The following is a 57,671-nucleotide window of genomic DNA, read 5'->3' on the forward strand; positions in this document are numbered from 1 at the left end:
TTGCAAAGAAATTCCCCCATGTAAAAGTGATTCAGAATAAATTTGAGGACTTTACAAAGCAGAGAAATTTAGCTCTTGATCATGCAACCAACGACTGGGTATTATTTTTGGATGGTGATGAAAGAATTACTCCGGCCCTGAAGCAGGAAATTATCGTTGAGCTGAACAAACCCGGGCAAAAGGATGCCTATTATTTTTACAGGAAATTCTTTTTTGCCCAGAAACCGATTCACTTTTCAGGAACACAGTCTGATAAAAACTTCAGGCTATTCAGAAAATCGAAGGCCAGATATATGGCGGGAAAAAAGGTACATGAAACTCTGGAGGTTAACGGAACCATCGGAATTTTAAAAAATAAATTACTCCATTACTCCGTTTCAGATTATGAATCTTACAGAAAAAAAATGATTCATTACGGAGTTTTAAAGGGTAAAGAACTGGCTGCAAAAGGGAAAAAGTACAGTGTTTTGGTTCAATATCTTAAAACAGCTTTTAAATTCTTTAAGGCCTATATAATGAGACTGGGTATTTTGGACGGAAAAGAAGGGTATCAGTTATCTTACCTTCAATCTTTAAGCGTTTATGAAACCTATGAATCATTAAAAAAAGAGCAAAATTAGTTAAATGAAGATTTGTATCATTAGTTATGATTTTTGGGATTATGATAAGTATATTGTTGAGACATTATGCAAAAGAGGTATTGATGCTCATCATATAAAGATCAGTAGCGTTACTCATTCCAACTTCAATGAAAGAGCTGTAAATGCTTTAAGCAAAACTTTTTTAAATAAAAATCTCAAGACTGAAAAAAGACAGAAATACGTTCTGGATTCTCTGGAACAATTAGGCCATCAGGATCAGATTCTGGTGATGAATCCGGATACATTTGATCTTTCTACTCTCAAAAAAATTAGAAAATATACAGATCGTCTGGTGACTTATCTTTATGATAATCTTGAAAGAGTTCCTGTAGAAGATAAGCTATATCTTTTTGACAAAGTATTCTCATTCGACTATATTGACGTCAAAAAGCACGGGTTCGAAAAGTTAACAAACTATATTTATCTTCCCCATTGTTCACAGGAAATCCAACAGCCTGAAATGGATCTTTTCTATATCACATCGTATGATAACAGAAGGGTTTCCCTGATAAAGTTACTGGCCAAAAAACTGATTGAACAGGGATTAAAATTCCAGATCATGATCATCGGAAAAAAATCATGGAAACATCAGCTCACGAATATTTTCATGACGGTTCCCAAAAATCTTTTTCTGATTTTCAGCATCAAAAAGATTCCGCACAACGATCTTCCAAAATATTATAAGAACTCAAAAGTTCTACTGGATCTGATGCGCGAAGGGCAATATGGCCTCAGCTTTAGAGTTTTTGAAGCCATGTCTCTGGAAAAGAAAATCATTACTGATAATGAAGCCATTAAAACGTATGATTTTTACAATCCCAATAATATTTTGATTTTAAACAAAAATATTAGTAATCTTGACAAATCTTTTTTTAAAACACCCTACGAGAAAATCCCAGAAGAAATCTATTACAGATACACTTTGGATAGTTGGGTGAATAAAGTTTTTGAACTTGATACTAAAAACTGACAAATGGGAATCTTAAAAAAAATAAAAAAACACTTCGAAAGAAAAGAAAAACTTAAATATCTTCAGTCTAAGGATATCGTCAACATTAATCTGTATAACGATTCCCAAAAAACGATTTTGTTTGCATCAAGAGATTTCCCTGCCCATGATAAAGAATCCGGGGCTAACAGACTGAAAGAACTTATATTTATTTACAAAGAATTAGGATACAACTGCATTATATTTGCTCCCCATATGTTTGAAGACGATTCTTATGTGAAGTTTTATCAGCAGCACAATGTTATCGTTTACATAGAGAACACTAAGTACAGGAATATCTATGATTTCCTGCTTTCTTTTAAAAAGATAGATTACGTTTGGTTCAACGGGCCTCTGGCTCTGAACCTTTTTTATAAAAAAATGAAGGCTGTTTTACCTTCTGCCAAATTTATTTATGATATGGTGGATATTCATTTTTTAAGGTTTAAAAGAGCGATAGAACTGGAACCGACCCGTATTTCTTTAAAGAAAAATTATAAACATTTTTTCCGTCTGGAAACAGTTGTTGCACCACAACTGGATTATATCATTGCCATATCTGATAAGGAGAAAGCAATTATGAGCCAGTATGCAGATAAAAATAAGATCATTACAGTATCTAATATTCATTATCCCAAAATTGATATTTCTGAAAGAAAACGTTTCAGTGAAAGCAAAGGAATTACCTTCATCGGATCTATCCACGAGCCAAATATTGATGCGGTAAAGTTTCTCTATGAAAAAATAATGCCTATCGTCTGGAAAACCAATCCTGAGCTGGAAGTAAGCATCATCGGGAATGTTGCTGAAAAACTTGATCTTAAACTATTTCCTAAGTTTAAATTTTTAGGCTTTGTGGAAAGCATTGAAGAGCATTTTATGAATTCCAGAATTATGGTGGCGCCTTTAAGATTTGGAGCGGGTGTAAAAGGGAAAATCGGACAGGCATTCGAATATTTCTTGCCTGTAATTACAACAGATATCGGAGCGGAAGGAATGAGCCTCACCAACCATAAAAATGTATTGATAGCGAATGATGAAAATAGTTTTGCTCAGGCAATTCTACAATTAAATAATGATGAAGAGCTTTGGAATACATTAAGTCAAAATTCTATTGACAGTCTGAAACCATTTTCCATTGAGTCCGTAAGTTCTACTTTGAAAAAAATTTAATTAAGAATGGATAATTCTTTATTTTTAATCAGCATTATTGTTCCATGCTACAACGCTTCTTATTATGTAAAAGAAGTACTCGAAAGTATACAGAGCCAAACTCATTACAATATTGAATGTATTATTATTAATGATGGTAGTACAGATAATACTCTTGAAATTATCAATTGTTTTTCAGACGAAAGATTCCATGTATACAACCAGAAAAACAAAGGTCTTTCCGATACTCGAAATTTCGGGTTGGAAAAAGCCTCCGGAGATTTTATTTTTTTCTGTGACAGTGATGATCTTCTTCCTTCTAATGCCTTGGAATCACTCATATCCGAGTATACAGGTAAAGAGGATATTATTGTGGGAAAAACATCAACCTATTCATGGGAAGAGAAACGAAACGTTTCATTCTTACCTCAGCCTAAAGAAAAACAACGCTTAGAAAATAAAAATACGGAAGTCCTGCTTAAGAATATAGCGGAAGGCTTAAGTCCAATTGCTCAGAATAAATTATATAAGTCTTCATTTTTAAAAGAAAATAATCTCACCTTTTTAAGTGGAATTTATCACGAAGATGAATTATGGTTCTTTGAAACGATGTTCCAGGCAAAGAATGTTGTCTTTATTCCTGATATTACTTATTTGTACACTATCGACAACGCACAGTCCATCACTAAAAAGAACAGTGATAAAAATCTTTTAGGATATCTGAGTGTTATTCAAACGATATATAACAACTACTATTTACAATATCCTGAACAAAGCAATATTGCCTATTATATTGCCTATTTAAAGAAAATTATTATTGGAAATTACAAACACCATTCAAATTATTCCAATACAGCAATTCATAAGATGGAAACGGTATTCAAAGAAGTTAATCCTAAATTCAATGATAATATTTCATTGAAAAGTATTGAGAAAAAATATTTCCGGTATATTAATACCCTCAGTTTAAAAGATGCTGAGACCATAAAAAAAGAATATTTTAATAATCCCGTCAACAGTCTCAGAAAATACTACAAAATATTAATATTCAGTATCCTTAACTTAAATTAACAAAGTGAAAAAAAAAACATTTCTTTTGGTAATGCCTAATTATTCCGATTTTCCAAAGCTATTTTTAGAAAACTTGGAGAAGGAAGGTTTTGAACCCTATTTAATCACAGACAATGTTTCAAGATTCAAATACAAAGGCTCTGAAAGCATAAAAAATTTTTTCATTAAAAATATTCTTAGAAATAAAGAGTATAAACAAAATCTTATTAAAAAGCACTTTCTCGATGAGCTGAATAAAAACCTTTCGGCCATTACGGAAGAATTGGATTATGTCCTGGTGATTCGTCCGGACAATTTCCCAATTTCATTTATAAAGAATCTAAAAAATAAAACCCGAAAATTAATTGCTTATCAATGGGATGGCATTGATAAATTTCCAGAGATCAGAAACTATTTCAATTTATTTGATATCTTCTTTTGTTTTGAAAAGGCAGAATCTCAGCCCAATATTCAACCTATTACTAATTTTTATTTTGATCACCTTCCTTCTTCTGAAAAAAAATATAATGCAGAAAAGCCTAAGCTTTACTTTGTAGGTTTATATTGGAAAAGCCGTGAAGAAAAAATTAACCGGTTTATTGATGAAGTCTCAGGTTTATCTATTGAACTTTCTATTTTCATTCAATATTTTCAGGAACCTGAAACGAAAAATGATAAAATACAATATATTCAAAACAGAATCAGTTTCCAAGAAAATCTGGATCTTGTAAAAAGCTCAGACATTCTTTTGGATTTTGTTGATCCATTACACAACGGACTTTCCATTCGTTTCTTTGAAGGAATGTACTATAAGAAGAAAGTAATTACAGATAATGTGATGGTTAAAAAATACGATTTTTACCATCCTGATAATATCTTTGTTGTGGAAAATAATAATTATAAAAATATTGAACAGTTTCTGAAAAAACCTTATTTTACATTATCAGATGACATTGTAAAGAAATATGGTTTCAGTAATTGGATCAAAAAAATCATAACATAGAAATAAGCTTTATTGATAAAAGCCTTCTTTATTTAATCTTTAAATCCTAAATAATTTATAATATTATTGATATTCTTTTCCTGTTGCGCAACTGAGAACTTAGCCAGTGGTAGTGCGCTGTTACTATGAATTGTTTTCCACAAATTTTCATCGTAATATAGTTCCAATATCTTATTTGCGAAATGCTGCGGATCTTCATTGGAAACAAGGGCTGTTTTCTGATCTTCCAGATCCATTCCTTCCGCCCCAATTGATGTAGTGACTACGGGTAGCCCAAACTCCAGAGCCTGCCCTATCTTTCCTTTCACTCCAGCTCCATATCGTAGAGGAGCAACAAATATTCTCGAATTTTCAAACCAGTAATCCACACTCTTCTGATAGCCTAATATCTGAAACTTCTCAGAATTATATTTTCCTTTAATCTCTTCGGGAAAATGTGGTCCCAAAATATATACTTTAATAGAATCGTCTTTAGCCCAAACTAAAGGCATTATATCTTCATACAAAAACTTCACGGCATCCATATTGGGCATGTGATAGAAACCTCCAATGAATAAAATACCTTCCCGAACAGAATAGTCCATATCCCTGCATTCTACAGGTTCATGAATATTACTAACAGTAAAGATCTTTTCATTTTTGATCCCTTGGCCTGAGACAATTTTCTTTTCTTCATCACTGATGGAAATAACCACATCTGACTTCTGCATTCCAAAATATTCCTTTTCCTTAAAGAATCTCATCTCTTTTTTACGGGACTTTGTCACTTCAATATATTTGTTTTCTCTCTCCATTCTTAGATAATGAAGATCCACCATATCATAAATAATCTTCTTTCCGGAGATCTCATTTTTAATTTTCCCATACCAAAAATCAAATCCAATCGGTCTGAAAATCCAAACAATATCAACATAATGAAGAGCTTCTTTCACTTGATCCAAAACTCTTACAATTTTGTTCTGAGCATTTACATAGTCTTTACAAACTTCCACACCAATGCTCCGAAAAAAATCAACGTAAACCTCATCCTCTTGGTTGGGCTGCTGAATCCCTAAAATAACTCTATGATTATTTTTTTGCAGAATCTTTACAATTTCAAGAAACCTTCTTGAGCCAGAGTCTTTATCAGGTTGTGGCATACGTTCCTCCAGAATAAGAATATTTGGTTTTTTATAAAACCTATTAATATTGTTTCTTCCTTCATTATCCAGAAATCTTGAATCAGTAAAATACGAATCCCATCTATTCATAAAGACAGTTCTGTTTTTCTGAAGCAAAAGTTCCTTTCCATTATCTTTTCCGGTATAAGAAACATTTTCAAAATGAACAATTTCCGATTTAGGCTGATAATAAATATCCAGATTCTGCTCATATTTCAAACGTTGGCATAGATCTGTTTCTTCGTAATAGGCAGGTAAAAAAGCTTCATCCAAAAGATTAAGTTTTCCGTCTGTGTCAGTTCTATGTAATAACAAACTACATCCTGAGCAATAATCTACTTTTCTTAAAAAGTTATATTTTGGAGTATCAATAGCTTCACCCCTTCCTAGATTGACAATTTCGGTCTTATTAAAAATAAGACAGCCTGCCTCTTGCAATGTATTGTCTGCAAATACCATTTTAGAGCCAACAGCACCTACATTTTTATTGTTGTTAAAAACCTCCAACAGACTGGCCAGATAGTTTTCCTGAACTTCTACGTCATTGTTCAATAAATAAACATATTTCCCTCTTGCCTTCCGAATTCCTTTATTTATATTTCTTAAAAATCCTAAATTTTCAGTATTATTAATAATTGTAATTCCGGGAATTGTATCCAGATACTTTAAAGTTTCATCTGAGCTATTATCATTGATAATAATAATTTCTTTTGATACGTCTTTATCATATTGCTCAATTGTATATAGACAATTAAGAGTATATCTTATCTGATTATAAACAGGAATTATGATAGAAACTTCTGGCTCATTTTCAAAAATAAAGTCAAATGTATGTTTTTTAAAAAAGTCTAGTTCAAAATGATTGATCTTCAGTTTTCTCTTATTATTGATAAAATTTCGATCCTTTATTTTATTTTTAAAAAACCTTTTAATTCCCATTTTAAATTTATTATTTTGTCTTGCCTTTTAGAAAAACAAAATTAAGCATTTATTGTAAACTATGAGAGTAATAAGTTGGTTATCTTTTGTCCATGGAGCACAAGAAATTTACTCCTGTTTATCTAGATTTATCGACTAATCAACAAAAGCAGTAATGTCTAAATAAAACCAAAAGCTTTAATGATATAGATTTCGCTAATCAAAAAATATCGCAAAAAATTGTATTCAAAAAGAGTCATTTCATTATGAAAAAAAGAAAGATATATTTCATTTGCCCATCGGTTTCTGTACCTTTTGGGGGTATAAAACAAATTTATAAATATGTAAATATTTTAAACAACCATGGTTATAATGCTACTGTTTTATTAAAAAAAAAGAGAAAAAGAGACAATATCTGGTATCGTGATACAAAAATATCTTATCATTATGAACTTTTAAAAAACATAGAAAATAGTAACAACTCTAAAGAACATAAAAATAGTTTTTATGAAAGATTAAAACTGTTCTATAACAATTTATTTTCACATCCCATAGAGAAAGATGCGCTATTTGTTTTTCCGGAAATATATGGAAAATCATTCCATAAAACTATTCCCAATCATCAGTACGTAATACTTAACCAGAATTGCTACTACACCTTTCAGGGGTATGGATTTGATTATAATGAAAAAAATCCTTATCTAGATAAAAATTGTTTAGGAACTATTGTAGCATCAGAAAATGCACAAAAGTATTTTAATGTTGTATTTCCTACTCTTAGTCTATATAGAGTCCGTTTAGGGATTGATACCCATATTTTCAGTTTTGAAAATAAAAAAAAGAAAAAAATTGCTTTTATGCCAAGGAAACTTGCTGAGGATTCTTTACAAGTTATTAATATTTTAAAAGCGCGAAAAAAGATGGATGATTGGGAGTTTTTCCCAATTGACAATATGGATGAACAGGAAGTTGCAAAACATTTAAAAGAATCCGTATTTTTTTTAAGCTTCAATCATAGAGAAGGCTTTGGGCTTCCTCCTATAGAAGCTATGTCTTGTGGATGTTTTGTAATAGGTTACTCTGGACAAGGAGGAAAAGAATATTTTAAAGAAGAATTTTCTTGTCTGGTTGAAGAAGGTAACATTATTGATTTTGTTGAAAAAATAGAAAGCCACGCATTAGAATATCATGAGAATCCGACTCTTTTTTCTGAAAAAGGGAAAATAGCGTCACAATTTGTTATGAAAAATTATTCCCTGGAAAATGAAACACAAGATTGGATCGGTACGTGGGAAAAAATAATTTCCCAATGCTAGAGTACGATATTCTTTACAAAAGAAACGCTATGTTAGGACGAGACAAACTGCATAAAAAAAGCTAGCCTTTCGGTTAGCTTTTTTATACTTAACTTTTTTTATTAAATTATTATTTTTTATTTGCCCAAACAACACTACCGTTGTTATTGTAAATCACAATATTTCCATCATTCTGAACTGAAAGTCTTTCAATATTTGATGAGCTTATACCTGTACTGTAAACAGGTCTATGCGAAGAATCATAGACTACCAGATTTCCATCTTCCTGAAAAATAGCGGTTCTTCCACTTCCTGCGGTTGCCGATGACCAGATATCTTTGTTAGTTCCGTCACTATACATTACCAAATTACCATCTGTCTGGAAAATTAAATAATAATTATAGTTTTCAGAAAATATCTTTTGTCCTTTTACAAATCTAAATCCTTTGTAAATATTACCATTATTATAACGTCCTGTATTAGAACCTCCATTTCCACCGAAATTGTTTCCGTTAGAACCTCCCTTGGAAGACCACAATGCATTTCGTCTTCTGTTATAAATTACAAGATTACCATCATCCTGCATCTCAAGGTTGGCTGCATTTTTGTTGGTTGTATTGCTACTGAATAAGGGTCTGTTTGAAGAATTATAAACAACAAGGTTACCATCTTCCTGAAAAATGGCTCTCGAACCATTACCCTGAGTCCTGGAACTCCATTCCGGCTGATTCTGATCATTATAAACAACCAAATTTCCATCGTTTTGAAAAATCAGAAAGTGCTGATCATTTTGGGAATAGTACCTTCTATCCTTTACCAGATTAGTGCCTAGTGTAATATTTTGAGCCATTATACAAATTCCTGCCAATAGCCCAAACATTGCTAATAAATGCTTTCTCATAAGTTTATGTTTTTTATTTCTTCATGTAAAGATAAATAATAAAAATCATACTTCCTATTCCCCATTAAAATTAGTTGTAAAAGAAAAAATGAATTGAATATAGGTAAAAAACATTCGTAGGTTATCTACAAACCAAGAGTTAAATACATAGAAACAATAAAAATCCAACATCAATTTAACATTTGCCTAAGTCCATATATGCACATCCTGGAAAAGGAATAATTAACAGCACATTATTATAATGAATGAAAATGAATACAAACAGTAAGGCACTACTATTTTTTAATGGTAAAAAATACATCATATTATTTATCATTAAAAAACCGTCTCAAAACTGAGACGGCTTGTAGTTATAGAATATCAATATTTTTAATTAATAGGCATAGAATTCAATTCCTTCAGCAACATAACCAGATGGTCTTACACTGGATCTTGAATAATAATGATCTTTACCATTCCAGTATCTGTAAATAGGAACTGTGTTCGGCTGCTGAGTAGCAAAAGCATTAAACTCGATTCCCTCATCTACATATCCCTGATAATATCCCGGAGTTTTTGTATAGTAATGATCTTTACCATTCCAGTATCTGTAGATAGGAACTGTATTGGGAGCTTTGTACAGGAATGCGTTAAACTCTGTTCCTTCAAAAGAATATCCGCTGTAGCTTCCAGCAATTTTTGTATAGTAATGATCTACTCCGTTATAATATCTGTAAATTGGAATGGTATTAAATTCCAGATACACTTTATTATCAATCAGATATTGATCTACATAAGCTTTAAGCTGAGCTTTTTTAACAGGATCTTTTACAAAGTCATAAATAATAATCAACCCGTTGCTACCAAAGTCAACCAAAACAGAATTACTCGCATTTGAGCTCAGTTGCCAGTCGGAAATATTAACTTTAGTATTGGTCTGATCCAGATTCAAATCTCCTACCAAACCTTTTGAAGGATCCCCACCTCTGGTTTTGTAGGTCAACTTTTTAGAAAAATTCATGTGATACTCAGAAGTGTTCACATCATTATCCACATTCACATTAAAGATATTCAGCATTCCTGCCTTTATTCCGATTCTGGCTGCCTTATCACGAGTCTGGCTTGTTGTTTCAGACTGGAATAAAATATCAAGCTTTGCGCCTGTATAAATATCCGTCATCACGTGAGTTCCATAATCCTGAACAAGCTGCTGCGGAGTTTTTGTCTGTAGATCCTGAGCAAATTCCGGAGTAATATAATCACCCAGCATATCGGTAGTAGCGTTGAATCTTACTCTTTTCTGCTTAATCGTAAGGTTATAGCTTCCGTAGATATATTTAGCATCAAACTTATTGTTGGTTGTTACCGCTGAGCCAAAACCTACAGAGAGTATTTTTTTAAACAATGGAAAATTAACTGTTGCATCCACTTTGGTAGAAACCATTTTGGAGTAAGCTTCAGCATTTTCACCATAATCTTCGGAGTACTCCTGAGAATTTGTGTTTTCGCTGATTAATCTGTTGGTTTGCTCCAGTTTAAAGCGGTCAATATCAACCACCTTAAAACCGGCAGCTGTTGCATTGGCATACTCACCGGTAACGTTATAACCATGTCCTAAGACATCATAAATTCCGTCTCCCGCAAACTTGGAAGCAGATAAGCGATTACTAGCTTTTGCCGCAGGGCTTTCAGGGGTTGTCTCGCTATTCAGTTCCTCTGTTGAACATGAACTCATAAAAAGCATCAGTAGACTACTGAAGCAAAATAAAATTTGTTTTTTCATAGTATTATTTAAAAGTTTCCTGCAAAGATAACATTCACCACTATGTGAAAAAAGAAACATCTAATGATTTATATCAATATTAAGTGGATTTAACACTTATTTAAATAATGCTGAAAAACGGGTTTAATTATAAACAGAAAATGAGATTTTAGTTCGTACAATAATTACCATTCTCCAAATAGGAAATTTTACTAAATAATTAATTGAGATATGCGGTATCTATACAAATAAATAGTTTACATTAAAACTAAACTTATGTAATATTACAATCATAGTGTAAATTTTTTATTAAAATACTATTAAAAATAATCACTTAAAAGAGAATTAAAAACAATCGAAAACTCCTATATTTACAAGATTTATCTGAAATACAAACGATAAATTAATCACAGTTAAAAGAAATAATTCATATATTTGTGTCGATAAAAAATTAAAAAATGCAAAAATTTTTAAAAATTTCTACATTAGCCTTCGCTACATTAGCTATTACCTCATGTTCACGAGAAACCGATTCATTGACAGAGCAACCACCTATACAAACTGTCGAAAAAATGAACGTTCAGGAGAGGATTTCATTGACGAAGACGGAGGTACTTGCTGAAAGCCAAAGAATGTCAGGCCTTAATGCCGGGCAATCCTTAGTTTTAAAATATGGAAATGTAAACTTACATTTGGATATGCAATTTGATTCTAATTTAGTGCTCTATGCAAGTCCGATTAATTATTGGGGACCAGTACCTTATCCAGTAAAATGGGCTTCCAATACAGATTTTGGAACCGGCTTATACCAACCTTATTTATCAGCTCAAGGCGATGGTAATTTGGTATTATACAAGGCGCAGCCTTATGTAGCAGAAAACGCTATCTGGGCAACAAATACAGATTCAGAATCAGTATCAAATCCAGGATTTAAACTTCAAATCATAAAAAAAACCAATGCAATAACCGGGACTAAATATTATGCAACTTTTATTCTTGAAGGAAATAATTCTGAAAGGCACGAAATTGCCGTAGAAGAAATTACAGATATCTACTAAATAAAAACTTTTCAGCATATAAAAAAAACTATCTGTTTTTCAGATAGTTTTTTTTATTATCACAATTCAAACTTTCTCCTATGAAACAATTTATTTTTCAAGTTACTTTAAGTAAATTTGCAAAAATTAAAATTGAAATGGAGAAAGTAAGAGTACGTTTTGCTCCAAGTCCTACAGGACCATTACATTTGGGAGGCGTAAGAACTGCATTATATGATTATCTTTTTGCTAAAAATCAAGGGGGAGAATTTGTATTGAGAATTGAAGATACGGATACGGCCAGATATGTAGAAGGAGCCGAAGAATATATTGAAGAAGCTTTAGAATGGTGCGGAATCATTCCTGATGAGAGTCCTAAAAAAGGAGGAAAATTCGCTCCTTACAGACAGTCTGAAAGAAGAGACATCTATGACAGATATACCGAGCAGATCCTGAAAACAGATTATGCTTACATTGCCTTTGATACGGCTGAAGAACTGGATGCAATACGTGCCGAATATGAAGCGAAAGGTGATGTTTTCTCTTATGATAATAAAACAAGAAACCGTTTAAGAAACAGCCTTGCCCTTTCTGAAGAAGAGGTTCAAAGGTTATTAGACGAAAAGACGCCTTATGTAGTACGGTTTAAAATGCCTGTAGACAGAGTATTAAATCTTGAAGATATTATTCGTGGAAAATTTTCAGTCAATACCAATACTTTAGATGATAAAGTTCTGGTAAAGAATGACGGAATGCCAACGTATCATTTTGCCAACATTATTGATGACCATGAAATGGAAATCTCCCACGTAATCCGTGGAGAAGAATGGCTTCCATCTTTAGGACTTCACACTTTATTATACGAAGCAATGCAGTGGGAAGCACCACAGTTTGCCCACCTTTCTTTAATCTTAAAACCTGAAGGAAAAGGGAAATTAAGCAAAAGAGACGGAGATAAATTCGGATTCCCGGTGTTCCCGCTTGATTTCAAAGATCCTGCTACCGGTGTGATTTCTAAGGGATACAGAGAAAACGGATATCTTCCTGATGCTTTCATTAATATGGTTGCATTATTAGGATGGTCTCCTGCAGATGATAAAGAAATACTTCCTCTGGATGAAATGATCAGGGAATTTGATCTTCATAAAGTACATAAAGCGGGCGCAAGATTCAGTAAAGAAAAATCTGAGTGGTTCAACCATCAGTATATTCAGCTGAAGTCTGATGAGGAACTTCTTCAGATCCTTAAAAATACCGACCTTGACCTTTCCGGTGTATCGGATGAAAAGCTGTTGAAAGTAATTCATCTGATGAAAGAAAGAGCCACTTTCCCAAAAGATATCTATGAAAATGGTAAATTCTTCTTTGAAGCTCCAGTTTCGTATGATGAAAAAGCATCAAAAAAAGCATGGAATGAAGAAACATCGGCAATTTTAGGTGAATTGGCAACTGCTTTTGAAACAACAGGCTTTGTGGCTGAGATATTAAAGCAAACCATGCATGATTTCGCGGAAAACAAAGGATTAGGAATGGGTAAAGTAATGATGCCGTTACGATTATCTTTAGTAGGAGAATTGAAAGGACCGGACGTTCCGGATATTCTGGAAATCCTTGGTAAAGAGGAAAGTATCGCCAGAATAAACAATGCTGTAAATAATTTTAAATAGAATAACCATAATTTTTCATACATTTGAAAGATTTAATTTACTTCAAGAAATGGAATATTTAAGTTTCGAACTTCCTATCAAAGAATTGATGGATCAATACCAGACGTGTTCTTTAGTAGGAGAAGAAAGTGGTGTTGATGTAAAATTAGCATGCAGCCAGATTGAGGATAAGATTTTAGAAAAGAAAAAAGAAATCTATGGAAATCTTACACCTTGGCAAAGAGTACAACTGTCCCGTCATCCGGATCGTCCTTATACATTGGATTATATCAACGGAATGGCAGACAAGGGCAGTTTCTTAGAACTTCATGGAGACAGAAATTTCGCTGATGATCCGGCAATGATTGGAGGATTGATTACCCTTGATGGTCAGAAAGTAATGATCATAGGGACTCAAAAAGGAAGAACGACCAAAGAAAGACAGCACAGAAGATTTGGGATGCCAAATCCGGAAGGATACAGAAAAGCTTTACGATTAATGAAGCTTGCTGAAAAATTCAATATCCCTGTGGTAACTTTAGTAGATACACCGGGAGCTTATCCGGGGTTGGAAGCTGAAGAAAGAGGACAAGGTGAAGCTATTGCAAGAAATATTTTTGAAATGGTTCAGCTGAAAACTCCAATCTTCACTTACATCATCGGAGAAGGTGCCAGTGGCGGAGCATTGGGAATAGGTGTAGGAAATAAGGTATATATGTTGGAGAACACATGGTATACAGTAATTGCACCGGAAAGCTGCTCTTCTATCTTATGGAGAAACTGGGATCATAAAGAAGATGCAGCCAATGCATTGAATCTTACTCCGGCAGATGCCTTAAGAGAAAAGTTCATTGACGGTATCATTGAGGAACCGCTTGGAGGAGCTCATTATGATCAGGAAACAACCTATCTGAACCTGAAAAATTCAATTTTACAAAATATCAAAGCTTTTTCCAAATTTACAGGACAGGAGCTTGAAACCCAGAGACAGGACAAATTCATTGCAATGGGCCAGTTCAAAGGATAAAAAATACAAAAAGGTTAAGAATTTTTTCTTAACCTTTTTTCTTTAGTTTTCTTCTGTTTCTATTCTGCAACATTCAGTGCAATTTCAATATCCTGGCTGATTTTCTTTAAGGAAGAATATTTGGCATCACAAACCATTGTGGTCAGCACGTACTCTCCTTTATCTACCAGAATAAAATTTTCTCCTTTGGCAGGTACACTGAGATTATAATATTTTTTACCACTTATCTTTACAATAAGATTGCAGGTGGATCTGTTTTTAATATTGATATATGCTTCGTTTTTATTAATATCATTATTAAAAAGGTGTGTAAGCATTGCTGCTGTTCTTTTATTTTCTTCACTGGGTCCTGCTTTAGAAGTACCGGCACTTTTTGCAGAACTTACTGATGCAAAGGTAGTTGTTCTTCTTTCTTCTTTTAAAGCTTCTATAGCAGCTGCTGTATTATTAGAGACAGGTTTTCCATTAGCAGTATATGTTTTTTTTGCGGCCATCGTCTTTCCGCTGTTCAATTCATTATTTTTAACGATATTTTCAATTTTTTCTTTGCTGATAGGTTTTATGGTAGGTTTTGCTTCCGGAGAATTCCCTGCCATGATAATATCAATCAGCTTTCTTTTAAAATAGTCTGTTTTAGCATGTCCGGGATTCTGCTTCAAAAAGCCGGCAATTACCCTTGCCTCTTTTGAGATCTCGGCTTCCTGTTCGGTATAGATGATTACCGTTTCTTTTTCAACAACCGCTTTAGATTTTGTTTTTTTCTTTTTTTGAGAAAAACCTAGTGCAAAAATGCATATAAATAGAAGGAAGAAGATTTTTTTCATTAATCAAACCTTTAAAATAGTATTAAATATATTAATAACGTGAAAAGTCATTTTTTAGTTTATCATTAAAATCATTATCTTTGCACTGCTCTAAAATTAAGCTAAAAATTAATACTAATCTTAAATAAAAAATAATAGATATTATGTCTTATACACCAGTTGCTGCAGATGTAGCTAAATTAAGAAACCAAACAGGTGCAGGTATGATGGACTGCAAGAAAGCTCTAGTTGAAGCTGAAGGAGACTTCGAAAAAGCGGTAGATATCCTTAGAAAAAAAGGACAAAAAGTTGCTGCTAACAGAGCAGACAGAGAGTCTACTGAAGGGGCAGTAATCGCAAGAGTAAACGAAGACAACACTTTAGGTGCTGTAATTTCTTTAAATTGTGAGACTGACTTCGTTGCTAAAAACGAAGCATTCGTTGAGCTTGCTTACGAACTAGCTGAAATGGCGATCTTTGCTGCTACTAAAGAAGAGCTTTTAGCTACAGATTTCCACGGAATCACTGTTGCTGAGAAATTAGTTGAGCAAACAGGAGTTATCGGTGAGAAAATTGAGATCGGATCTTTCGAAAGAATCCAGGGAGCTTTCTTAGGAGCTTACATCCACGCTGGAAACAAAATTGCTGCAATCACTTCCCTATCTGCTAAAGTAGATGGAGCTGAAGAAGCTGCTAAAGCTGTTTCTATGCAGGTTGCTGCAATGAACCCAATCGCTCTTGACGAAACTGCGGTATCTCAGGAAACTATCGACAGAGAGTTGGAAATCGAAAGACACAAACTTACTGAAGAAGGTAAGCCTGCTAACATTATCGACAACATCCTTAAAGGTAAAATGCAGAGATTCTACAAAGACAACACTTTGGTACACCAGGATTTTATTAAAGACGGAAGTATCTCAGTTGCTGATTATGTAAAATCTGTAAACGCAGACTTAAAAGTAACAGGATTTGTAAGAGTAAGCCTATAAGCTGACTTTTTCAAAAATATAGAATCCCGGTGAATTTCACCGGGATTTTTTATTGACACTATTCATATCTATCGATACGATCAAACAGTTGAAAAAAATTAATAAATCTAAATAATTCACATATTAAAGAGATAATAATTAACAATCAGAAAGATCAAGCCCAGCCGCTAATTACCAGTTTCATACCCAAGAAGGCATTTAATTAAAAATAGAAGACTTTTATTTAACATTTATTTAAATTTTATTAAAAGTATTTCATTTTTTATTTTATTTTTGTAGAAATCCTAATTCCATACTCATGAAAAGATTTCTACTCAGTTTGGTATTAATTTTTTTGACAATTAATACACTCTTTGCACAAAGGGATACCGAGCACTGGATAGCTCCCTATTACGACAGTGTTGGCGGCAACAGCTATGTCAACATGCTCTATCTTTCCACAGACTCTCCAACTCCCGTTGATGTAACCATTTACAATAACAATGCTCCAGTAACCACCGTTACCATCAGTAAAGGTAATCCGCAGACTTACAAAGTTACCAATAGTCTTATTTCTGCTACCACTACTACTGATGCATTTGTTGTGGGTAATAAGGGACTGTATTTAAAAGCAGCCAAGCCTTTTTACTGCAGCTTAAGACTGGCTCAGAGTGTTCACGGGGAAGTAATAACCAGTAAAGGAAAAGCCGGAATTGGAAAAACATTTTTCGTGGCTGCCGCTCCCAACACCAATACCAGCAGTATTCAGAATTTTACAGCAGGTGTACTTGCAACCGAAGACAACACGAATGTAACCGTATCATGGAATCCAACTGCCGGAGTTGTTTTTATTAATGGAAACCCCACTGGAAATACTCAGACTTTTACTTTACAAAAAGGACAATCTTTCATTCTTGCAGGATCCGGTTCTCAGTCCGGAAATAAAACAGGCTTTATCGGAGCCAAAATTGTTTCTGATAAGCCGGTAACACTGACCAATGGTAGCTGTAATGCCAACTTCTCTGCTTCAACAACCGGAAGTGATCCGGTTCTTGACCAATCAGTTCCGGTTGACAGACTTGGAAATACTTTTGCCATGGTAAAAACAAGATCTACTCAACCTTCCTTAAACATGGAAGGAGGTCTTATTGTGGCTACCGAAGATAATACTGAAGTATATTTAAACGGCGGAGGTACTGCTGTTGCAACACTTGCTGCCGGAGAATGGTATAGAATTAATGAAACCAGCTATGTTGCTCAGGGTACATCAGGGCATTCAAACATGTTTATTTCCACTACCAAAAATGTGTATTTATACCAGTTTATCGGAGTTTTGCAAAGTGATGCTACCAATGGATTCAACTATATCCCGCCATTAAACTGTTTCCTTCCAAGAAAAATTGATGAAATCGGGAAGATTAATGAAATGCCTCTTGGCGTGGGAGGAGCCAGCTCTACTCCCAGTGATCTGGTAGTAAAATTGAACATTCTAACAGAGGCTGGTGCTACTGTAATGTTGAATGACGCGCCTCTTCTCCCTGAAGCCGGACCTTACCCCCTTGCAGGAAATGCCAACTGGGTAACGTATGCCATCAACAGTGTAACCGGAAATATTAAGATTACCTCTACAAAGGCTGTAACAGCAGGTATCAACGGAGGATATAGCTCTGCAGGATATGGAGGTTACTTTGCAGGATTCTCATCAATCCCTGTTATTGCAAAAAAGACAGGTGAATGTGTTCCGGGAATCGTTCTTGAAGTAGATGATGGATATGAAACCTACCAGTGGTTCCGTGACGGAGTGGCTATCCCAGGTGCTACAAGTTACACTTACACTCCTACTCAATCTGGAAATTACACCGTAAAAGTAACTATGGGAACTTGTCCTCCTGTGACAACTCCTATTTATAAAGTACAAAACTGTTTAAAAGAAACGACGCAGGCTCTTAATGCTTGTTCTACTAAAATCATCACCCCTACGTTTACTTCTTCCACTCAGACTGTGGTTCCAAGTACGGTAGTAATTTTGACTCCTCCTACAAAAGGAACAGCTGTGGTGAATCCAAACGGAACAATCACTTATACACCTAATCCGGGATATCTGGGACCAGACAAAATCGTTTATAAATTCTGCGGAAACTCAGTTGAGTTTACAGATTGCGAACAGGTAACCCTGAACCTTACTGTAGTACCATTCATTGTAACAGATACTTCTATTAAAGCTTGCTGGTATGATGTAGATCCTTATGCTTATTTTGACCTTACCAAAGCAAAGGTAACAGACTATAATGCTGTTACCAAAAAATATTACCGTACTCTGAATGATCTTACTGCAGGTATCAATGCAATCACAACACCAGAAAACTTCCCTTCAACAGGAGGATTTGTATATGTGAAAGTAACAACTGCTGAAGGATGTACGGCCAATGCCAAAATTGAATTAATTGTACTTCCAATTAAAAAATCTCCGGTCCTTGTAGATCAGTACATCTGTATGGATGCAAAAACGAACCTGGACGCAGGTCCCGGATATGATTCATACCAATGGAGCACAGGAGCTACCACTTCAGGTATCAGAGATATTGGTGTTGGAGAATACACGGTAATCCTTGGTAAGAACGGATGCTTCCTTACCCAGACTGTAAAAGTGAAAAAAGTGGAAGACCCGGTAATCCAAACTATCGAGATCAACAATAATACAGCAACTGTAATTGTAAGCGGCGGTAAAGCTCCTTTCAAATATGCGGTTGACGGAACTGCTAACTGGCAGGATTCAAATATCTTCACAGGTTTAACAAGAGGACAGCACACGTTCTATGTAAAAGATTTTTACAACTGTACTCCTATTGCTGTAGAAGTTACCATTCCTAATCTATTAAATGCCATTACCCCTAACGGAGATAATGTAAATGATTATATAGATTACAGCGAACTGGCTTATAAGGAAAACCTGAGCTTTGTAGTGTATGACAGATACGGAAACATGGTGTTTACCGGAAACAGATTCAACAACTACAGATGGGATGGAAAACATTTTGATAAAAAACTGGGAACAGGAACATACTGGTACCATATCAGCTGGAATGAATCCAACAAAGAAAAGACTCCAATAAAATATACAGGTTGGATTCTTGTTAAAAACAGAGAGTAATAATTAGTTTTAAAACTATATTGATGAGCCATGATTGCACAATCATGGCTTATTTTTATTATATTTTCAAACATTCAATGCTTTTTATTATTAAATTTGCGATAAATACTAATACTGAATGAAGAAAATTCTATCTTTTTTATTTATATTTTATATTTTCTCCTCTTCTTTTGCCCAATTGGACAGGGAACATTGGTTTGCTCCGATGGTAGATAGAACTGGCGCCCCGAATCCTAATCAGAAACTGTATTTATCTACCAGCAGAACGACTCCCTTCCCGGTAAGCATTTACAATAATAATGTTTTGATTGGTACAGTAGTCATCAGTAAGAGCAATCCACAGAAATTTGATGTTTTAAGAAATTATATTATTACCACACAGCAGACAGATCTGTTTACTCCTACGACAAAAGGACTGTATCTTAAAGCAGAATTTCCTTTTTATGCCAACTTAAGATTCTCAGTATTTAACCATGCAGAAATCATTACTTCAAAAGGAATCCCCTCTACAGGACAAAAATTTTATGCAGCTTCCGCTCCCATCACAGTAAGTAATCCTATCTTGAACTTTATGACGAGTGTATTGGCAACTGAAGATAATACATCCGTTACAATTTCCGGGTACAGCCCTACCGTTCAATTTTCAAACGGGACGACCGGAGCAACTAATCCAACAATTACTTTCACTTTAAATAAAGGACAATCTTATATTATTGATGGGATTGGAAATATAGCCTCAAACTTTGATGGTTTCATTGGTTCAAAAATTACATCAAACAAACCCATCAATGTTACCAACGGAAATTTTAACGGACAATACGCAGGAAACTTCCCTTCCAGCTCAGATATTTTAATGGATCAGGCAGTACCTGTCGACAGACTTGGAAATGAATTCGCACTCGTAAAAGGTAATGGTCCCATTGACTCCCATATGGAAGGGGCTATTGTTATTGCTACCGAAGACAATACTCAGATTTTTGTTAATAATGAAATTCCACCTTTAGCAACCATCAATGCCGGAAAATACTTTGTAATCCCGGATTCCAAATATATCCTCCAGGGAAACGGACATTACAATTTGTATCTTAAAACATCAAAAAATGCTTATGTCTACCAAATTTTAGCAGGAGACTCCAATGTAGGAAATGAAACAGCCACCGGTGGATTTAATTATATTCCCGCATTGAACTGTTACCTACCAAAGCAAATCAATGAACTTGGCCTTATCAATGAAAATTTTGTTCATTCCAATGGTAATCCCGGAGGTATTCTAAATATTCCAACAAAGTTAAATCTTATCACAGAAAGAGGAGCTAACATTACAGTAAACGGAGCAAATCCACCTGCAATAACCGGCCCATACAATATGACTGGTACAACCAATTGGGTTACCTATGGTATTCCCAATGTAACAGGTACCATTACAGTGGTTTCAGATAAAGCAATTATGGCCGGAATTACTGCCGGAAGTGATGCTGTAGGGTACGGAGGATTTTTTGCCGGCTTTCCTACCCAACCTGTTATTCTGCAATCAGGAGGCGGCTGTATTCCCGGGATGGTTCTAACGGTAGATCCTTTAATCTATGATACCTACCAATGGTACAGAAACGGGATTATCGTCCCCGGAGCTACCACATCATCAATCACCCCTACACTACCAGGGTATTATACATGCTCCGTAACAATGGGAAGTTGTGCTCCTTTGGTTACTCAACAGCTCAAAGTCCTGAACTGTACAAAACTAAGTACTAAAACCTACGATGTATGTACCTCGCTGACCATAACCCCAACATTAAGCAGTTCTACACAAACAACTGCGCCTAATACAGTAGCGATTACAACAGCTCCTACACTGGGAACCACAACAATAAATGCAACAACAGGAGTTATTACTTATACTGTAAATACGCCCGGAACATCCGGAACAGATACATTCACTTATACATTCTGCGGCAATGATCCTGATTTTCCGGATTGTGAAACAGTTACGGTTACCATCAATATCCAGGCTCTTACGGTAATGAATGCAACATTATTTGCCTGTGATATCAATGGGCAGGGAACCTTCAACCTGACGACAGCAAATATTACCACCAATTCCCCGGTTACCATTACTTATTATCCTACCATGTTGGATGCCCAGAATGAAAATGCAGCAGCTCTGATTAGCAATACAACAGCTTACAATGCACCCAACGGTACCATTGTATATGCCGTCGTAAAAAACAATATCGGATGTAAAAGTATCGCACAAATAACATTATCTCTCTTCAATAAAGCGATTGTTCTGGATAACTACAATGGTGTTTTCTGTGATGATAATCTGGATGGAACAGTTACTGTTTTACTATCCAATATAACTCCAATTGTACTTAATAATCCCAATTACTTTACTAATGTAAGATACTATGCCAGTGTTTCAGATGCCAATGCAGGGAACAACAATACCCTTCCTAACAACTGGAGCTATACAGCAACCACTACCATTTATATCAGAGTAGATTCTCCGGACGGATGCGCTTCTGTGATCAAACCTTTACAATTCAGTATCGGAGCTAAAATACCGTTGATTACAAAAACCGTTACAGAAAGCGCCTGTGATGATGATCTGGACGGAATTAAAAGTGTCAATTTAACACAGTTTATTCCTCAGTTTACCTTGGATCCCAATGTAACTTACACCTTTCATGCAACTTTAGCAGATGCTCAGAATAATGTAAATGCGGTTTTATCTCCAGTGAATATTACTACTTCACAGACTTATTATATCCGTTTTGAAAAAAATGGAGTTTGTCCTGAAATAGGAACTCTGAAAATCAACATTAAAGTTCCTAAAAAATCAGATATTTTAAAAGACAAGGAAATTTGCCCGAAAACCACTACCACTCTTAATGCAGGGCCTGGATTTGAAAAATACCTCTGGAGTACAGGAGCTACCACTCCCTCCATTACGAATGTTGCTTCTGGAAATTATTGGGTAGAGCTTACCTTTAATGGCTGTGTATACAAGCAATATGTAAATGTTACGGAATTGCCTCTGCCTATAATAACCGCTATTGAAATTGATGGAACAACTGTAAAAGTTGGGGCAAGCGGCGGTACACCTCCTTATGAATATTCTTTAGATGGGGTGGTATGGCAGAGTTCCAATATTCTCTACAATGTACCCAGAGGAGCACACAATGTATTTGTAAGAGACTCTAAAATGTGTGAAGATGTTAAAAAACCATTTGCCATTATTAATCTGATCAACACCATTACTCCGAATGGAGACGGTTATAATGAAGTAATAGACTATTCTGCTTTAATGAAGAATGACAATCTCGTATTCCGGATCTTTGACCGATATGGTGCAGAAGTCTTCAGAGGTACTCCTGAAAACAGATATACCTGGGACGGAAGAGTGGGCGGCAGATATGTTCCTACCGCAAATTACTGGTACTTTATCACCTGGACTGAATATGGCTCCAGCCTGATGATAAAATACACGAGCTGGCTGCTGGTAAAACACAGATAAAAACATAAACCCGGAAGAAAGAGTACCTGAAATTTCAGTAATTCTTTCTTCCGGTTTTTTTTATAGAAATCTCCCATTTTTTAATATATGACAAGTTTCTAACACTCCTTAACAATTAAATCCCAAAGTTTAATATAACTTTAACCACTATTCTTCATCTAATTACACAGAATTGCTTTATTTCTATGTAATTTTGCGCATTATATGAAGAAACTGTTTACTCTACTGCTATTGGTTTTTCTGGCAAAAATTAATGCACAAATATATTCCGGGGAGGTATTTCTGAGAGACAACTCTATTTTATATCTCAATCAGGTGTATGTCACCAACCTGAACACACAGAAAACCGTTCTCACGGACTACAATGGTAATTTTAATATTCCTGCCAATATCGGGGACGTGATCCGGTTTACCTCCATTGTGACCGAAAGAAAAGACATCAAGCTGACTCCTCAATCTATGGAGCAGAAAAATCTGGTTGAGCTCAAAATCGCGTATTACGAAATTCAGGAAATCGTTCTCAGCAGGTTTAAACCTACCGGAAATCTTCGGTATGATGTAAACTCTTTAAGAAAAGAAGACAAAGCATACGCTCTAAAAAAAGTAATTGGTCTTCCTGAACCAAAAGGAGACGGAACACCTCCGGAACTTCCTGTTGCCGGACTCCGGGATGGCGGGCTTACCTTCAGCCTGGAAAGCATCTATGATATTCTTTCCGGAGAAAGAAAGAAAAAACAGCGTTACCAGGCTTATGAAAGAATGAACAGTTCTATAGCACAGATTAAAAATTATCTGGGTAAAGATTATTTCACAAAATTTAAAATACCGGAAAACTTAATTGATAACTTTCTTCAGTTTGTGTATTCCTCAGAAAATATCCAGGCTTATGTTTTGGCGGGTAACTTTGAAGCAATAAAAGTCCCTATTGAAAAATATCTTCCTATTTATCAGAAAAGGTTAAGAAGCTCACATCTTCAGGAAGTTGTAGGCAGCAATTAATAAAAGAATCATTTGAAATATTTTATACCTCATGTACGTTACATGGGGTATTTTTTGTTGAATGGCTGAAAAACAGCAATGAAGCTTCATTAGAGCAACTACACTATGAATTATTCAACTTTTAAAACATATTATTCTTAAATATTCAAAAATATGTTTAATTTTATCTCACAAACAAGTGTTTAAAATAAAAACACTGGTATTTCGTTATCCAAATAAAAACTAACCGATCCGTGAAAGCAAATTAAAAGAGAAACACCAAATTTCTAACTTAATATGAATTAATGAAAAAAGTACTTTTACTTCTTTGTTGTATGTTTTTCGTTACTATGTCTTCTCAAAAAAAAGGGAAAGACTACAGTGATATTTTGAAAAGTAAGAATATTTACGAGATCAATGCTTTTTTACGGGATGCCCATCCTGATGATCCCCGAAGGTCCGTTCTTAAACCAAGGGTCATGGAAATGATGAAAGAGTATATCAAAAATGCACATCCTGCTGATCAAAAAGTAAAAGATATGCAGGAAATGCTTGCTATGCTACGGAGAAGACCTTCTACCAAAATTACTTTTGATGAAATGAATGCCATCATCAAACAAAAACAGATTGCAAAATATAAAGCTGAGCTTGCGGCAAAACAATCTACTACGGTGTATACGCCCAGCACTGCTCAAAATACATATGTTGTAAATGCTGCTGCCAATACTGCCGTTCCCAATACTGAAGCAGAAGAATTCAACATGCTGATGGCTGTATCTCCTGTAGAACATAAAAATAGAACTGTAAAGATCCTGAATTCCTTATTTGATAATGATCCCAATACTAAAGAATGCATCGTTTTGATACAAAATAAATCAGACTGTAATATCATTGTAAGAATGGAAGGTGTTGGAACTACCAAATACAGGCTGGCAGTTCCTGCTCAGGGTGAAGGTTCCATTGTGATAGATAAAGGGCAATATCTTTTCACCAGCCTGGTTTGCGGGGCTCAATATGCGTCGCAAAAAACAATTGAAAGGCCAATTATGGTGGCTTTAGGAAGCCATTAACAGAAACCAGGAACGAATGATCTCTATGTCTTTTACTACCAAAAGACATAGAGACTCCATAAATTTTCACTATTTTTGCACTCATTTTATAACTCAATGGGCAAGAATAAATTAGCAAGATTTGCAGAAAACAAAATATTACCGAATGTCATTCAACCAACAAGAGAAGATGCTTTGAATGGTTTCGAACTTAAAGGAAAATGGAGAGAAAATTTCTTTAAAAATGACAATCCTATTGTACTGGAGCTGGGCTGCGGAAAAGGAGAATATTCTGTAGGACTCGCAAAAACATTTCCTGAAAAAAACTTTATCGGGGTTGATATTAAAGGGGCAAGATTTTGGTTTGGCGCTAAAGAAGCTGTAGAAAACAACATGACTAATGTAGCTTTTCTGAGAACTCAAATAGAACTTGTAGATTATTTCTTTGCAGAAAATGAAGTAGATGAAATCTGGATTACATTCCCTGATCCACAGATTAAATATAAAAGAACAAAACACAGATTAACACATCCGGATTTTTTAAACCGATATAAAAAGTTTCTGAAGCCAGGAGGTATTATCCACCTGAAAACCGATTCAGAATTCCTGCATGGGTATACGCTGGGATATTTACAGGGAGCAGGTTATGAGATCATTTCTGCTCATCATGATATCTATGGCGCCCCGGAATACGACCCAAATACGGAGCATTTGAGAGATATCAAAACGTATTATGAAGAGTTATTCTCAGCAAAAGGGAAAACCATAACTTACATCAAATTCCGGATAAGCTGATGAAATAAAACCCTGATGAAAAAAAATTTTTTAACGATTTTATTCTTCACTTTTCTTATTCCCGGCTTTACACAGGCTCAGAAAAGCAGTAAAGATATTCTAAAAAGCACGAATATTAAAGAAATTGAAGAATACCTAAAGAATGCACACCCTGATGATCCCAAAAGAACTGTGCTGAAGCCTAAGCTTATTGCTTTAAAAAACTCTGAATGGACAAAGGGAGCCCGTACTGCCAAACCTATGGAAGCAAGGCCTGTTATCTCCGATATCCCTAAAAGCATTATGAGAAACCCTAATTCAGATGATGCTGAAGAGTTTAAAAAACTTATCGCAGAGACTTCTGCTGAACATAAGGAGAAAACAGTGAAGCTTCTGAATGCAATGTTCAATGAAGATATTACACGCAAGGAGGCTATACTCTTATTTAAAAATAATTCTGATTGTAATATTGTGTTGAGAGTTGAAGGAAAAGACTTCTATAACCTCGCTGTTCCTGCCCACGGAGAAAATTTTATTGTGATCAATAAAGGTTCATACACGCTCAGCAGTAATATTTGTGATATAAAATATTTCTCCCAGAAAGATATTAAAAAAAGTATATTTGTAACGGTGGACAGCCCTAAAATGTCCGAAACGCAAGCCAGTGCAATCAAAAAGGATGAGGTTCAGAAAAAACAGGCCATCAAACAAAAGAAAAAACAAAAAATAAAATAGTATGAAAAAACTATTAGTTTTTGCCGGAGTTTCAGTAATCTTTGCCGGTTGTAATGTAAATTACGGCGGTTATCCGGGAAGAACCTCCTATCCTTATCCTGCCGGTAATTCAACAGGCAACAGAGCCAATACAGAAAGAGAATATAATGAACTTATAAAGACCTATAAGCCGGAAACTGCTGAAGTTCTGAACGACCTTCTGAATAATGATGATCCAAAAAATCCAAGGACTTCTATTTCTGTAGAAAACAAATCTCCATGCAATATGGTGCTTACGGTAAGCGGGGGTAATTTCTTCAAGAAAATCCCCATTGGTGCAGGGAAAATTGGATATACCATGGTTCCGAAAAATCAAAATTACAGATTATCGGGTATTCTTTGCAACTCGGTATACCAGTCTACAAAGTTTATCACAACCTCTTATTCCATAAAACTTTCAAATTAAGATATAACCTGCAGAATTCTGCAGGTTTTTATTTTTAATGAGTTATCTGTTTTCTATTTTTGATAGAACAGAAAGAAACATGCAGCCTTAAAATCAAGTTTATATTACATTATTTTGAAAGCTTGAATATGATCTGAAAGCAGTTCTATAAATCATAAATGGCACAAATTCAAAAATAATTCTATAAAATCAACAGATAGTAAATATTTCCATATATTTAGAAATACATAATTGCGGTATCCGAAAAGCATATAGAGTAGGAAAAAAACTAAACTAAAAATCATGAAAAATTTAAAGAAAGTCTCAAGAACTGAGCTAAGAACAATCAAAGGAGGATACAGAAGCTGTATAGACGGCTGTAGTATTGAACTTGGCGAAATGTGCTGCAACGGTGTTTGCAGAATAGGAGTAATAGTGCCTGGTACAGACCCTGATCTCCCGGAACTTATGGTATGTCCTAAGAAATCTTAAGTATAAACAATAAAAAAAACGCTGGATCGAAATCCAGCGTTTTTCCTATATTAAAGAAAATCTTCAATTATTCTGCATCGAAATCAGCATCTGTATCAGCAGACACTTTTTCTCCTTCTTCTTTAGATTTTTCTTTATCAGCTTTTCTTTGAGACTGACCTTCTTTGATAGATTCAGAAACTACGCTAAGGATCATATCAATAGACTTAGAAGCATCATCGTTTCCTGGGATAACGAAGTCAACTTTTCTAGGGTCAGAGTTTGTATCAACGATACCGAAAACTGGAATACCTAGTTTCTTAGCTTCAGTTACCGCGATGTGTTCTCTCAAGATATCAACTACAAATACAGCAGATGGAAGTCTTACCATGTCAGCGATAGAACCTAAGTTCTTCTCAAGGTTAGCTCTTTGTCTGTCAACTTGTAATCTTTCTTTTTTAGATAAAGTTTCGAATGTACCGTCTTTTTTCATTTTGTCGATAGCATTCATCTTCTTTACAGCCTTTCTGATAGTAACGAAGTTCGTTAACATACCACCTGGCCATCTTTCTGTAATATAAGGCATATTAAGTTCAGAAGCGTGTTTTGCAACTACTTCTTTCGCTTGCTTCTTAGTAGCTACGAAAAGAACTTTTTTACCTGCAGAAGTTAATTTTTCTAAAGCGTTGCAAGCTTCATCCAATTTAACTGCTGTTTTATGTAAGTCTACAATGTGAATACCGTTTTTCTCCATAAAAATGTATGGAGCCATATTTGGATTCCACTTTCTGGTCATGTGACCGAAGTGTACGCCAGCCTCTAAAAGGTCTTTTACATTTGCTTTTGCCATGTTTTCTGTTTTTGTTAGTTTACTTTCCGTCTTTTAAACAATCAACAACTTCTTTAGATGGGAGAAGCGTTTGGATGCTAAACGTAACGGGCAATTTTTGCTTTAAGCTTCAGGCAGTAAGCCATAGGCTTTGAAGCGAATTAAAAATTTTAATAAGTTTTTCAAATAGCTTATTGCATGTTGCTTTAAGCTTATCGCAATTCTTAACGTTTTGAGAATTGGAATCTCTTTCTTGCTTTTTTCTGACCTGGCTTCTTTCTTTCCACCATTCTTGCGTCTCTTGTAAGTAAACCAGCTGGCTTCAATGCTAATCTGAACTCAGCGTTGATTTCGCATAAAGCTCTAGAAATACCTAATCTGATAGCTTCTGCCTGACCTGTATTACCACCACCGAATACGTTTACGGTAACGTCATACTGACCAACAGTCTCAGAAAGGATAAACGGTTGGTTTAATTTGTAAACCATCACGTCTGTAGAGAAATATTCTTTAGCATCTTTACCGTTTACTGTAATAACACCAGAACCTGGTTTTACATAAACTCTAGCTACAGAAGTTTTTCTTCTTCCGATTTTGTGAACTATAGACATAATTAATTATTTAAATTCGTTAACATTAATTGTTTTTGGCTGTTGAGCTTCATGTTTGTGCTCAGTTCCTTCATATAAATAAAGGTTCTTAAGGATAGCAGCTCCCAATCTGTTTTTAGGCAACATACCTTTTACAGACTTCTCTAATACCTTTAAAGAATCTTTCTTCTGAAGTTCAGCCGCAGTCATAGACTTCTGTCCACCAGGATATCCTGTATGCCAGATATAAGTCTTATCAGCCCACTTGTTTCCGGAAAGTGTAATTTTCCCAGCATTCAAAACGATTACGTTATCACCACAATCTACGTGAGGTGTGTAGTTCGTTTTGTGCTTACCTCTCAAAATCTTTGCAACCGTAGAAGCTAATCTACCTAACGGCTGTCCTTCAGCGTCTACCACAACCCATTCTTTATTAGCAGTAGCTTTGTTCGCTGAAACAGTTTTGTAACTTAATGTATTCACACGTTTTAGTTAAAGATTAAACATAATTTACCCCTAAAAGGGTGTGCAAAGGTACAAATTATTTTTGTAACCCAAAAACATATTTTATTTAATCTATATAATCCGTACGTCATACCCCTCTATCATTAGATTTTAACATTATTTATAATTTGGCACAGATCTTGTGAACTCATGTGCCGATGAAAAGAAACACTTCGAAGATTCTAAAAACACAATGAAACAGCAAAGAGTTTATTCCCTCAACTCTTTCTTTTTATTAAATTTACTTTAAAGATTTCCGTAAAACACCTGAATATAATTATAGTATCATTGAAATATTTATATTTGCGTTAATCATATTCTATATCCATGAGTCACGGAAAACTAAGAGAAGACAAAACCTGCCTGAACTGCGGGCATCAGGTTGAAGAAAGGTACTGCCCTCACTGCGGACAGGAAAATACTGAAAGACGGCAGCCCTTTTATTTTCTTTTTACCCATTTCATTGAAGATTTCACGCATTATGATGGCCAGTTCTGGGGAACTGTAAAAAACCTGGTATTTAAACCTGGTAAACTGACCAACACTTATCTTGAAGGGAAAAGACAGAAGTTTGTACCTCCTGTAAAGCTTTATATTTTTGTCAGTTTTATTACATTTTTTGTGTTTGCCCTTTTTCCTATGGTTAATATTGGTTCTTCGAAAGAGAGAAATACCGGAGAAAATGGCAAGACGAATCTTCTGAAAGTCATGAAGCCTGTTGAAAAACAAAAGCTGATAGACAGTATAAAAGCAAAAAAACATCTGGATGGAGAGGACTCTCTTGCCATTCAAGGCCTGAAAGCAGTTCCCGGCTCTTCTGAAATAGAAGATATCATTGACATGGACAAAAAGATAGATCCGGATGTTAGTTTTGGTGAATACAAAACCAGAAAGGCTTATGATTCGGCTAAAGCTAAAAATCCGTCATCTCTTAGTTTTATTGAAGCCCCAATTGTTCACAAATTCTTTGAACTTAAAGAAAAAGGGGTGAAGAAAAAAGAGATTATGGCCGGTATGGTAGAAAAGTCTTTTCACAATCTTCCCAAAGCACTTTTTATCTACCTCCCTCTTTTCGCATTCTTTTTATGGGTTTTCCATAGCAAGAAAAAATGGTGGTATTTTGATCACGGAATTTTCACGCTGCATTACTTCTCATTTTTACTGCTCACCATCTTATTCATTTTCTTACTCTCCAAATTAGCAGGTCTCACAGACCTCTGGCCGGTTAATACCATTTTGTATTTAGCAATATCACTCCTGTCATTATACACAATGGCCTATTTCTTTATTGCCCACCGGCGCGTATATCGTGCTCATGGTCTGGTAAGCATTATTGTCGGGATGATATTATTCACCATTAACTTTATTGCCTTCATGTTTTTACTGCTGGGTCTTGCCCTGATCAGTTTCATGATGATTCATTAATAAAAAAAAAGAGACTGTCGTACCGGACAGCCTCTTTTTTATTTATTTTCTCAGTGACTTTGTTGCCCTGAAACTTGCGATGACATAATAGGCCACAAATACCATGGAAAACTTCAGTATAGATGGAATAGCCAGTTCAAGTTTAAAAATTAAAGTACCTGCCCCAACCAGTATAGCCATCACTACAAAAGATAGTCCCAGCTTTTTAGCCAATGTAAAATCCGGAGTATCCAAATAATAAGCAATACCCCAGGCAGCACCAAAAGCAACGGCATAATATAACTCCAAACCGATGTTTTCTGAACTTAAAAAGAAATAATTAATCAGGAAGCTTACTACAGTTCCCAATGCGAAATATATCAACGCTTTTTGCATGTCTGTAAAAATATGCTGCAAAAATAGAAAATTTAATTGTGGCGCAGAATCATTGGAACTATTTAATTATTGAATGAAAGACTGCTTTTATATTTTAAAGCAATGCAATATCACCCAAAAAGGTAATTGAATACCAATATTACAAATTATACATTTGAAATAGAATTAAGAGCTGAATCTACAAACCCGAAAGTCAACAGACATGAAAAAAATCCCTCAAAAAACAGTAAAAATCACTCACTTTAAAGAAAATAATGTTGAAGTGAATGTAATCATCAGTGCCAACACACAATTTGGCGACCCTCATTTTATCATTAATGGAAAGAGAATAGATGATAATAATTTAAATGACGATAAATTTTCTTTCACCATTCCAAAAGCAGATTTAACATCAGATCATTTACTTTTCGCAACTTCTTTCAATATTAATATGCAGGTAAATCATCTGCAGATTTTAATCAATACATGCAGGATAAAGTTTGAATTTCCTCAGATTCCTTCCAGGAATTTTCATTTCAATCCTTTTGAAGGTAAAACAACTGATGATTTATCCGGTAAGTTTATCTATGGTGTTTATAAATACATAAAAGTTGAGCTATGAAAAAGATAGTACTACTAGCAGCGCTGATGTCTAGTATGACATTATTGTTTGCTCAAAGCAAAGAAATCAGTGCAGAGTTAAACAAACTCGAGCTTTCCAATGCACCAAGTGTAATGCTTCTCGGCCTGGCAAGTTCTGATCTGGAGACCCCGAAATCAAAAAAGGCTTTTATGTCCAGTATTGTCAATTCATTCAGCGAGAACGACGGTCTTCCCAATGCCTATGCAGTAGAACTTACTCCTACTCATTTATTTCCTCTGACGGAAATGGATGCTTTAAAGTATGCCGGCATTAAAAGCATTAAAAAACCAGATAATAGTTATGAGTATAAAAATAACATATTCAGTGAAGCCAAAAACGTTTCTGTCTCATTTGCCTTTCTGAGAAATTATAAAATTGAAGATCTTGACACTGAAAATCCTTCGGTATCTTTTTCATTACGAACCACAGTATTTAAAATAAGAAACAAAAAAAATATAGAGGCTATTACAGACTCCAATAAAAATATTTCAAAGGCATTAACTGAAATTCAGACAGAGTTTGAAAAATCAGAGGAATATAATGATATAGAAGTATCCAGTGCCAGTCCGGATGAAAAAAACGAGAAGAAGGCAAAAGCATTAGAAAAATTTGCCACAGAGTATTACAAAACCGAAACTGAAAAATATAAAAAGTACCTGGACGAAAAACCTGCTTTTCAGCTGGATGTAGCTTCTGCCTACAGTACTTTCTTTTTAGACAATCAGTTTAAGAATAATCAATTCGGGAAATTGGGATTCTGGATGACCATGAGTTCCGGGATCAATCTGGAAAGAACAAAAACTCCACAGAAAAAAGAAGATCAAAATAATGAAAAATCAAAAGTAATCATCAAAGAAGCCTCTACCACAGATGCTTCAAAGATCGAAAAAAGATTAAATTTCTATGCCGTTGCGAGATACATGCAGGATAAAACGGTTTATGATGCAGCCAGCGGATTCAGCAGGACTGATAATTATGATTTCGGTGGAAAAATAGAGCTTGTATACAACAGATTCTCTATTGGCTATGAGTTCATCTACAGAAGCAGCGATTTGGATGATACCTACCGTTCCAATGGAGTCATCAACTATAAAGTTTCTGACAGTGTGTACATCAATGCTGCCTTTGGAAAAAATTATGGTGACAAGAATAATCTTATTACATTTTTAGGATTAAACTGGGGGCTGGACAGCAAAAGAAAAACACTTTTTTCAGAAAAGTAATAATACAAGTCATTTTTTATGAAATAAAGGCCAAACTTCATGACACAAAAGAAAAAATGTCAGCGGGTTATTATCTGCTGACATTTATATTTTTACAGAATAGTGTAGTAATCTGTAAAATACAGACCTAGCCTCCAACAAAGTATTTCGAACTTAAAAAACAATTATCATAAACATTTAAAAATCAGAATTTTACCCTACAATACGAGGTTTTTATTTTATTGCTATATTTGAGAACTTAGAAACTGTCTAGAATTTTTATGGAAACCCAAAAATATACTCCAACCAACAAGGTAAGAATCGTAACTGCTGCCTCATTATTTGATGGGCATGATGCTGCGATCAATATTATGCGTCGTGTCATTCAGGGAACAGGATGTGAAGTGATCCACCTGGGACACGATAAATCAGCAGAGGAAGTTGTAAATACAGCCATCCAGGAAGATGCCAATGCTATTGCATTAACTTCATATCAGGGAGGTCACAATGAATATTTCAAATATATCTATGACCTTTTAAGAGAAAAAAACTCACCGCAGATCAAAATTTTTGGTGGCGGAGGCGGTGTAATCCTTCCGGAAGAAATCAAGGACCTTATGTCTTATGGTATCGACAGGATTTATTCTCCGGATGACGGCCGTGAGCTTGGGCTTCAGGGAATGATTGATGACCTGGTACACCGATCAGATTTTGCAACAGGAAAAGATGTTACAGCAAAAGATCTTGACAATATCAGCTTTGAAAATCCATCGAGCATTGCACAAATCATCTCAGCCGTAGAAAACTTTTCGGAAGAAAAACCTGAGCTTGTAAAAGCTATTGACGAAAAGTCTAAAGATCTGACTATTCCAATCATTGGTATTACAGGTACCGGAGGAGCAGGTAAATCTTCATTAACGGATGAACTGGTAAGACGTTTCTTACGTTCCAATACAGATAAAAAAATCGCTATTATTTCCATTGACCCTTCCAAAAAGAAAACCGGAGGTGCTTTATTGGGAGACAGAATTCGTATGAACGCAATCAATGATCCAAGAGTTTATATGCGTTCTATGGCAACCAGAGAAAATAACGTTTCTGTTTCTCCATTTATTCATTCTGCACTGAATGTATTAAAACTGGCTCATCCGGATGTTATCATCCTTGAAACGTCGGGAATTGGACAGTCTGGTTCAGAAGTTTCTGACTTCGCAGATGTTTCCATGTATGTAATGACTCCTGAATATGGAGCTTCTACACAGTTGGAAAAAATTGATATGTTAGACTATGCGGATCTGGTAGCATTGAATAAATCTGACAAACGTGGAGCACTGGATGCTCTTCAGGCCGTAAGAAAACAGTTCCAGAGAAACCATTTGCTATGGGAAAGCTCATTAGATGATATGCCGGTGTATGCCACCAAGGCATCTCAGTTTAATGATCATGGAACAACAGAATTATACAACAGATTAATTTCAAAAGTAAACGATAAATTCTCCGGATTGAATCTAAAAACTTTTGTAGAACAGGAAGTGACAGAAGAAGTAACGATTATTCCTCCAAAAAGAGTCCGTTACCTTTCTGAAATTGTTGAAAACAATAAACAATACGACATCAATATTGAGAAACAGGCTGAACTTGCCAGAAAAATGTATCATATTGAAGGCGTAAAAAATATCATTTCCAATGACGCTCTGGATGCTGAATACCAAAAGGCGGAAAAAGAGCTGCAACAGGAAAATATCGATTTCCTGAAGACCTGGGATGATACAAAAAAAGCATTCCATGCAGAGTTTTATTCTTATTTCGTAAGAGGAAAAGAAATTAAAGTTGAAACTTCTACTGAGTCTTTATCTCACCTGAGAATTCCTAAAATTGCATTACCAAAATACAATGACTGGGGTGATCTGATCAAATGGAAAGGCCAGGAAAATCTTCCGGGAAGCTTCCCTTACACGGCAGGTATTTATCCGTTTAAAAGAACCGGTGAAGATCCGACAAGGATGTTTGCAGGAGAAGGAGGCCCTGAAAGAACCAACAGAAGATTCCATTATGTTTCTGCAGAAATGCCTGCAAAACGCTTATCTACAGCATTTGACTCTGTAACCTTATATGGTCAGGATCCTGCTTTACCACCGGATATTTATGGTAAAATCGGGAATGCGGGAGTTTCTATTGCAACACTGGATGATGCTAAGAAATTATATTCCGGATTTGATCTTGTCAACGCACTAACTTCGGTTTCAATGACGATCAACGGTCCTGCACCGATGCTGTTGGCTTTCTTTATGAATGCTGCCATCGATCAGAATGTTGAAAAATATATCAAAGAAAACGGTTTAGAGTCTAAAGTAGAAGCTAAGCTTAAGGAAAAATTTGACGATAAAGGATTAGAAAGACCGAAATACAATGGTGAACTTCCTCCATCCAACAATGGTTTGGGATTACAGCTTTTAGGATTAACCGGTGATGAAGTAATTCCTGCTGATGTATACGCAGAAATTAAAGCTAAAACAATTGCTACGGTTCGTGGTACTGTTCAGGCGGATATCTTAAAAGAAGACCAGGCGCAGAACACCTGTATTTTCTCTACAGAATTTGCCTTAAGATTAATGGGTGATGTTCAGGAATATTTCATCAGAGAAAAAGTAAGAAACTTCTACTCTGTTTCTATTTCGGGATACCATATTGCTGAAGCAGGAGCCAATCCGGTTTCGCAATTGGCATTCACACTGGCTAACGGGTTCACTTATGTGGAATATTATTTAAGCCGTGGAATGGATATCAATGATTTTGCACCGAACTTATCTTTCTTCTTCTCCAACGGTATCGATCCTGAATATTCAGTAATCGGACGTGTAGCAAGAAGAATCTGGGCAAAAGCGATGAAATTAAAATACGGAGCAGACGAAAGAAGTCAGATGTTGAAATACCACATCCAGACTTCGGGACGTTCTCTGCACGCTCAGGAAATTGATTTCAATGATATCAGAACCACGCTTCAGGCACTGTATGCAATCTACGACAACTGTAATTCACTTCATACCAATGCTTATGATGAAGCGATCACTACTCCTACCGAGCAGTCTGTAAGAAGAGCGATGGCAATCCAGTTAATCATCAATAAAGAATTAGGATTGGCTAAAAACGAGAATCCGCTTCAGGGATCATTTATCATTGAAGAATTAACGGATCTTGTAGAAGAAGCTGTATATACGGAATTCGACAGAATCACAGAAAGAGGCGGTGTTCTCGGAGCGATGGAAACGATGTATCAGCGTTCAAAAATCCAGGAAGAATCTATGCATTACGAATGGCTGAAACATACCGGTGAATATCCTATTATCGGAGTGAATACCTTCTTAGGAAAAGATGGTTCACCAACCGTTTTACCAGGAGAAGTTATCCGTTCTACGGAAGAGGAGAAACAGGCACAGATTGAGTCTCTTCACAACTTCCAGCAGGCCAATGAAAATAAGTCTGAGGAAGCTTTAAGAAAACTTCAGCACGCAGCCATCAACCAGCAAAACTTGTTTGAAGTGATGATGGATGCTGTGAAGTACTGTTCTTTAGGACAAATTACCAACGCGTTATTTGAAGTGGGTGGTAAGTACAGAAGAAATATGTAAGCTTATACAGCAAACATCTTTTATATAAAACCTCAAAGGATTTCTTTGAGGTTTTTATTTTTAATGTGAAAAAACGCTGATTTTTGATAAGCAGATTGATAATGTTTGTTAAAAATTAAATATAAACTATCCTGACCCTATATATTTGTCATCAAAAAATTCGAATGAAAACATGTATTAAAATTATTTCGGTGTTTGATCTTTTTGTGGTATTAAGTTCTTGTAAAACTACTCCTGTGGAAAATGCTCACAAAAGCGATATGGTTAGAAATACTGAAGAATTACAAAAAAGAGAACAGGCAGAAAAGGAAAAGCTTGATATTACAAGCCCCCAAAATAACTACGGAAAGCCCGTTTCAAAATAAGAAAATCTCCCTACTTTTGGGAGATTTTTATTTTACAATGAAACCAAAAGCATTATTCAACTGGAGCAGCGGAAAAGATTCTTCCCTTGCTCTTTATAAAATACTACAAGAGGATCAATATGAGATTTCTACACTGCTTACCAGCATCAATCAGGAGTTTCAAAGGATTTCTATGCATGGAGTTCATGTATCGCTTTTAGAAAAACAGGCAGAAAGCCTTGGGATTCCTTTGATCAAAATGGAACTTCCCAAAGAACCATCCATGGAAGAATACCAACAGATCATGAGTAAGACAATGACTGAAATTAAGGCTCAGGGCATTACCCATTCCATTTTTGGAGATATTTTTCTGGAAGACCTTCGAAAATACAGGGAAGACCAATTAAATGCTATCGGTATGAAAGCCTTATTTCCCCTATGGAAACAAAATACAACTTACCTCATCCGTGAATTTTTAGATCTTGGCTTTAAAACAATTGTAACGTGTGTGAACGGATCTTTTCTGGATAAAAGCTTCGCCGGAAGGATTATTGATCAGCAATTCATTGATGATCTTCCTGAAAATATAGATCCGTGCGGAGAAAACGGAGAGTTTCATACCTTTACTTTTGATGGACCTATTTTCAAAAATCCTGTTGAATTCAAAATTGGGGAAACCGTCAAAAAGACTTACCCTAAACCTAAAGCAAGTCCTGAAGAAGAAGACGGAGAATATGTTTTCTGGTTCAGTGACCTGATATTAAGATAAACCTGTGAGCTTTTGTCCACAGGTTTTTTAATATATTTATTTTCTCAGTAATTCCCTTATTCATAACATTGAAATATTCCACAAAAGCTGATTAAATCTATATAAAGTTGTTCCAGCAGCCTGTCCTAGCACGCAATTTGCTTCTCTTAATGCTCTTCAGGATATTTTAGTATCTTTAAGAGTATAATCATCATTTAAAAATACAACACTGTGATCAAAAATTTATTATTCCTGTCTTTTTTCTGTTTTTTATTTTCCTGTACAACAACTGAGGGTCCAAAAATTACCCCGATTGATAAAAAAGCAATTATAGATTCCACCATCTCGGCTTTTCAGAAAACACTTTTGGAACAACAGATTGATTCTGCTTTTAAAAAGTATCATTTCAATGGGAGCATTGCCGTTTTTAAAGACACCATTCCTCTTTACAGAAGAGAAAACGGATATTCTGATTTTAAGAAGAAAACTAAAATTGACAGCAATACCATTTTCGCGATAGGATCTGTGAGCAAACAATTTACCGCTGTTTTGGTCTTACTTCAGATGGAGCAGGGAAAACTGAATGTGACAGATAAGGCTTCAAAATACCTGAAGGAATTTCAGATCAAAGAATATGAAAACATTACGATTCACCAACTCTTAAACCATACCTCAGGATTGAATCTGATGGGAGGAAAACTGATGTTCAAAAGCGGTTCAGATTTCTATTACTCCAACGATGGCTTCAATGCACTTGGAAAAATTGTGGAAAAAGTCTCGGGAAAATCCTATCATGAAAATGCATTGGAACTTTTTAAAAAAGCGGGAATGGCCCATTCTTCAACAGGAGACATTTTCAAAGGAAATAACTTTGCCAGTGCTTATGTTGGGACACCTTCCAAGTTCTCAGAAGTTCCCAATATGCCGAAAAGATTAGGCGGATCAGAAATCGGAACACCTGCCGGTGGAATACTATCTACCATTGGGGATCTTCATTTGTGGAATAATGCCCTGTACAACGGAAAAATTCTAAAACCCGAAACTTTGAAGCTCTTCATGGCCAAAAGTGCGGAAAGACACCATGCTATCTTTGGGAAAATGGGTTATGCTTACGGAATTATGCTTAACATCGGCCAGCCCAATTCCTATTTTCACAGTGGTTATGTAAAAGGTTCTCCTTCTTTAAATATTTATTATCCGGACACTAAAACGTCTGTGATTATTCTGTCTAATATTGCAGATGAAGAAAGAGGAAAAGGCGCGATCTTCAGGCCTCATATTGAAGTAAAAAAGATCACTGATCATCTTGAGAATACACTTACACAGCTCAGGATAAAACATTAATTTCCGGAATTTTAAAAAGACTAAATTACCGTATGAAAAAAATGTATTTCATTGCAGTTTATCCTCCGCAGGAGATTATTGAGGAAATAAAAGCCTTTAAAAAAGATCTGGCAACCAATTATGCCAATTCCAAGGCTTTGAAAAACGAAGCACATATTACACTGTTTCCTCCCTTTTCGAGAGAAATTGAACTGGAAGAAGATATTCACATTGCTTTTCAGAAGATCAATACGGACATCAGACCTTTTGAAATAGAACTGGATGGTTTTGGAAGCTTTCCCAATCCTAAAAATCCTGTCCTCTATATTCAGCCCAAAAAAAGTCGTCAATTAACAGAACTTTATCATAGGGTAAAAGAGCGTTTTAATTTCGCAAAGTATTCGTTTAATCCGCATATGACTGTAGGATACAGAGATCTGGCCTGGGAAAATTATCTTAAAGCCTGGGAAAAATATGAAAACATGGAATACAAAACTAAATTCTTAGTCGATAAAATAATACTTCTTCGCCATGACGGACAGTGGCTACCCATAGCAGAGAAAAAACTGGAAAAATAAAACCGGCTCCCAGAGCCGGTTTCGTATAATTATTCTTTAATGATTTTCTGAGAAATGATCAGGTTTTTATTTTCTTTTACATTCAACAGATAAGTACCTGCCGGATAGTTTTTAATATTAATCCGTATTGCAGAATCATTCAGTTCAAATCTGGATGGGATAAGCTTTCCTGAAGTGTCATACACTTCTACTTTTACATCTTTTGAAAAGCCCTGTTTGCCTTTAATAAAAAATTCTCCATCTGTCGGATTAGGATAAATACTGAAACGGCGCTCTTCCGCTTTTACTTCTGAGAGTTTAAGAGTTGATTTGCTCAAAGTCCATGAAACATTGGTAACATGGAGCGTACTGTGATTGTCTACTTTTAAAAGCGGATTGTTATCCACTACCGATAATGTCAAAGTATTATTTCCGTTGTTAAGTTGTCCGGGAGTAATCGTAATGCTACTTCCCATTGCTCCCAGAGCCGTTCCGTTTAAGCTCCATGAATTAACCAGCGTGTTCGGAATGGGAAGAATTTCGTTGACCGTGAAGGTAACATTGGATGTAGCATCAACGGTTGTATTATTGGCCGGAGTATAGGAATCCACAGGGGAAACCAGAGTATGAATCCTTTCAATAATCGCCTCTTTACACACAGAGCAGAACTGCTGGTTAAGATACCTCATTTCACAACTCTGATGCGGCCTGAACCAGCTTGGGCTTTCAGCATGGGCGTAAACTCCTACCCCATTTAATCCTACCCAGTTTTTCCATTTTATCGTTGCCGGATTAGAGTTCTGTGTTTTATTGGGAGATTCCAGCGAACCTGAAAACCAATATTCATCGGCCAATTTTCCAAAGGAATGTCCCAGCTCATGCACTACAATTTCATTGGAAGAACCGTTGAGTGAAGCAAAAGCATAGGTACCGCCACAACCTCCATATTCTGTAGAATTACCCAGCACATAAGTAATATCATAATCCGGGATATTGGTAGCCAGGACCTGTCCTACTTTGTTGGTAGTATTGCTGTATATACATCTGTGAACTCCCACATCGAAAGTAGACCCAAGATAGTTATTGGGATTGGTTACAGGAATTACAGGCTCTGCAACATCTGTAGCGGTTCCGGGATGCTTTACTCCTGACTCTGTGGAAATCACTTTTACCGCATAGGCATTAAAGTAATTCTTATATTCTGTATAGGGACTTTTCGTAAAAAGATAATTGATCGTATTCTGAGCCGATGTGGTAAAAGCAGTTTGCTGTGCAGCAGTAAACCCGTCTCCCAACACTGCAATAACAATCCGCTTACTGTTGTCACCGTTCTGTAATAGCGGAACGGTCTCAAAAGTCTGTGCAAAACAACTGCTTCCTATTAAAAGGGATAATAAAGTTTTTTTCATGATTATAGTTTTTGTGTGAATATTACTTGTGCACCATCCTCAGTTGCTTTTTCTATCTTTACCGACTGTATATTTTCAGAGTAAGAAAACCTGGCACTGAACTCAGTATTTTGAAGGGAAGCTTTATGTCTGGATATTCCCTCTTTTTCATATACTTCCAGTTCAGGATTGAAAGGATCTTTCACAAGCTGTTTACCCATTTCTTTTCCATCAGCTCCTGTTAATGTAATTATAAGATCACCCTTACGGACGGCATCTCTTTCAAAAGAAGGCGTATGTTTTAATCTTCCATCTGCAATTTTAGTACTCTGGAGAGTAATTTTTGCATTTCCTGACTGATCTTTATCTGCTTTGAAAAACAAATAAATGATCCGTTCGCTCTTTGCTGCCAAAGTTTCTGAATGCTTATTCTGAACTAAATTATTTCTCTCTTTAAAGCTAAACAAGAGAAAGACAGGAACAATTAATACATTAAATACATTTTTCATGATCATTTTTATTTAAAGATATTAAAATTTTAAACATAAACGAAAATCATTATCAATACTTTTTCCACTAAAAAACATAGAAAGTCCTATCTTTGAAGCAATGATTTCAGAGAAAATAATTTTAGGAATTGACCCGGGGACTACGGTAATGGGATTTGGTATCATCTCCGTAAAAAAAGGAAAAATGGAGATGGTTTCTATTCATGAACTTATCCTGAAAAAATATCCCAATCACGAAACCAAGCTGAAGTATATTTTTGAAAGAACCCTTTCTCTTATTGATGAGTTTCACCCTGATGAAGTTGCTCTTGAAGCTCCTTTCTATGGGAAAAACGTTCAGAGTATGCTAAAACTTGGCCGTGCTCAGGGCGTTGCTATGGCAGCCAGTCTTTACAGAAATATTCCTATAACCGAATATTCTCCAAAAAAAATCAAAATGGCGATCACAGGAAACGGAAATGCCAGCAAGGAACAGGTAGCAGGAATGCTTCAGAACCTTCTTAAATTAAAAGAATTTCCAACAAAATATTTAGATGCTTCCGATGGTCTTGCCGTAGCCGTATGTCATCATTTTAATTCCGGGACCATAGCAGATACGAAATCGTATTCCGGATGGGAGAGCTTCCTGAAACAAAATCCGGACAGATTGAAATAGATTCACATTCTTTTTCAATTTTTCAAAATCAAAAATTAACATACTGAAAAACAATATCTTACGAAAACACGCTCAATTACTTGGTAAAACATAATACTATCTTTTACATTGGTATGATTTTTAGTACTACCTTTGTATAAATTTTCAGTTATGAAAACAAACCAACAAACTATAAATCAAGGGACTCATACAATAAACTGGTTCCAAAAGTTTCTGATGGTATGTTCAGGCGGGAACATCCATATTTTAAGAAAAACTCCGAGTGAATGGAACAAGTTTTCCGGCATCGGGGGTATTGTGCTTTTCACTGCAGTATTCGCCACTTTGTCTGCAGGTTATGCGATGTATACAGTCTTCGACAATCTCTGGGCGGCTGCAGGATTTGGAATCCTCTGGGGTCTGATGATCTTCAATCTTGACCGTTATATTGTTTCTTCCATCAAAAAGACAGGAACATGGTGGAATCAGATCCTGATGGCTATCCCGCGTCTTATCCTTGCTACGTTTCTTGGAATTATCATTTCCAAACCTTTAGAACTTAAAATTTTTGAGAAAGAAGTCAACAAACAGCTGAATACCATTATTCAAAGAAATAAAAAACAGCTGCAGGGTGAAATGAACGGGCGAATTCTTCAGCAGAGCGGACCTTTTGAAACAGAAAAGCAGCAGATTTCAGGAAAAATCGCTCAGTACCAGCAGGCATATGATTCGGCTTCGGTAGAGCTTGAAAAAGAAATCCTGGGTAAACAATCCGGACTTACCAGTGGAAAAGAAGGCTATGGTCCCAATGCAAAACGTAAACAGCAACTGAAGGAGCAACGCAGGCTGGATCTGGAAAATTATCAGAAACAAGCGGCTCCAAGACTTGAATATCTAGACAAAGAAATATCCAAAGTATACACAAATCTGGAAACGGAAAGAAAATCTACAGAAACTTTTGAGGATAAATTCAATGGTTTTGCAGCAAGGCTTCAGGCTTTGGACGAACTTGGTAAGAATTCTGCTATCATTGGACTGGCAGCCACTTTTATCATGGGATTGTTTATCTGTCTTGAGATTTCTCCGGTTCTGGTAAAACTGATCTCCCATGTAGGCCCCTATGATTATCTTTTAGAAAAGACAGAAAACGATTTCAGATTATACTCCAAAGAAAAAATTGAAAAAGGAAATGCATTGACTGATTTCAGAATCGATGATTTTAAAGATAATCTAAAAAATTAAAATGATCATTTAATACATTATTCGCTGTTAAACATTAGAGAAAAAATCTATAATAAATCATTTTTCAATAAATAAAATCTAACCTTTTGTTATATAACGAAAGGTTTTTCTTTTAATCAAGTATTTTATGTAAAAAATTTTCTAATTTTATACTACTTAAAATTCTTGCTATCATGAAAAACTTAATTTTTGCATGTACACTGCTGATAGGCAGTGCATTTGCCCCTGCCCTAAAAGCACAGGCATCAGAACCATTTTTAGGGCAAATAGCCTTTGTACCTTATAATTTTGCTCCAAAATACTGGGCAGAATGTAATGGGCAGCTTCTGCCCATCGCGCAAAATCAAGCACTTTTTTCACTGTTAGGAACCACTTATGGAGGAAACGGAACCACCACATTTGCTCTACCTGATATGCGGGGAAGAGTACTCGTTCATAACGGACAGGCTCCGGGCGGCCCTACAATGTATACTATGGGAGAAACCGGCGGAACTGAGAGTGTAACATTATTGATAACACAAATGCCGGCTCATAATCATACTGTGAATGCTGTAACGACGGAAGGAAATCAAAATTCTCCCACCAATAATCTTCCGGCAGACACCAAAACACTCGACAAAGAATATTCCGATGCAGCGGCAAATACGACCATGAAAAACACAATGGTAGGAAGCACAGGAGGAAGCCAGCCTCACGAAAACAGACCTCCGTTTATTACGCTGAAATGTATCATTGCATTAGCAGGAGTCTATCCATCTCAAAACTAATCGTTATGAAAATTCTTTACTTATTATGTCTTGTTATAGGAAGCTCAGCTTTTACACAGACAATAACTTTCAGTGGATGTCCCAATCTGTTTGATAGCCCGCCTAATACGTATGTATTTAACAAAACAGGAGTAGATGCCTTTAGTAAGAACATCTACATGACCAGTCCTATTGACGGCGGACAAGATTGTAGCGGATTAGGCACCTGTGAATTTAAAATCCAATGGAACAATGCTCTTACAAGATGGGAATTTCTTGGTGATGAAGGAAACGGAACTTTTACGACTCCTTATCTGATTTATTATAACTCAACAGGTAATAATTCTGTTCCGATACCTCCCGGTAACAATGTCGGAACCTGGGTTGAAAATACAGCAATGACTAACGGGCAATGTGGAGGAAATCTTACTGCAGTAAACTCCACCATGACAGGTGATGTACAGACCACTACATTAGGCACTTCAGACTTTTCAAAAAATAAAATTCAGATTTTCCCTAATCCTGTGGTTGATTTTATTACTATTTCCGGTATTGACGATGGGTTAACCATCGAGATTTACAATATTGACGGACGCCTGGTAAAATCAGAAATGTTTGATTCCAAGATTGATGTTTCACAACTTGTTCCCGGAGGATATATATTAAAAATAAATACCCGGAATTTTCAGATACATCAATTTAAATTCGTGAAAAAATAAAGTATTATTCTGTTTCAAGAATCAATTACTGAAGCTTTCGGATATTCCGGAAGCTTTTTATTTTATGGCGAGGAATGTTTTTTGCATGAAATGAAGTATGCCTTCAAGTGTTGTCAATCATTTCATCTATTTTCCGGATACTGAAATATTAAGAATTATATATCAGTCAGGAGCAGTTTATGACTATCTTAAGGTACCTCCTGAGATTATAGAGAATTTTAAAAAAGCCAGATCCAAGGGACAATTTCTTAATAAAGTTATTAAACCCAGGTTTAAGTACAGGAAGATTGAATAAAGTAATCCTAACAATAAGATAATTTAAATAAAAAAACCGCACATATTGTGCGATTTTTCATATTTAAATTCAATTATAATTTTATAAAGAATAATTTGGGGCTTCCTGCGTGATAATTACATCATGAGGGTGGGATTCTTTCAATCCGCTTCCTGTAATCATTACCAGCTTGGAATCTTTTTGAAGTGTTTCAATATCTTTTGCTCCACAGTATCCCATACCGGCTCTTAAACCTCCTGTCAGCTGGAAAATAACATCTTCCAGTTTTCCTTTATGCGGAACTCTTCCTTCAATTCCTTCCGGAACAAACTTTTTAGCCTCGCTTTGGAAATATCTTTCTTTACCGCCTCTCTTCATTGCTGAAAGACTACCCATTCCCTGATAAGATTTGAATTTTCTTCCCTGGAAGATAATTTCTTCTCCCGGAGCCTCATCTGTACCTGCTAAAAGTGAACCTAACATTACAGCACCTGCTCCACTGGCGATGGCTTTTACAATATCTCCTGAAAGTTTAATACCTCCGTCACCAATTACTGCTACATTCTGAGATTTCGCATACTCGTAAACGTTATAAATTGCGGATAACTGTGGAACACCTACTCCGGCAACTACTCTGGTTGTACAGATAGATCCTGGCCCTACCCCTACTTTCAATACGTTTGCTCCGGCAGCGATAAGGTCTTTGGCTGCATCTGCTGTTACAATGTTTCCTCCTACAATATCAAGTTCTGGATATGCTTTTCTGATTTCTGAAATTTTATCTAAAACACCTTTAGAATGACCATGTGCAGAATCAATGGCTACAATATCAACTCCAGCCTGTACCAAAGCCTCAATTCTCGCTAATGTATCTTCTCCTACACCTACTCCGGCTCCTACGATAAGACGTCCGTTTTGATCCTTATTAGCATTAGGGTATTCCAACTGATTATCGATATCCTTGATCGTAATTAAACCTACAAGTTTGTTATCTTTATCTACGATAGGAAGTTTTTCAACTCTGTTTTTAAGAAGGATTTCTTTAGCCTTTTCAAGGTTGGTATCTTTATCTGAAGTGATCAGATTATCTTTGGTCATAATCTCTTCCACTTTCATATCAAGATTTTCCTGATATTTTACATCTCTGTTGGTAATAATTCCGATCAGAACATTATCAGCATCCACTACCGGAAGGCCGGAAATCTTATATCTTGACATAAGATCTTTAGCTTCCCCTAAAGTATGATCTTTAGATAGCGTAACCGGATCAGAAATCATTCCGTTTTCGGAACGTTTTACGCGGTTTACCTGAGCTGCCTGCTCAGCGATTGTCATGTTTTTGTGGATAAATCCTAACCCTCCGACTCTTGCTAAAGCAATGGCCAGATCAGCTTCAGTAACAGTGTCCATCGCAGCGGAAACTATCGGAACATTCAGCGTGATTTTGTCGGTAAGTCTTGATTTTAATGAAACCTGGTTAGGTAAAACTTCTGAATAAGAAGGGACTAGAAGAACGTCATCGAAAGTGATGGCTGTCTCTACAATTTTGTTATGAATAGACATCTTTACTTTCTTTGCAAAATTAGGTTATTTTGGTGAGATATGAAAATCCTTTTTGATAGTTTAAATAAAATTTAATAATCAATAACTTAAATCGAAAAATCGCCCTTTTGTGAGAACGGTTACGGTACAAAATAATTGAATAAGTTTGAAACTACTTTATTATAGGTTAAATTGGGCCAGTAAGATCTATTTGATGAGACTTCCATTTTCATCAATATTCTCAATATGGGTCTGATTATTTTTATCGATGTATAATTGTAATCTTACTTTCCCTTTATTATCGCGGATAAATATGCCTACGTCACCATTGGCTGTCTTGCCTGCAAAAAAGCGTTCACTTCCCAGTTTACCTTTTTCCTGTAGTTGTGCGAATGCTTTTTTAGAAGCTTCCGGATTTTTCAGTTTCCTGATAGAATCAGCAGCCTTAATAATATCCTCCATCGGGAAATCATCAGGTCGATCCCAGAGTTTTAAACCATATACTCTTTTTTTGTCTTTTCCTGAACCTTCAAAATACTGAAGCTGCATAATCTGATCTGTATTTCTCTGGTCTACAGAATAGACCATTCCGGATTCTTTCTCATTGCCGTCATACACAAGCCCTCCACATTCATCTCCCAGGGAATTGAAAAAAATAAGTCCTGCTTCTCTTTCACGGGGTTTCATTTCCTTATGATTCACCAATCCGGGATGCTGGCGCTCCTTATTACTGATAACCATCTTTAAAGTTCCATCTTTCTCAACGATATTGATACGTTCTACATCTATTTCTTTGAAACGTTCGTTGGAAGACTGATTTTTAAAAGCAAGAAAGAAAAACATTACACATAGTACGGTAAGTACAGCGGCGTAGATTTTAAGGACCCGGACTTCTCTTATTAATTTTTCCATGCGTTAAAAGTTTTGGAGATTAGTTATCAGGATTATTGAACAGCAGCGGAATTAGGTCTTTTTGGGACGTTGATATCATTTAGTTTTTACTTGATTTGTCTTAGGCTTCCTCCTGAAATTTTATCCACTTTAGCATCCAGCTCAGGGTTTCCTTTCAATTTTACATCGGCTCCTGAAGAAACATTTACTTTCAGCTTATCTGTAACCAGCAACGAAAGACTTGCTCCCGAAGTAGATTCTGCTACTGCAGTGGCAATTTTAAGGTCATCTGCTTTACACGAAGCACCACTGCTCGTTTCTATGACGGCGGAAACGGCTTGACCGGATAATTTTACGCTTGCTCCGCTCGAGGTATCCAAAGCCAATTTCTGCGTGGTAAGTTCAGCAGTCAAAACAGCCCCGGAACTCGCTGTAACATTGGCAGCCTGTCTCGCATTGAAAGTTCCTTTAATAATTGAACCTGACTCTGCTTCAATCTCCATACTGTTTTCATTAACAGGATTCACTGCTGTAAAAATACTTCCTGATGAAGTCTTGATACTTTGAAGTGAAGGAGCAGAAACATTAACATTAAGATTTTTAAATCTCAGATTACGGACTCCTTTATTGTCTACGTATATTTTCAATACTCCGTCCTCCACCTTGGTGATAACATATTGAAGTTTATCTGCATCTGCAATTACTTTTACGCTGCTGGTATTTTCCTGCTTGAAGGTAACATTTACTCCCACGCTGGCATCTATTTTTGAAAACTGGCCTACATTCCTGTTATCTCCATTCAGATAAGAAGAGGTATTGCCTGATGTAAGGTCATTTCTTACAGAACTCGTCACAGAAGATGTAATTGTTTCACCAGAATTAATGATCTTATTAACATCCGACAGCTTCATCTTTCCATTGAGGATAAAAATGATATTCTCTTCCTTGGAATCCACATTAAAAACCAGATTCTCCAGATAATTGTCTTTTTCCTCCTCAGCCAGAAATTTCATAGAAGTTCCGTTACTGCTCATGGACATCAGCTCATTGAAGTTGAGAGCGTTTAAAGCCTTGTTTATTCTCTCTGTTTTTTCTTCATTCATTTTTATGTTCGCAAGATTTTCATCTTTTAAACGATCCGGGAAAGTAATTTTAGGAATAATCAGAATTTTAAGCCCCTCTACATCGTTCAGTATAGGTTTTATCTTTCCGATATAGGCATCATTAACATCAATGGTATTCAATAGCTTGAACATCGGTTTTTTGATGTTGATAGAGGTTACTCTTCCTCTTTTTTCAAAATCCTGAAAAAGCTTGTCTAATTTCTCAGTCTGTGCAGAATAAGTTGCAAAGCTGCTCAGCATTATGGCTATTATAAAAAATATTTTTTTCATGAGATTGATCTGATTTTTAGTATTCGCTGTCAAGATTTTCATTTTTTTGAGAAGATGCTACTGTTTTTTTTAACTCACTTCCTAGTTTCATAAAGGAGTATTTTGCAACATCTATGGCTTCTTTTTCACTGCTGATTCTTTTTCCGTTTACAATGACATATGAGTCATTGTATGCTGTTGCAGAATCATTTAAATTTTTACCCGGGAAGGAAGAATTATCAACATATCTGGGTTTTCTTTCTTTCTTAAGCCTTCCTCTTTTTGGCAGAATATCATCCATTACATCTTTTTCTGCCACCTGGTTATCCTGAAAAACAGAATCTTTTTTCACTCCGGAAATAGAATCGGTATGATTCACCGCTACCTGTTCCTGGTGATCACTGTTTTCTTCCATAAACCCGGACTTTTGTTTTAAGATTTCATCTTTTACCAGTTTTTCTCTGTCCTGCACATCTGCTGTACCGGAATTATTATCATTAAGAAATAAGCCGATTCCGAAGACCAGCATCACACTGGCGGCCATCCAGAACCATTTGGGAAAAGAGGGTTTCTTTTTTTCTTCCAATGGAATAATAGGTACAGCATCCTGTTCAGGTTCCGTACTTTCTGCAGTCTGAAGAAAATCCTCAAAGCTCCAGTCCATTTTTTCTTCCTTGATCTCCCGGAAGACTTCGTCGTATTTATCTTGTAATTGATCTTTTTTCATAGCTCATCAGTTGTGAGATTTGTTCTTTTACTTTTTGTCTCGCACGCATCAGGTTTACCCTTACTGCATTTTCCTCCATTTCCAGCATTTCAGAAATTTCGGAAACATCATATTCTTCTACATCTTTCAAGTGGATGACCATCTTCTGTTTCTCAGGGAGCTGATTGATAAATCCTACAATATGTTCCTTAAGGTTATCAACTTCCATACTGTAAAGCTCCGAGCGGTGAAGCTGCATATCCGCAAAGCCGATCTTTACGTCGTGATGCTTCAATCTGTTCAGGCATTCGTTCCGGACCGACTTCAGCGCATAGGATTTAAAATTCCCGAATTGCTCAAGCTCATCCTTCTTCTGCCAAAACTTCATCATGAGATCCTGTACTACATCTTCCGCTTCATCACTGCTCATGACAAACCGTTTCGCAAAACGATACATCTCGTCTTTGAGAATAAACACCGTATTCTTGAAAGTTTCTTGGGTCATGAGTTTTGTTTCTTATAGGTAAGACAATTGCAGTTACTTATCTATTACATCAAAAATAAAAAAACTTCAAAAAAATTTGAAGTTTTTATTATAATCGAATTAATACGTGTCAAAAATATGTTTCAGAATCGCTTTATCTTCTTCTGTTAAAGCAACTTTTCTCCTTGCCATAGCTCTTTCTGCTACCTCATACACTTTATCAAGCTTGAATCTTTCATCACCTTTCAATCCGCCCCATGAAAAGTTTTCTACAAGATTAGGCGGAAAACCTGGTTTGAAGATATTCGAAGCTACTCCAATTACCGTTCCTGTATTCAATTGGGTATTGATGGCTGTTTTGGAATGATCACCCATAATCAGACCTGCAAACTGTAATCCCGTATCTTCAAATGATTTTGTTCTGTAGTTCCAGAATTTCACATTACCATAGTTATTTTTCATGTTTGAAGAATTGGTATCCGCTCCGAAATTACACCATTCGCCAATCACAGAGTTACCTACAAAACCTTCATGTCCTTTACTGGAGTATCCGAATATAATGATATTATTCACTTCCCCACCTACTTTACAGTGAGGACCGATTGTGGTAGCTCCATAAATTTTAGCCCCAAGATTAAATTTGGAATCATCACAAAGGGCGATTGGCCCGCGAAGATGACAACCTTCCATCACTTCAGTATTTTTACCGATATAAATCTTACCTGTTTTTGTATTGATGGTAGAGAATTCAACATAAGCTCCTTCTTCTATAAACAGATCTTTTTTATCACCTAAGAAACCATTGGTTGAAGACAGCTCCTGTGAGGTTTTTCCTTTGGTAAGAAGCTCAAAGTCAAAGTCAATCGCATGATGGTTATAGGTAAACAGATCTTTTGGTCTTTTAAAGAAAACAAGATCTTCCTTAATATCCGTCATTTTCTCAATCTGGTTCAGAGAAAAACCTTTCATATTGATTTTTGCGGCGATTAATTCGTCTTCATACACCAGTGCTTCCCCTTGCTTAAGGTCTTTAATCTGTTGAATCACGGTTTCTGTTGGCAGGAAATTCGGAACAAGAAAAAGACTTTCTTTTTCTTCCGGGCTTTTAAATTTATCCTGAAGGTATATTTCTGTGAAATAAGTTACCTCAGTGTTTTCAAGTATTTTCTGCCATCTTTCAGAAAATGTAAGGATTCCGCATCGCATCGCAGCAACCGGGCGGGTAAAAGTAAGCGGAAGAAAATCTTCCCAATATTGTGCGTCTGAAAATACCAACTGCATCATTCAGTTTTTAAGTTTAAGGTTTAAAATTCAAGATCAACAAATTTACAATAAAAAAAGTCTCCCAAAAATTGGAAGACTTTAATATTTTAAATGTATAAAAATTACTTAGCGAATTTTTTATACTTGTTCATGAACTTATCAACTCTACCTGCAGTGTCAACTAGTTTTACTTTACCAGTGTAGAAAGGGTGAGAAGTTGAAGAGATTTCCATTTTGATTAGAGGATACTCTTGTCCTTCGTACTCGATAGTGTCTTTTGTTTCTGCAGTAGACTTGCAAAGAAACATCTCGTCGTTACTCATATCTTTGAAAACAACAAGTCTATAATTTTCTGGGTGGATTCCGTTTTTCATAATACTATTTTTAAAAAAATTAAAGTTTGCTTTCGAAATAGTAATGGATATTTCTCTGCTAAATTTTAGGTTGCAAAAATACAACATTTTTTTAAAATTCCAAATACTGAATTCAATATTTTTTTATTAATAAGAAATTCAAAGTATTTTCGTTAAATTTGGAACTTACTTAAACTTTAATTTCAATGAAATTCAAATTATTACTGGCTTTTTCCTTCTGGATGTTACTTGTAGCAGTATCATGTAATAAAGATGACATAACGTTTGACAGCCCTACGCAGGAGCTTCGTTTCTCAAGAGATACGGTATTTTGTGATACGGTATACCATCAGGTACGTTCAGAAACTTATGTTGTGAAAGTATATAATAATGAAGATAAGGATATTATGATCCCAAGAGTGAACCTTGAAAAAGGAGCCGCTTCATTATATAGGATCAATGTAGATGGAAAACCGGGATATGATTTTAAGAATGTTCCTTTAAGAAAGAAAGACAGTCTTTATATTTTTGTTGAAATTGCCCCGGAAGCTACAGGACCGGAGGCCATAGCGGAAGACAAAGTTCTTTTTACCGGTCCAACAGGACAACAGCATGTAACTTTATTTTCTGTTGTTCAGGATGCCGAATTTTTTATTCAGACTCCTGGCAACCCGAATGTAATTACCAGTTCCACAACATGGAATAATGATAAAGCAAAGATTATCTACGGAAATCTTACCATTAATCCTAATATAACATTGGATATCAATCCCGGAACGAAAGTATACTTCCACAAAAACAGCGGAATGAAAGTTTCTTCGGGAGCGGTCTTAAATATTAACGGTACTCAGGCGGATCAGGTTATTCTTCGCGGAGACAGGAATGATCCTTATTATGATACGATTCCTAAAAACTGGAATTCTATTAAAATGGAGGCCAATTCTACCCTTAAGATGAACCATGCAAGACTTTTCGGAGGGACGAGAGGACTGGATATGAAGCAAACCAATGCTACCATCACCAATTCCTTCATCCATACTTTCTTTGAATACGGAATTTATGCCGTGGGTTCTACCGTGAATGCCAATAATCTTGTCATGAACAATTGCGGTTTATCATGTATCGGTATTTTCCTTGGTGGAAAACATAGCTATACTCACGCTACGATTGCCAATTACTCCAGGACGATGAGTTCTTTTGACAGAGCAGGAATTTTTGCAGCCAATGAATGGAAAAATGATGCCGGGCAATCACAGCAGGGCGCTTTGCAGCTTCTTGACATCAAAAACAGTATTGTGTATTCTGACCGGGATGATGCGGTTCATTTCGAACAAACCCCAGGCCAGCAGTTTGAATTCTTACTTCAAAATTCATTAATCAAATATACCAGTGCAACAGGATCCGGCTTCACTTTTGACAATAATCCGAATGTGATACAAACGGTCAAGAATGCAGAACCACAGTTTGTCAATTATTTTATGGCTAAAATGAATTTAAGGGTAAAACCAGGTTCTCCGGCTCTTGGAAAAGGAAATGCAGCTGTTGCAGCAACGGTACCTTTTGATATTGTGAATGTTTCCAGAACCACCAACCCAACTCTAGGAGCTTATCAATAATGGAAATTACACAGTTACAGCAGCAGGTAGATGAATGGATCAAAACCATTGGAGTAAGATACTTTAATGAACTTACCAATATGGCAATGCTGACAGAAGAAGTAGGTGAAGTAGCAAGAATCATTGCCAGAAGATATGGCGAACAAAGCGAGAAGGAAAGTGATAAGACTAAAGATCTTGGGGAAGAACTGGCAGATGTGCTTTTTGTAACATTATGTTTAGCCAATCAAACCGGAGTTAATCTGCAGGATGCTTTCGACAGAAAAATGAAAATAAAAACTGACCGTGATAAAGACCGGCATCAGAACAACGAAAAATTGAAATAAATATAAATGATGAGTTATGAATACCACATCAATTTGTAACTCATTATTTTTTTAGAAATGTAGATCATAATGAAGCTAGAAAAATCAAAATTATCGGGAGATAAAACAGTACAGATCAGCGGTTCGAAGAGTATTTCGAATCGTTTATTGATTCTGGAAAGCCTGTTTAGTAATATAAAAATCGGGAATTTATCCAATTCCCAGGATACTCAGCTGCTGAAAAAAGCATTATCTGAGAACACAGAAACCGTGGACATCCACCATGCAGGAACGGCGATGCGTTTTCTTACTTCTTATTATTCTATTCAGGAAGGAAAGACAACTGTTCTTACAGGTTCCGGAAGAATGAAAGAAAGACCAATCAAAAATCTGGTAAGTGCATTGAGGGATCTTGGAGTGGAAATTGAATATATGGAGAATGAAGGATTTCCTCCTTTAAAAATTACAGGAAGAAAAATCACCCAGACTTCGGTAAATGTTCCTGCGAATATCTCAAGCCAGTTTATCACTTCACTGCTTCTTATTGCCGGAAAACTTGAGAATGGATTGGTGATTAATCTTGTGGGCGACGTTACTTCAAGATCTTATATTGAAATGACGCTTGATATTCTTACAAAGTTTGGAATCCAAAGCAGTTTTGAAGGAAATACCATCAAAGTAGAACCTTTCACTCCTGACAATTCCGCAGTAGTACATTATGAAGTGGAAAGCGACTGGAGTTCGGCTTCTTACTTCTACTCTATCTGTGCGTTGGGAAGAAAAACAATTCATCTGAAAAGTTTTTATAAAGAATCCACACAAGGAGATTCTGCCATTGCTGATATCTACGAAAAGTTCTTCGGGATTAAAACTACTTTTTCTGAAGATGAGCATCAATTAACGCTGGAACCTCAGCCCGGCTTTTCTTTCCCGGAAAAAATTGTCCTGGATATGAACAACTGTCCGGATATTGCACAAACTCTTTGCGTAACAGCCGCAGCCTTAAAAATTCCTTTTGAAATTTCCGGACTGGGAACTTTAAGAGTAAAGGAAACAGACAGGCTTCTTGCCTTATATAATGAGCTTAAAAAACTGGGTACCGAAACAGAAATCACAGATCTAACGATTAAATCAACCAGTTTTGGAGAAGCACAAGACCATATTTCGATCAAGACCTATCAGGATCACAGAATGGCGATGAGTTTCGCTCCGTTCTGCCTGATTAAAGAACTCAATATTGAAGATGAAGATGTGGTAGAAAAGTCTTACCCAATGTTCTGGAAAGATCTTGAAAGTATACTGACTCATTAATTTAACAATATAAAGATGTGGTAATTTGAAAAATGATTTTTATTTCGGATTACCACATTTTTAATGATACTGATAATCATGAAATCTGTCATTCACTTTTTGATATTCTTATCTGTGACGAGCTTATCTGCTCAGAAGCTGAAAAGTTTTTCGGTTCCGAAGGGTTATACTCAGATTGCAGAAGCCAAAGGCGATCTTGACAAAGATGGAAAAGATGAAACGGTCCTTGTATTTAATACGAATATAAAAGCATCATACGAGCAGAACCCGGAAGGTACAAGTGACTATAAAAGGGTTTTCTATATTCTGAAAAAGGAAAACAGTGGTCTGAAACTATGGAAAGAAAATTCTGATATCATTTTTTCAAGCGGATTCGGATTTTATCCTTCCGATAATACTCTTTCAATCAATATAAAAAATAACTGTCTTGTTATCGAACAGCTGTTTTTTACCAATTCAAGGCATACCCAGAAATATAAACATACCTTCAGATTTCAGAACGGAGATTTTTATCTGATAGGTTTGTACGATCATTTTGAAGATACCTGTGATTTCAGTTTTACGAATGAAATCAATTTTTCTACAGGCCAAGTAATTGTTGACAGAGAATATTCATCCTGTGATGATGAAACCAAACTACCCGAAAACTCGCATAAAGAATTTACTCATAAATTCCCGGCTCTTATTAAAATGAATAATTTCTTTATCGGAGACCACAAGTTCAAAATTCCCGGGTTGAAGGAGGATTTTGTGTTTTAAGAGAGGAGATTAAAGCTGGACGCTAGAGGTTACTCTTTGACGGTGAACTTCAACACTCATTTATTATGATTTTTTATAACCACATTTCTTTAACGCAAAGTTAAATTAATTCTAATGTTGTAGTAAAATGAGCTAAGAGGCCGACATACGTCGGTCATGAAGCTTTCTTTTTTATACATTAGCTTAGAAAAAATCAATTTTATTGATTTCATCTTTGCTTCCTCTACATTTCCGGAATTAAAAATAAACTTTGCGTTAAGAAAATCAAACTTCCATCATCCATTCTCCAGCTCCTTGACTTTAAACCAACTTAATTATCTCTTAAAGTTAAATTAACTCCTAATGCTTTGATATATTCTTATTTTTAAGCTACTTTAAAAATAAAAAAACTATGTTCAAACAAAGCATGAAACGTATGACAGCCATCACTCTTGGAGTGGTTACTGCATCCATCTTTTTTTCCTGTTCAAACGACAGTATCCTGGAAAGGGATTCCAACGAAAACAATGTCGCTTCTTTAACAAAAACAGCTGGCAGAGCTTCATTACTGCCTGTTTCTCTGAATAGCTGGATGGCCGGTCTTCAGGATAATATTTCTATTTCAAAAATATCAATTCCCGGTACTCATGATTCCGGAGCACGTATAGATGCCCCTCTTGTATCAGGTACGGCTAAAACCCAGGACCTCAGCATTGCAGAACAGCTGAACGCAGGTGTACGTTTTCTGGATATCCGCTGCAGACATATTGACAATGCTTTCACCATTCATCATGGTGCAATTTATCAGAATATGAATTTTGATGATGTACTGAATGCCTGTTATACGTTCCTTCAGAACAATCCGTCAGAAACCATTATCATGTCTGTTAAAGAAGAATATGATGCTTCCAACACCACCAGAACTTTTGAACAGACTTTTGATTCTTATGTTCAGAAAAATCCGTCTAAATGGGATCTTGGAGCTAATATTCCCACGCTGGGAGCTGTAAGAGGAAAGATCAAATTATTAAGAAGATTCTCTTCAGGAACGACTAAGGGAATCAACGCTTCACCATGGGGTGACAATACTACTTTTGACATCAATAACTCAGGCGTACAGCTGAAAGTTCAGGATTATTACAAGGTAACCAACAATGATGATAAGTGGAATGCAATCTCCAGCCTGCTTAACGAAGCTAAAACTGATACGAATGGCAAACTTTTCTTGAATTTCACCAGCGGTTATAAACCAGGAATCTTCGGGATCCCAAGCATTCCTACCGTATCCAATAATATCAATCCAAGACTTAAAACATTCTTCCAGACCAATACTCAGGGAACATTCGGAATAATGCCTATTGATTTTGTGAATGCTGAGCTTTCTCAATTGATCGTTAACACCAATTTCTAAATTATTATTTGTTAGATTTATTCAAAGGCTGTCTCTATTTTTGAGACAGTCTTTTTTTAAAATGAAAATTGAGAAAAAAGACTGCTTCAGATGGAAACAGTCTCTCTTTGTAAAAGTAAAAAAGTGTAAATCAAAAGCTACTTCTGAATTCCGTAAGCTGTCAGTATTTTGCTGAAGATTTCCGTATTTTCAAATAATCCTGTGAACTCTTTTGAATTGGGTCCGTACGCAAAAACACTTGACGGAATAGAGGTATGATCATTCGTACTGAAATTCCCGAATACCCAACCCTCTTTCAGACTGCCATCCAAAAGTGTCAAACCTCCGGTTTCATGGTCGCCCACCACAATCACTAAGGTTTCTTTATTTTCGTCAGCAAATTTCATAGCTTTCCCTACAACATGGTCGAAATCCAATAATTCTGTCACCAGCTGTTCTATATTATTGCTATGCCCTCCTCCATCAGTCTGCGACGCTTCAATCATCATAAAGAACCCTTTTTTATTGTTCTTTAAATCATTTAAAGTAAGATCAAAGGCATCTGCAAGCCAGTTTCCTCTTCCATTGCTGATTCTTTGTGAGGCCAGAG

54 protein-coding genes (2 of these 54 cut by a window edge) are annotated in these 57,671 nt (G+C 35.8%); 36 read left to right on the top strand and 18 right to left on the bottom strand.

What is annotated here, in order from left to right; translation table 11 throughout:
* The 5 genes in view from V0410_RS13105 to V0410_RS13125 are tightly spaced (at most 6 nt apart) and all read left to right on the top strand, a layout consistent with a single transcriptional unit that may run on beyond the window.
* On the top strand, positions 1 to 620 hold the 3' portion of the coding sequence (locus V0410_RS13105; RefSeq protein ID WP_330747692.1) for a glycosyltransferase family 2 protein. The gene continues 127 nt to the left of window position 1, outside the view; the window shows 620 of its 747 coding nt (coding positions 128-747); its start codon lies off the left edge, out of view; its stop codon occupies positions 618 to 620.
* Between the two features lie 4 nt (positions 621 to 624).
* Positions 625 to 1,611, top strand: coding sequence for a glycosyltransferase family protein (locus tag V0410_RS13110; RefSeq protein ID WP_330743937.1), 987 nt, complete (start codon positions 625 to 627; stop codon positions 1,609 to 1,611).
* A 3-nt stretch (positions 1,612 to 1,614) separates the two neighbouring features.
* Positions 1,615 to 2,802, top strand: a complete 1,188-nt coding sequence (locus V0410_RS13115) for a glycosyltransferase family 4 protein (RefSeq protein ID WP_330743939.1) — start codon at positions 1,615 to 1,617, stop codon at positions 2,800 to 2,802.
* A 6-nt stretch (positions 2,803 to 2,808) separates the two neighbouring features.
* Entirely contained in the window at positions 2,809 to 3,852 is a 1,044-nt protein-coding gene (locus V0410_RS13120) for a glycosyltransferase family 2 protein (protein WP_330743941.1), read from the top strand.
* A gap of 4 nt (positions 3,853 to 3,856) precedes the next feature.
* Positions 3,857 to 4,834 (top strand): hypothetical protein, encoded by a 978-nt coding sequence (locus V0410_RS13125; protein WP_330743943.1) that lies wholly within the window; start codon positions 3,857 to 3,859, stop codon positions 4,832 to 4,834.
* A 32-nt stretch (positions 4,835 to 4,866) separates the two neighbouring features.
* Here V0410_RS13125 and V0410_RS13130 read toward each other — a convergent pair whose 3' ends face one another.
* Positions 4,867 to 6,933 carry a glycosyltransferase gene (locus tag V0410_RS13130; protein WP_330743945.1) on the bottom strand — a complete coding sequence of 689 codons (2,067 nt, stop codon included), beginning with the start codon at positions 6,931 to 6,933 and terminating at the stop codon, positions 4,867 to 4,869.
* 245 nt (positions 6,934 to 7,178) lie between these two features.
* On the opposite strand from V0410_RS13130, the gene V0410_RS13135 reads away from it, so the two are divergent.
* Positions 7,179 to 8,228, top strand: a complete 1,050-nt coding sequence (locus tag V0410_RS13135; RefSeq protein ID WP_330743947.1) for a glycosyltransferase — start codon at positions 7,179 to 7,181, stop codon at positions 8,226 to 8,228.
* Between the two features lie 109 nt (positions 8,229 to 8,337).
* Here the strand turns inward: V0410_RS13135 and V0410_RS13140 are convergent, their stop codons facing one another.
* Together V0410_RS13140 and V0410_RS13145 are read right to left on the bottom strand one after the other, a co-directional pair.
* Positions 8,338 to 9,108, bottom strand: a complete 771-nt coding sequence (locus tag V0410_RS13140; protein ID WP_330743949.1) for a hypothetical protein — start codon at positions 9,106 to 9,108, stop codon at positions 8,338 to 8,340.
* Between the two features lie 373 nt (positions 9,109 to 9,481).
* On the bottom strand, positions 9,482 to 10,870 hold the full coding sequence (locus tag V0410_RS13145) for an MAC/perforin domain-containing protein (protein WP_330743950.1): 1,389 nt from the start codon (positions 10,868 to 10,870) through the stop codon (positions 9,482 to 9,484).
* Between the two features lie 437 nt (positions 10,871 to 11,307).
* Here V0410_RS13145 and V0410_RS13150 point away from each other — a divergent pair, with 437 nt between their 5' ends.
* From V0410_RS13150 to V0410_RS13160, 3 genes are all read left to right on the top strand, one after another.
* Positions 11,308 to 11,907, top strand: a complete 600-nt coding sequence (locus tag V0410_RS13150; RefSeq protein WP_330743951.1) for a hypothetical protein — start codon at positions 11,308 to 11,310, stop codon at positions 11,905 to 11,907.
* Between the two features lie 137 nt (positions 11,908 to 12,044).
* Positions 12,045 to 13,553, top strand: a complete 1,509-nt coding sequence (gltX, locus tag V0410_RS13155) for a glutamate--tRNA ligase (RefSeq protein ID WP_330747694.1) — start codon at positions 12,045 to 12,047, stop codon at positions 13,551 to 13,553.
* A gap of 49 nt (positions 13,554 to 13,602) precedes the next feature.
* Positions 13,603 to 14,559 (top strand): acetyl-CoA carboxylase carboxyltransferase subunit alpha, encoded by a 957-nt coding sequence (locus tag V0410_RS13160; protein ID WP_062675714.1) that lies wholly within the window; start codon positions 13,603 to 13,605, stop codon positions 14,557 to 14,559.
* A 59-nt stretch (positions 14,560 to 14,618) separates the two neighbouring features.
* Here V0410_RS13160 and V0410_RS13165 read toward each other — a convergent pair whose 3' ends face one another.
* Positions 14,619 to 15,383 (bottom strand): DUF6759 domain-containing protein, encoded by a 765-nt coding sequence (locus tag V0410_RS13165; RefSeq protein WP_110011475.1) that lies wholly within the window; start codon positions 15,381 to 15,383, stop codon positions 14,619 to 14,621.
* Between the two features lie 143 nt (positions 15,384 to 15,526).
* Here V0410_RS13165 and tsf point away from each other — a divergent pair, with 143 nt between their 5' ends.
* The 9 genes from tsf to V0410_RS13210 all read left to right on the top strand — a co-directional run bounded on the left by tsf (position 15,527) and on the right by V0410_RS13210 (position 27,450).
* Positions 15,527 to 16,351, top strand: coding sequence for a translation elongation factor Ts (gene tsf / locus V0410_RS13170; protein WP_110011476.1), 825 nt, complete (start codon positions 15,527 to 15,529; stop codon positions 16,349 to 16,351).
* A 298-nt stretch (positions 16,352 to 16,649) separates the two neighbouring features.
* The gene (locus V0410_RS13175) at positions 16,650 to 19,481 is read left to right on the top strand and encodes a gliding motility-associated C-terminal domain-containing protein (RefSeq protein ID WP_330743963.1); all 2,832 of its coding nucleotides are present in this window, start codon (positions 16,650 to 16,652) and stop codon (positions 19,479 to 19,481) included.
* Positions 19,482 to 19,599: 118 nt separating this feature from the next.
* Positions 19,600 to 22,998, top strand: a complete 3,399-nt coding sequence (locus V0410_RS13180) for a T9SS type B sorting domain-containing protein (RefSeq protein ID WP_330743964.1) — start codon at positions 19,600 to 19,602, stop codon at positions 22,996 to 22,998.
* 204 nt (positions 22,999 to 23,202) lie between these two features.
* Positions 23,203 to 23,997, top strand: a complete 795-nt coding sequence (locus V0410_RS13185; RefSeq protein ID WP_110011478.1) for a hypothetical protein — start codon at positions 23,203 to 23,205, stop codon at positions 23,995 to 23,997.
* Between the two features lie 284 nt (positions 23,998 to 24,281).
* Entirely contained in the window at positions 24,282 to 25,046 is a 765-nt protein-coding gene (locus tag V0410_RS13190; RefSeq protein ID WP_110011479.1) for a DUF6759 domain-containing protein, read from the top strand.
* A 96-nt stretch (positions 25,047 to 25,142) separates the two neighbouring features.
* Positions 25,143 to 25,820 carry a tRNA (guanosine(46)-N7)-methyltransferase TrmB gene (trmB, locus tag V0410_RS13195; RefSeq protein ID WP_110011480.1) on the top strand — a complete coding sequence of 226 codons (678 nt, stop codon included), beginning with the start codon at positions 25,143 to 25,145 and terminating at the stop codon, positions 25,818 to 25,820.
* Between the two features lie 15 nt (positions 25,821 to 25,835).
* Positions 25,836 to 26,534, top strand: coding sequence for a DUF6759 domain-containing protein (locus V0410_RS13200; RefSeq protein ID WP_330743967.1), 699 nt, complete (start codon positions 25,836 to 25,838; stop codon positions 26,532 to 26,534).
* A 1-nt stretch (position 26,535) separates the two neighbouring features.
* On the top strand, positions 26,536 to 26,979 hold the full coding sequence (locus V0410_RS13205; RefSeq protein WP_330743969.1) for a DUF6759 domain-containing protein: 444 nt from the start codon (positions 26,536 to 26,538) through the stop codon (positions 26,977 to 26,979).
* Between the two features lie 282 nt (positions 26,980 to 27,261).
* The gene (locus V0410_RS13210) at positions 27,262 to 27,450 is read left to right on the top strand and encodes a bacteriocin-like protein (protein WP_330743971.1); all 189 of its coding nucleotides are present in this window, start codon (positions 27,262 to 27,264) and stop codon (positions 27,448 to 27,450) included.
* A 67-nt stretch (positions 27,451 to 27,517) separates the two neighbouring features.
* On the opposite strand, the gene rpsB is transcribed toward V0410_RS13210, so the two are convergent.
* From rpsB to rplM, 3 genes are all read right to left on the bottom strand, one after another.
* Positions 27,518 to 28,279, bottom strand: a complete 762-nt coding sequence (rpsB, locus tag V0410_RS13215; protein ID WP_002976219.1) for a 30S ribosomal protein S2 — start codon at positions 28,277 to 28,279, stop codon at positions 27,518 to 27,520.
* A gap of 203 nt (positions 28,280 to 28,482) precedes the next feature.
* Positions 28,483 to 28,869, bottom strand: coding sequence for a 30S ribosomal protein S9 (gene rpsI, locus V0410_RS13220; RefSeq protein ID WP_002976218.1), 387 nt, complete (start codon positions 28,867 to 28,869; stop codon positions 28,483 to 28,485).
* Between the two features lie 6 nt (positions 28,870 to 28,875).
* Complete coding sequence (gene rplM, locus V0410_RS13225) at positions 28,876 to 29,331, bottom strand: 50S ribosomal protein L13 (RefSeq protein WP_002976217.1); 456 nt, start codon at positions 29,329 to 29,331, stop codon at positions 28,876 to 28,878.
* A 348-nt stretch (positions 29,332 to 29,679) separates the two neighbouring features.
* Here rplM and V0410_RS13230 point away from each other — a divergent pair, with 348 nt between their 5' ends.
* Positions 29,680 to 30,777: a DUF3667 domain-containing protein gene (locus tag V0410_RS13230; protein WP_330743975.1), complete on the top strand. Its 1,098-nt coding sequence runs from the start codon at positions 29,680 to 29,682 to the stop codon at positions 30,775 to 30,777.
* A 42-nt stretch (positions 30,778 to 30,819) separates the two neighbouring features.
* Here the strand turns inward: V0410_RS13230 and V0410_RS13235 are convergent, their stop codons facing one another.
* The gene (locus tag V0410_RS13235) at positions 30,820 to 31,152 is read right to left on the bottom strand and encodes a hypothetical protein (RefSeq protein WP_110011484.1); all 333 of its coding nucleotides are present in this window, start codon (positions 31,150 to 31,152) and stop codon (positions 30,820 to 30,822) included.
* 202 nt (positions 31,153 to 31,354) lie between these two features.
* Here V0410_RS13235 and V0410_RS13240 point away from each other — a divergent pair, with 202 nt between their 5' ends.
* From V0410_RS13240 to V0410_RS13270, 7 genes are all read left to right on the top strand, one after another.
* The gene (locus V0410_RS13240; RefSeq protein WP_330743976.1) at positions 31,355 to 31,753 is read left to right on the top strand and encodes a hypothetical protein; all 399 of its coding nucleotides are present in this window, start codon (positions 31,355 to 31,357) and stop codon (positions 31,751 to 31,753) included.
* Entirely contained in the window at positions 31,750 to 32,997 is a 1,248-nt protein-coding gene (locus V0410_RS13245; protein ID WP_330743977.1) for a hypothetical protein, read from the top strand. The genes V0410_RS13240 and V0410_RS13245 overlap by 4 nt, the downstream gene beginning before the upstream one ends.
* A gap of 260 nt (positions 32,998 to 33,257) precedes the next feature.
* Positions 33,258 to 36,605 (top strand): methylmalonyl-CoA mutase family protein, encoded by a 3,348-nt coding sequence (locus tag V0410_RS13250; RefSeq protein ID WP_330743978.1) that lies wholly within the window; start codon positions 33,258 to 33,260, stop codon positions 36,603 to 36,605.
* A gap of 164 nt (positions 36,606 to 36,769) precedes the next feature.
* Positions 36,770 to 36,970, top strand: a complete 201-nt coding sequence (locus tag V0410_RS13255; RefSeq protein WP_330743979.1) for a hypothetical protein — start codon at positions 36,770 to 36,772, stop codon at positions 36,968 to 36,970.
* 37 nt (positions 36,971 to 37,007) lie between these two features.
* Positions 37,008 to 37,718 carry a diphthine--ammonia ligase gene (locus V0410_RS13260; RefSeq protein WP_330743980.1) on the top strand — a complete coding sequence of 237 codons (711 nt, stop codon included), beginning with the start codon at positions 37,008 to 37,010 and terminating at the stop codon, positions 37,716 to 37,718.
* 210 nt (positions 37,719 to 37,928) lie between these two features.
* Positions 37,929 to 39,041 carry a serine hydrolase domain-containing protein gene (locus V0410_RS13265; RefSeq protein ID WP_330743982.1) on the top strand — a complete coding sequence of 371 codons (1,113 nt, stop codon included), beginning with the start codon at positions 37,929 to 37,931 and terminating at the stop codon, positions 39,039 to 39,041.
* A 32-nt stretch (positions 39,042 to 39,073) separates the two neighbouring features.
* Positions 39,074 to 39,598: a 2'-5' RNA ligase family protein gene (locus V0410_RS13270; RefSeq protein ID WP_330743983.1), complete on the top strand. Its 525-nt coding sequence runs from the start codon at positions 39,074 to 39,076 to the stop codon at positions 39,596 to 39,598.
* 29 nt (positions 39,599 to 39,627) lie between these two features.
* On the opposite strand, the gene V0410_RS13275 is transcribed toward V0410_RS13270, so the two are convergent.
* Together V0410_RS13275 and V0410_RS13280 are read right to left on the bottom strand one after the other, a co-directional pair.
* The gene (locus tag V0410_RS13275; RefSeq protein ID WP_330743984.1) at positions 39,628 to 40,986 is read right to left on the bottom strand and encodes a T9SS type A sorting domain-containing protein; all 1,359 of its coding nucleotides are present in this window, start codon (positions 40,984 to 40,986) and stop codon (positions 39,628 to 39,630) included.
* A gap of 2 nt (positions 40,987 to 40,988) precedes the next feature.
* Complete coding sequence (locus V0410_RS13280) at positions 40,989 to 41,474, bottom strand: hypothetical protein (RefSeq protein WP_330743985.1); 486 nt, start codon at positions 41,472 to 41,474, stop codon at positions 40,989 to 40,991.
* Between the two features lie 100 nt (positions 41,475 to 41,574).
* Here V0410_RS13280 and ruvC point away from each other — a divergent pair, with 100 nt between their 5' ends.
* From ruvC to V0410_RS13305, 5 genes are all read left to right on the top strand, one after another.
* Positions 41,575 to 42,129 carry a crossover junction endodeoxyribonuclease RuvC gene (gene ruvC / locus V0410_RS13285; protein WP_034692903.1) on the top strand — a complete coding sequence of 185 codons (555 nt, stop codon included), beginning with the start codon at positions 41,575 to 41,577 and terminating at the stop codon, positions 42,127 to 42,129.
* 150 nt (positions 42,130 to 42,279) lie between these two features.
* Complete coding sequence (locus V0410_RS13290; protein WP_330743987.1) at positions 42,280 to 43,350, top strand: DUF4407 domain-containing protein; 1,071 nt, start codon at positions 42,280 to 42,282, stop codon at positions 43,348 to 43,350.
* A gap of 173 nt (positions 43,351 to 43,523) precedes the next feature.
* Positions 43,524 to 44,117 carry a phage tail protein gene (locus V0410_RS13295; protein ID WP_330743989.1) on the top strand — a complete coding sequence of 198 codons (594 nt, stop codon included), beginning with the start codon at positions 43,524 to 43,526 and terminating at the stop codon, positions 44,115 to 44,117.
* 5 nt (positions 44,118 to 44,122) lie between these two features.
* Positions 44,123 to 44,815: a T9SS type A sorting domain-containing protein gene (locus tag V0410_RS13300; RefSeq protein ID WP_330743991.1), complete on the top strand. Its 693-nt coding sequence runs from the start codon at positions 44,123 to 44,125 to the stop codon at positions 44,813 to 44,815.
* A 97-nt stretch (positions 44,816 to 44,912) separates the two neighbouring features.
* The gene (locus V0410_RS13305; protein WP_330743993.1) at positions 44,913 to 45,110 is read left to right on the top strand and encodes a KTSC domain-containing protein; all 198 of its coding nucleotides are present in this window, start codon (positions 44,913 to 44,915) and stop codon (positions 45,108 to 45,110) included.
* An 81-nt stretch (positions 45,111 to 45,191) separates the two neighbouring features.
* Here the strand turns inward: V0410_RS13305 and guaB are convergent, their stop codons facing one another.
* The 7 genes from guaB to V0410_RS13340 all read right to left on the bottom strand — a co-directional run bounded on the left by guaB (position 45,192) and on the right by V0410_RS13340 (position 51,722).
* Positions 45,192 to 46,652 (bottom strand): IMP dehydrogenase, encoded by a 1,461-nt coding sequence (guaB, locus tag V0410_RS13310; RefSeq protein WP_330743994.1) that lies wholly within the window; start codon positions 46,650 to 46,652, stop codon positions 45,192 to 45,194.
* Between the two features lie 186 nt (positions 46,653 to 46,838).
* A complete protein-coding gene (locus V0410_RS13315; RefSeq protein WP_330743997.1) occupies positions 46,839 to 47,543 on the bottom strand; it encodes a hypothetical protein in 705 nt (234 codons plus the stop codon).
* Between the two features lie 86 nt (positions 47,544 to 47,629).
* Positions 47,630 to 48,916: a DUF4252 domain-containing protein gene (locus V0410_RS13320; RefSeq protein ID WP_330743999.1), complete on the bottom strand. Its 1,287-nt coding sequence runs from the start codon at positions 48,914 to 48,916 to the stop codon at positions 47,630 to 47,632.
* Between the two features lie 16 nt (positions 48,917 to 48,932).
* Entirely contained in the window at positions 48,933 to 49,622 is a 690-nt protein-coding gene (locus V0410_RS13325) for a hypothetical protein (protein ID WP_137905651.1), read from the bottom strand.
* On the bottom strand, positions 49,597 to 50,106 hold the full coding sequence (locus V0410_RS13330; RefSeq protein WP_330744001.1) for an RNA polymerase sigma factor: 510 nt from the start codon (positions 50,104 to 50,106) through the stop codon (positions 49,597 to 49,599). The genes V0410_RS13325 and V0410_RS13330 overlap by 26 nt, the downstream gene beginning before the upstream one ends.
* A 99-nt stretch (positions 50,107 to 50,205) precedes the next feature.
* Positions 50,206 to 51,366 carry a GlmU family protein gene (locus V0410_RS13335; protein ID WP_330747697.1) on the bottom strand — a complete coding sequence of 387 codons (1,161 nt, stop codon included), beginning with the start codon at positions 51,364 to 51,366 and terminating at the stop codon, positions 50,206 to 50,208.
* A 104-nt stretch (positions 51,367 to 51,470) separates the two neighbouring features.
* Positions 51,471 to 51,722, bottom strand: a complete 252-nt coding sequence (locus tag V0410_RS13340) for a type B 50S ribosomal protein L31 (protein WP_062702555.1) — start codon at positions 51,720 to 51,722, stop codon at positions 51,471 to 51,473.
* 185 nt (positions 51,723 to 51,907) lie between these two features.
* Between V0410_RS13340 and V0410_RS13345 the strand changes: the two genes are divergently transcribed.
* The 5 genes from V0410_RS13345 (at position 51,908) to V0410_RS13365 (ending at position 57,082) form a co-directional block, all read left to right on the top strand.
* Positions 51,908 to 53,317: a hypothetical protein gene (locus V0410_RS13345; RefSeq protein ID WP_330744006.1), complete on the top strand. Its 1,410-nt coding sequence runs from the start codon at positions 51,908 to 51,910 to the stop codon at positions 53,315 to 53,317.
* Positions 53,317 to 53,643: a nucleotide pyrophosphohydrolase gene (locus V0410_RS13350; protein ID WP_047385875.1), complete on the top strand. Its 327-nt coding sequence runs from the start codon at positions 53,317 to 53,319 to the stop codon at positions 53,641 to 53,643. The genes V0410_RS13345 and V0410_RS13350 overlap by 1 nt, the downstream gene beginning before the upstream one ends.
* Positions 53,644 to 53,712: 69 nt before the next feature.
* Positions 53,713 to 54,933, top strand: coding sequence for a 3-phosphoshikimate 1-carboxyvinyltransferase (locus tag V0410_RS13355; protein ID WP_330744010.1), 1,221 nt, complete (start codon positions 53,713 to 53,715; stop codon positions 54,931 to 54,933).
* Between the two features lie 63 nt (positions 54,934 to 54,996).
* Positions 54,997 to 55,692, top strand: coding sequence for a hypothetical protein (locus tag V0410_RS13360; RefSeq protein ID WP_330744012.1), 696 nt, complete (start codon positions 54,997 to 54,999; stop codon positions 55,690 to 55,692).
* Positions 55,693 to 56,083: 391 nt separating this feature from the next.
* Complete coding sequence (locus tag V0410_RS13365; RefSeq protein ID WP_330744013.1) at positions 56,084 to 57,082, top strand: phosphatidylinositol-specific phospholipase C; 999 nt, start codon at positions 56,084 to 56,086, stop codon at positions 57,080 to 57,082.
* Positions 57,083 to 57,219: 137 nt separating this feature from the next.
* On the opposite strand, the gene V0410_RS13370 is transcribed toward V0410_RS13365, so the two are convergent.
* Positions 57,220 to 57,671 carry the final stretch of an alkaline phosphatase gene (locus V0410_RS13370; RefSeq protein WP_330744015.1) on the bottom strand. 1,375 nt of this gene lie beyond the right edge of the window, so 452 of the gene's 1,827 nt are visible here — the last part of the coding sequence; the start codon falls outside the window, past its right edge; it ends in the stop codon at positions 57,220 to 57,222.

Origin of the sequence: Chryseobacterium sp. CP-77 (genome assembly GCF_036362765.1) — a bacterium.
Lineage (GTDB): Bacteria > Bacteroidota > Bacteroidia > Flavobacteriales > Weeksellaceae > Chryseobacterium > Chryseobacterium cupriresistens.

What these genes read in the sequence shown, in the direction of transcription:
- V0410_RS13145 (WP_330743950.1), bottom strand. Translation starts at nt 10,870, where the DNA reads ATGAAAAAACAAATTTTATTTTGCTTCAGTAGTCTACTGATGCTTTTT.
- V0410_RS13355 (WP_330744010.1), top strand. Translation starts at nt 53,713, where the DNA reads ATGAAGCTAGAAAAATCAAAATTATCGGGAGATAAAACAGTACAGATC.
- V0410_RS13110 (WP_330743937.1), top strand. Translation starts at nt 625, where the DNA reads ATGAAGATTTGTATCATTAGTTATGATTTTTGGGATTATGATAAGTAT.
- V0410_RS13140 (WP_330743949.1), bottom strand. Translation starts at nt 9,108, where the DNA reads ATGAGAAAGCATTTATTAGCAATGTTTGGGCTATTGGCAGGAATTTGT.
- V0410_RS13230 (WP_330743975.1), top strand. Translation starts at nt 29,680, where the DNA reads ATGAGTCACGGAAAACTAAGAGAAGACAAAACCTGCCTGAACTGCGGG.
- V0410_RS13250 (WP_330743978.1), top strand. Translation starts at nt 33,258, where the DNA reads ATGGAAACCCAAAAATATACTCCAACCAACAAGGTAAGAATCGTAACT.
- V0410_RS13320 (WP_330743999.1), bottom strand. Translation starts at nt 48,916, where the DNA reads ATGAAAAAAATATTTTTTATAATAGCCATAATGCTGAGCAGCTTTGCA.
- V0410_RS13300 (WP_330743991.1), top strand. Translation starts at nt 44,123, where the DNA reads ATGAAAATTCTTTACTTATTATGTCTTGTTATAGGAAGCTCAGCTTTT.
- V0410_RS13315 (WP_330743997.1), bottom strand. Translation starts at nt 47,543, where the DNA reads ATGGAAAAATTAATAAGAGAAGTCCGGGTCCTTAAAATCTACGCCGCT.
- V0410_RS13260 (WP_330743980.1), top strand. Translation starts at nt 37,008, where the DNA reads ATGAAACCAAAAGCATTATTCAACTGGAGCAGCGGAAAAGATTCTTCC.
- guaB (WP_330743994.1), bottom strand. Translation starts at nt 46,652, where the DNA reads ATGTCTATTCATAACAAAATTGTAGAGACAGCCATCACTTTCGATGAC.
- V0410_RS13365 (WP_330744013.1), top strand. Translation starts at nt 56,084, where the DNA reads ATGTTCAAACAAAGCATGAAACGTATGACAGCCATCACTCTTGGAGTG.
- gltX (WP_330747694.1), top strand. Translation starts at nt 12,045, where the DNA reads ATGGAGAAAGTAAGAGTACGTTTTGCTCCAAGTCCTACAGGACCATTA.
- ruvC (WP_034692903.1), top strand. Translation starts at nt 41,575, where the DNA reads ATGATTTCAGAGAAAATAATTTTAGGAATTGACCCGGGGACTACGGTA.
- V0410_RS13205 (WP_330743969.1), top strand. Translation starts at nt 26,536, where the DNA reads ATGAAAAAACTATTAGTTTTTGCCGGAGTTTCAGTAATCTTTGCCGGT.
- trmB (WP_110011480.1), top strand. Translation starts at nt 25,143, where the DNA reads ATGGGCAAGAATAAATTAGCAAGATTTGCAGAAAACAAAATATTACCG.
- V0410_RS13360 (WP_330744012.1), top strand. Translation starts at nt 54,997, where the DNA reads ATGATACTGATAATCATGAAATCTGTCATTCACTTTTTGATATTCTTA.
- V0410_RS13255 (WP_330743979.1), top strand. Translation starts at nt 36,770, where the DNA reads ATGAAAACATGTATTAAAATTATTTCGGTGTTTGATCTTTTTGTGGTA.
- rpsB (WP_002976219.1), bottom strand. Translation starts at nt 28,279, where the DNA reads ATGGCAAAAGCAAATGTAAAAGACCTTTTAGAGGCTGGCGTACACTTC.
- V0410_RS13325 (WP_137905651.1), bottom strand. Translation starts at nt 49,622, where the DNA reads ATGAAAAAAGATCAATTACAAGATAAATACGACGAAGTCTTCCGGGAG.
- V0410_RS13240 (WP_330743976.1), top strand. Translation starts at nt 31,355, where the DNA reads ATGAAAAAAATCCCTCAAAAAACAGTAAAAATCACTCACTTTAAAGAA.
- V0410_RS13335 (WP_330747697.1), bottom strand. Translation starts at nt 51,366, where the DNA reads ATGCAGTTGGTATTTTCAGACGCACAATATTGGGAAGATTTTCTTCCG.
- V0410_RS13270 (WP_330743983.1), top strand. Translation starts at nt 39,074, where the DNA reads ATGAAAAAAATGTATTTCATTGCAGTTTATCCTCCGCAGGAGATTATT.
- V0410_RS13210 (WP_330743971.1), top strand. Translation starts at nt 27,262, where the DNA reads ATGAAAAATTTAAAGAAAGTCTCAAGAACTGAGCTAAGAACAATCAAA.
- V0410_RS13175 (WP_330743963.1), top strand. Translation starts at nt 16,650, where the DNA reads ATGAAAAGATTTCTACTCAGTTTGGTATTAATTTTTTTGACAATTAAT.
- V0410_RS13305 (WP_330743993.1), top strand. Translation starts at nt 44,913, where the DNA reads ATGCCTTCAAGTGTTGTCAATCATTTCATCTATTTTCCGGATACTGAA.
- V0410_RS13290 (WP_330743987.1), top strand. Translation starts at nt 42,280, where the DNA reads ATGAAAACAAACCAACAAACTATAAATCAAGGGACTCATACAATAAAC.
- V0410_RS13120 (WP_330743941.1), top strand. Translation starts at nt 2,809, where the DNA reads ATGGATAATTCTTTATTTTTAATCAGCATTATTGTTCCATGCTACAAC.
- V0410_RS13235 (WP_110011484.1), bottom strand. Translation starts at nt 31,152, where the DNA reads ATGCAAAAAGCGTTGATATATTTCGCATTGGGAACTGTAGTAAGCTTC.
- V0410_RS13295 (WP_330743989.1), top strand. Translation starts at nt 43,524, where the DNA reads ATGAAAAACTTAATTTTTGCATGTACACTGCTGATAGGCAGTGCATTT.
- V0410_RS13160 (WP_062675714.1), top strand. Translation starts at nt 13,603, where the DNA reads ATGGAATATTTAAGTTTCGAACTTCCTATCAAAGAATTGATGGATCAA.
- V0410_RS13190 (WP_110011479.1), top strand. Translation starts at nt 24,282, where the DNA reads ATGAAAAAAGTACTTTTACTTCTTTGTTGTATGTTTTTCGTTACTATG.
- V0410_RS13185 (WP_110011478.1), top strand. Translation starts at nt 23,203, where the DNA reads ATGAAGAAACTGTTTACTCTACTGCTATTGGTTTTTCTGGCAAAAATT.
- V0410_RS13350 (WP_047385875.1), top strand. Translation starts at nt 53,317, where the DNA reads ATGGAAATTACACAGTTACAGCAGCAGGTAGATGAATGGATCAAAACC.
- V0410_RS13345 (WP_330744006.1), top strand. Translation starts at nt 51,908, where the DNA reads ATGAAATTCAAATTATTACTGGCTTTTTCCTTCTGGATGTTACTTGTA.
- V0410_RS13165 (WP_110011475.1), bottom strand. Translation starts at nt 15,383, where the DNA reads ATGAAAAAAATCTTCTTCCTTCTATTTATATGCATTTTTGCACTAGGT.
- V0410_RS13115 (WP_330743939.1), top strand. Translation starts at nt 1,615, where the DNA reads ATGGGAATCTTAAAAAAAATAAAAAAACACTTCGAAAGAAAAGAAAAA.
- V0410_RS13130 (WP_330743945.1), bottom strand. Translation starts at nt 6,933, where the DNA reads ATGGGAATTAAAAGGTTTTTTAAAAATAAAATAAAGGATCGAAATTTT.
- V0410_RS13150 (WP_330743951.1), top strand. Translation starts at nt 11,308, where the DNA reads ATGCAAAAATTTTTAAAAATTTCTACATTAGCCTTCGCTACATTAGCT.
- rpsI (WP_002976218.1), bottom strand. Translation starts at nt 28,869, where the DNA reads ATGTCTATAGTTCACAAAATCGGAAGAAGAAAAACTTCTGTAGCTAGA.
- V0410_RS13245 (WP_330743977.1), top strand. Translation starts at nt 31,750, where the DNA reads ATGAAAAAGATAGTACTACTAGCAGCGCTGATGTCTAGTATGACATTA.
- V0410_RS13330 (WP_330744001.1), bottom strand. Translation starts at nt 50,106, where the DNA reads ATGACCCAAGAAACTTTCAAGAATACGGTGTTTATTCTCAAAGACGAG.
- V0410_RS13280 (WP_330743985.1), bottom strand. Translation starts at nt 41,474, where the DNA reads ATGAAAAATGTATTTAATGTATTAATTGTTCCTGTCTTTCTCTTGTTT.
- V0410_RS13275 (WP_330743984.1), bottom strand. Translation starts at nt 40,986, where the DNA reads ATGAAAAAAACTTTATTATCCCTTTTAATAGGAAGCAGTTGTTTTGCA.
- V0410_RS13180 (WP_330743964.1), top strand. Translation starts at nt 19,600, where the DNA reads ATGAAGAAAATTCTATCTTTTTTATTTATATTTTATATTTTCTCCTCT.
- tsf (WP_110011476.1), top strand. Translation starts at nt 15,527, where the DNA reads ATGTCTTATACACCAGTTGCTGCAGATGTAGCTAAATTAAGAAACCAA.
- V0410_RS13200 (WP_330743967.1), top strand. Translation starts at nt 25,836, where the DNA reads ATGAAAAAAAATTTTTTAACGATTTTATTCTTCACTTTTCTTATTCCC.
- V0410_RS13135 (WP_330743947.1), top strand. Translation starts at nt 7,179, where the DNA reads ATGAAAAAAAGAAAGATATATTTCATTTGCCCATCGGTTTCTGTACCT.
- V0410_RS13340 (WP_062702555.1), bottom strand. Translation starts at nt 51,722, where the DNA reads ATGAAAAACGGAATCCACCCAGAAAATTATAGACTTGTTGTTTTCAAA.